The following is a 57,671-nucleotide window of genomic DNA, read 5'->3' as shown; positions in this document are numbered from 1 at the left end:
GCCGCCGGATCCGGCTTATCGGGGGCGATGCCATACAGCGCCATGGCGCGGTTGACCTCGCTGCGGGCGATACGGCCTTCGTCAGCCAGCAGTTTCAACGCGGCGAGCGCGATGAAATGGCGGTTGACCTCGAAGAACTCACGCAGCGCCTCGCGGGTGTCCGAGCGACCAAAGCCGTCGGTGCCCAAGGCGATAAAGGTGCGGTCGGGCAAGAACGGTTTGATCTGATCGCCGACGATCTTCATATAGTCCGTCACCACCACCACCGGGCCGGGATGCGCCGCCAGCAGGCTCTGAATATAAGGAACTTTCGGCGGTTCTTCCGGATGCAGCAGGTTCCAGCGTTCGGCCGCCATGCCGTTGCGGCGCAGCTCGCTCAGGCTGGTGGCGCTCCAGATATCGCTGGCGACGCCAAAGTCCGCCGCCAACAGCTCCGCCGCCGCCAGCGCCTCGCGCATGATGGCACCGCTGGCGACCAGCTGAGCGCGCGGGCTCTCTTGGTTTGTCGTTTCGCTCTGTTTGAGCAAATAGGCGCCCTGGATAATCCCGTCCTCCACGCCCGCCGGCATCGGCGGCTGCGGGTAGCCCTCGTTGAGCAAGGTGATGTAGTAGTAAATATCCTCTTGTTCAACGAACATCCTGCGCATGCCGCTCTGGACGATCACCGCGAGTTCATAGGCATAGGTCGGATCGTAGGAGACGCAGCTGGGGATCACCGAAGACAGCACGTGGCTGTGGCCGTCGTCATGCTGCAAGCCTTCGCCCATCAGGGTGGTTCTGCCGGAGGTGGCGCCGAGCAGGAAACCCTTGGTGCGTGCGTCGGCCGCCGCCCAGGCGAGATCGCCCACCCGTTGCAGCCCGAACATGGAGTAGAAGATATAGAACGGGATCGTCGCGACATCGTGGTTGCTGTAGGCGGTGCCGGCGGCGATCCAGGTCGATATCGCACCGGATTCGTTGATGCCTTCCTGCAAAATCTGGCCGTCTTTGGCCTCTTTATAGTAGCTGAGCTGCCCGGCGTCTTGCGGGGTATACAGCTGGCCGAGCCAGGAATGGATGCCAATCTGGCGGAACAGGCCTTCCATGCCGAACGTGCGCGACTCGTCCGGCACGATGGGCACGATCAGTTTGCCGATGTTGACGTCTTTGAGCAGCGTGCCGAGGATATTAACGAAAGCCATGGTGGTCGACATGTTGCGTTCGCCGCTGCCCTTCAGGAGGCCGTCGAAGCGCGATAGTTCCGGTATCGCCAGCGGAGCGGATTGGCCGAAGCGGGCAGGGATGTAGCCGCCCAGCGCGGTGCGCGTCGCGGTGATGTACTTCGCCGCCGCGCTGTCGGGTTCGGGCTTCAGGTAAGGGATCTCTGCCAGTTGGGCGTCGGAGATGGTCAGCCCTAAACGGTCGCGGAAGGCTTTCACCGCATCCTGGCTCATTTTTTTCAGCTGGTGGTTGATGTTCTGCCCTTCACCGGCTTCCCCCATGCCAAACCCTTTGACGGTTTTGGCCAGCACCACCGTCGGCCTGCCCGGGGTATGCACCGCCTGATGGTAGGCGGCGTACACCTTTTGCGGATCGTGGCCGCCGCGGTGCAGCGCCCAGATCTCATCGTCGCTCAGGTCGGCGACCAGCTCGAGCAATTCCGGATACTTGCCGAAGAAGTGCTCCCGCACATAGGCGCCGCTTTGCGACTTGAAGGTTTGGTAATCGCCGTCGACGCACTCCATCATGCGCTGCATCAGCAGCCCGGAGCGGTCTTTTTGCAGCAGTTTGTCCCAGCCGCTGCCCCAGATCACCTTGATCACCTGCCAGCCGGCGGCTTTGAAGGTGCCTTCCAGCTCCTGAATAATCTTGCCGTTGCCGCGCACGGGGCCATCCAGCCGTTGCAGGTTGCAGTTCACGACGAAGATCAGGTTATCGAGTTTTTCTCGCCCGCCCAGCGCAATCGCCGCCAGCGATTCCGGCTGATCCATCTCGCCGTCGCCGAGAAACGCCCACACCTTTCTCCCCTGGTGCGGTTTCAACTCGCGGTATTCCAGATAGCGCATGTAGCGCGCCTGGTAGGCGGCGGTCAGCGGCCCCAACCCCATCGAAACGGTGGGATATTGCCAGAAATCCGGCATCAGCCGCGGGTGCGGGTAGGAGGAGAGGCCGCGGCGCGCGGATTCGCGGCGAAAGTTGTCGAGCAGCTCCTCGTCGATGCGGCCTTCGAGATAGGCGCGGCCATAAATGCCGGGGGCGGAATGGCCCTGGATATACACCATGTCGCCGGCGAAATCATCGGTGCGCCCACGGAAGAAGTGCGTGAACCCCACATCGTAAAGCACCGCGGCCGATTGGTAGGTGGCGATATGCCCGCCGACGTTAGAATGTTTGCCGGCACGCAGCACCATCGCCATGGCGTTCCAGCGAATAAACGCATTGATGCGCGCTTCAGCGGCCAGATCGCCGGGATACGTCGGTTGCTTATAGGCCGGGATCGTATTCACGTAGGGCGTGGTGACCAGGCTGAAGAAATCACCGTGTTTTCGCTGATCGGCTTCGGCCATTCTTTCCAACAAAAAATGCGCGCGTTCACGGCCGTCGATGTCAGTGACACCTTCAAATGCCTCAAGCCATTCAGCCGTCTCTTGTGGGTCGAGATCTGCTTTTACCGCAGGTTGGTTCATAAAAGCTCCAAATGTACTTACCTGATAAGGCGCTGAGCGATACAGGGATTCAGTGAATTGCAAGTGCAAGAGTTGCAAATGCAACAATGGCGAAAGCCACTCTATCCCTTTACAATTGCAATTGCAACTCACCGGTTTTGACGAGAAAAATGACATGACAGATAAACAACCCGACCTGTGGTTCTCCTTTGTGCGCGCGCATCGGGCGATGATCAGAAAGATAGAGGCGAAGTTGTCGGAAGCGGGGCTGCCGGTTTACGCCTGGTATGACGTGTTATGGGGATTGGAAAGCGGGGAAAACGGCACACGCCGCATGCATGAGCTGGCGGACGTGTTGGTGATTGAGCGTTACAACCTGACCCGCCTGATGGATCGCCTGGAAAAAGAGCGGCTGGTCACGCGTTTTCGATCGGATGACGATCGCCGGGCCTCCTTCGCGACTATCACCGAGGAAGGCAAGGCCCTGCGGAAAAAGATGTGGGAGATCTACCGTTCGGTGGTCAACACCCACTTTCTCAACCAGTTCAGCGAAGAAGAGGTCGCACGCTTCTCCGACGCGTTGAACAATGCGATGCAGCTGGCCAGAGAGTGATCAGGCATCGGGCGTGATGTGCAGAACGCGCAGCGCATCGGCGATCAGCGCCGAAGGGATTTTCTGCTCGTCGGCCAGCAGTTTAAGGGCGCAGAGCGCAATCCATTCCGCCTGCGGGTAGTGGATTTCGCCGCGCACCCGTGAATCTGAGCCCACCGCGGCAAAGCGCGCGGGAATGAATCGCCTGAGCTGATTGGCAATCAGGTGCGAGTAGTCGGTAACGGCGACGACGGGGGCATTCCCGGTACCCAGGCACGTTTTCAGATGGCATTCGCCGCCGCTGTCCTGGCGCTGCATGTCGGCGAGTTCGGCGTCCTGCGCCAACCGCGTGTAGCTGGGGCAACTCCAGATTTCAGACGCAATCCCCCAGTTTTTCAAGACCTTGGCCGCCTGCTGAACGCGGGCGAGCGCTCGGCCAGCGCCGCACAGACGAACCTGCAACGGCGAGTCTGCCGCGGCGGCGACACGATACATTCCCTTGAACGCCTGTTCTGCGACAAACGGTTCCCCTGAAGAGAGGGGGCCATTGTCTGCGTTGGTCGCGAGATACACCATCTTCCTCGTTCCCTCCAGATAGAGCGCGTGGAGGGCGTGATGGAGTATCGCGCCGGTTTCTCGGGCATTGGCCGGATCGAAAGGCAACCAGCCCGGCATGGCCGTGAGCTGAAGCGGGAACCAGGCCTGAACGCCTTTGGGCAAATCGGCACTGCCAGTATCCGCATCGCTGATGAAAATCCCTTTACGATTGGTTTCCGGCTCAAGCCCGCGAAGCATGTCCACCGAGGGCGTGTTGACGAAGTAAAACAGCGGCTTCTCATAACGCTCTGATTGATGGTCAAACCAGAGCGGCCAGGCGGTGGCGTAGTGGGAACTCGGTGGCTCGGTGCGCCTTCTGCCGTCGATAAGCCAGATGTCGCCGCTGGCGTTAAGTTCGTCCAGCGTTTGCGCCGTCCAGGCGCTGGAAGAAGGGCGCGAGGCGCCGGCTTTTTGGCTGACGGAGGTCATCTTGCGGATACAGGCTTCGGCCAGGGTTTGGGTTCTGGCCGAGGCGGCGGGCAGTGTTATACGTTGAGGCGACATGCGGAGTACCCTTTTTTAGTTGCAAGTGCGATGATTGTAATTGCAATTCATGGCGTATGCCAATGACTTCTGAACAGGCCGCCGCCGTCCAGGCGTGACCTGCGGCGGTATATTCAGGTTCTGCGGAAGGGAGCCTATTTGTTTCACCGACCAGACAGCCGTCATCCGTTGTCCTTATTTCTGCGTTTTTTTATAAATGGCGGGCAGCTAAAAACGGTTTGCCAATATTACTCAGGCACGCGTTAGTGAACGCTAAACGAGGATATCGGCATCTTAAAAATAAAACGAAATAAGGATGAAAGCATATGCCTGGATTTAATTATGGTGGCAAAGGGGATGGGACTAATTGGAGTTCTGAACGCGGTACGGGCCCAGAGCCGGGGGGTGGCGATAAAGGCCATTCCGGCGATCGCGATCGCGGCGGCGCCGGCGTTGGCAACAGCCCGGAACAGCAACAGATAGCGGCGATCCAAAACGATCCGGCGCTGCGCATGAAGCTGGCGGCGGTGATTAAGGCGGCGCGCAGAATTAACCCGGATGCGAAATTGCATATTGAAAGCGTCAGCCCATCCGGCACGCTGAGCCTTTCCGCCACCGGTTTGACGGCCGATCAGGCGAAGCACATTGGCCTGGGGGGACTGGTGATGGGAGTCAACGCCAAGGGGGTGACAGTGGCGATCGGGGATATCGAAACCGGCCATGCGCGAAAGCCCTCAACCCCTGGCAAAGGCGACAACAATGGCCTGAATGCCGGGCAGATCGGCGCCTCTTCGTTAGGCAGTTTCGTGACAGACTCGCATCGCGATCGGCCTGTCAGCGGCTGGCATGGCAACGGCAAAACCGGCGAATTCTCGACGACCCGCACGACCGGGAGTTACTACGGTTTTCATCATTTGAAGGTGGAAAAGCAAGACGGAGTGGCGACCTACAGCCTCTACTATAAGGCCAATAAGAACCGGCCCGCGTTTATCGCCGTGGTGAGAGGGGATAACCTGAATGCCATGGAGGTGAAATATGCCAACGGCAAGCCGGTAAAATCGCCCGGCTCGGTAAAAACGATCGTTAAGGACTTCGTCGAATATCAAAATGCGGAATTAAAAGCCATCAAGGATGGCGTCAGCCTGGCCGCAGGTATCAATAAAGATATCGCGGAAAAGATCGGCGCGAAATACGCCAAACTCGCCAAGGATTTGGAGGCGGGAATTCAAGGAAAATATATCCGCAACGTGCAAGATGCGGAGAAAACCTACGAGCAATTGACGAAGGGCCTGAACAAAAAGCTCAAGGCGCAGGACAAAGCGGCGATTGTCGCCTGGCTGAAAATGATCGATGCGGAACAGTATGCCCGCAATGCGCGGGTATTGGGCAAGGTCTTCACCGGGGTGGACTGGGCGATCAAGGGCGCGGATCTGGTAAACGCCACGATTGAAGGTTTCTCTACCGGCAATTGGAAAGCGTTCCGCAACCAGCTCGAAGCGCTCGGGTTGTCGATCGGCGCAGGGTATACGCTCTCCGTTATCGCCGCGTTTTTCGCGCCGACGCTGGTGTCGTCGACGGTGGGCATTTTCGCCTTCGCTTACCTGTTTGGCTGGGCCACCAGCTATATCGATGCGGCCCTTGCAGGAGAACTGGAAAAATTCATCCTCGAGATGTAACAAGCTCATGATAGAAGAGGGGGCATGCCCCCTCTTTTATGGGGTATGAACGCGCCCTGAACAATGCATTAGCATGTCTCATGTAGTTCTTAAGTTGATGATTTTTATCTGTGTAGTTCGTCTTATGTAGCCATCTCCCCGTCATCGGATAATTTCATTATTTTTCTTCCTGTTATGTGATTTTCTTCACGTAAAACACTATTTATCATCCTTTATTCATTAGTGATATTTACATATAACAATTGTTCTCCTAGTTTGTTCATGGTTATTAACATTCGGATTAATGTTCTGTTGGAGTATGGATATGTTGACAGGAAAGTGGGTGCCTCTGCCCTTTATCCTTGTGGTTTCCTTATTGGCTGGGTGTATTGAAGTGGATATGTCCGTTCCCAGCTTTCCGGATATGGCTGCCAGTTTCGGTGTTTCTGAAGGGCATATTCAGCGTACGATCACCTATAACTTCTTGGGATTTGTGTTTGGCGCGTTGATTTATGGCCCACTGTCAGAGTCGATTGGTCGACGCAAAACCATGTTGATCGGTGGGGCTATCATGCTGTTAGGTGCTCTGGGATGTACCTACGCCACTTCAATCGATCTTTTGATGTTGTCCCGCTTTATTCAGGGGTTGGGGGCTTGCACGCCGGTGGTAGTGGCTTACGCGATCATCGCAGACCGTTATCAAGGGGCGGCCATGTACAGCATGATCGGTCTGGTTAATGCCTGTATCTCGATTTTCATGTCGCTAGCGCCGATCGCCGGTGGTTGGATTAATGAGCATTGGGGGTGGAGAGGAAACTATGCGGTTGTCGCGGTGATCACCGCAGCGGCGGTACTGCTGGAATTGTTGTTCCTGCCGGAGACGAAGAAAGAAAAAACGCCATTCGATCTCAAAGCCATTGTGGGAAGCTATGCCCGGCTGACGGCGAGTTTCCAATTCATGCGATTATCGTTGATTCCTTCACTTTTCTTTGCTGCTTATATGGTATTCATCGCCTCCAGCGCTTTTCTTTACCGTGAAACCTTTGCGTTCTCGCTGTCGGCATTTGTCGTTCACTTTTTTATTATCGTGGCGTCATTTTCAATCCCCAGTCTCTTTTCCGCCCGTATTATCGCCGCGTTTGGTGGCGATCGGCGCGCTGAGAAAATCGGTATGGCGTTAGCCATCGTCAGCATTCTCGCTCTACTGACGGCGACAACGCCTTGGGCTATTACCCTGCTGATGAGCCTGTTCTGCTTCGGTTTTTCTATCTGCTATCCGACGCTGTTCGCACGTTCCATGAGTGTCTACCCGGAAATTTATGGTGTGGCGGCCTCCTATATCATGAGCATGCGCTCGCTGCTGGTTGTGGCTATCACGGGGATGGCCAGCTACGTCTTTATCGGGCGGCCGGAGGAAATGAGCTATGTGATGGCGAGTGTGATAGGCGTTGTCGTGTTGTTGTCTATGTTGAGTATCGTGGCATCCCCAAGCAAAGCTGAAGAATAAATAATAGTTTTCGCGTGACCCCCGGCTAAATATTTATATTTGGCCGGGATCGGCATGACTTTTTTAAATACATGTATTCCTTCATCTGGAGAATATCTATGGAAAATGAAACCATGGTTTCGAAGGGCGGTTTGTCTGCCGCCTATACTGATAAATGGGAACAGCGCGCATCAATAAGAACTCGCCCCGGTAAATTTATCGACTTTACTATTCCTGGCGCATTTTTCCCCGAGGAGAATCAGCCGATATTTTTGGCTGACATGATGAGCGGCATGGACAATGAGAGGAAGTCAAAAATACTTACTCAGTCATTGTTTAAATACCTCAATGATATCGTTAATCTTGAGATCAAACTCATTAACTCAGCATGCAATAAAATTATCTACGGCGATCTCGCTGTCAAATTTGACGAACAGATTAAATTGAATGCCTATACCGTCATCATCGATGAGTATTACCATGTTTATATCGCCAGACATATGATCAATCAACTTAGAGAGCATGATGCCGATCTCGGTGCGCTGAGTTACCCGGATTCTGACGCCTATGTGGCCGTTACAGAGGTGATGAAACGGTTACCTGAGCGCTGCCATGACATTTTCGAGATCATTGCGGTGTGCATTTTCGAAACGACCCTGGTGAGAGAGCTGGTGGAGTTCTTTAATAGTGACGGCGTTCATCCATCGATTAAATACTATGTTAATGACCATATGAACGATGAGTCCAGACACTATATTTTCTTTCTCGAATTACTTGGCTATATCTGGACGAGGTTGGATGAAAACGATCAGGCGATGATCGGCGGGCAGATCGCTGATTTCGTAAAAATGTATTTGAATGTTGAATCAGAGAAACAGTTTAACATTGAGCTGTTATCGAAGATAACTCATGATTGCGAAGCCAGCCGGGAGTCAATCAATAAGGTTTATCGCGGTTTTGAAGTGACGCCTGATGTCCCCATTGTTAAAAACGTGCTAATGGCTTTGAAACGAACCGGCATTCTGAATTCGCCGATAGTGCGCCAGGGATTCGAAAATATTGGTTGGATAATTTAATCATGGAGATGGGTATGGATAGTTTCGCCTCGCATAAAACACATTCTAAACTGGCCTATTTGACTGAAACAAAGATGTTGGCCGATGAAATAAAAGCGCGTTTACGGAATAGCAATTCGCTTATTCTTCCATTAGAGAGAAATCTTGAACTGGTCGATCAATTGACGGAGTTTGAGCTTGGTCGTTTCCTCCTGCATAACCGCGGCCTCAATGGCTACTGGACGTCTTACATTTTCCAGCATCCCGCCGGAAAACCCGCCGAACATGTTTTGGAAGACTGGCTTCTGAATCGCTCGTTGCTGTGCCGGGCGCGCGAGCGTTACTACCGTTATCAGACCTTGCTGGCTGAGTTGATTACGCAGGCGGAGACGCTGGCTTCAATCCCGTGCGGGGTGATGGATGATTTATTGGATTTGGATTACAGCGGCCATGGCGCGGTGCAATTGACCGGCATTGATCTTGACCCGGAGTCACTTTATCACGCCAACGAAAAGGCCAAGCGCGTTGGCATGGCGAACCGTTGCCGATTCTCGCAGCAGAATGCCTGGGAGTTAAAAGAAAAAAACGCTTTCGATGTGATTACCAGTAACGGCCTGAATATGTATGAGTCTGACCCGGACAGGCTGGTGGCTTTGTATCGTCGGTTCTTCGAGGCATTAAAACCAGGGGGAACCTTGTTGCTCAGTTTCCTCACGCCACCGCCGGAAAAGAACGCGCCCACCGGGGAGTGGGATAAATATGAAACGCCAATGGCGGACCTTTTGCAGGAGTTCGCGATCTTTGGCGACATTATTCAGGCTACCTACCTTAATTTCACTTCAGAAGCAGAGATCAGGCAACAGATAACCCAGGCAGGGTTCACGGTTAAAGATATCAACTACAGCTCACGCGGCGTGTTGCCGATCCTCGTGGCGGTAAAACCCTGATAACCCAAAAGAGTAATATCCATGAAGATTCTGAACATTCTTGTCAACCACACCGTAGAACCGTTGCGCAGCCATATTGTCCGTTACTTGCTGGATGCCGGCCACTTTGTCTACTTAATCGGTCTGAGCGACGCTGAGCGAACGCGCTGGACAGGTTCGCAGCACAACCTCTTTTGCTATTCCGACGTTGGCGATCAGCGTATCGACTATGAGCTCTGTCTCGAAGAAAGCGCCTCGGTGAGAGGCCCCATCGTCCGGTTAGCCGTTTTCGCCGATCGACAAAATGTGTTGTTCCAGATTCATGCTGAAGAAGACGGGAATATCAGGGCGTTAGCTGAGCGTGAGCTGCCGTGGCGGGAAGCCCGCCGAGCGTTGTCGCAGACGGTGGTGGGCGAGTTGTTCATCGATGGCGTGGTCATGCTCAGCCGTGAGGCGAAAGATCTGGATATTGCTCTGCCCGAAGGGCCAAACCGAGTTACGGATTGGCTGGTTGCCCAGCAGAGGGTACAGCAAGAGCAGCGAGCGCTGGAAAACGATGAACCGCGTTATGGCTGCTTCAACCTGAGGGATGAAGTGTCTGCCGTTAACGATGCTGCAGTGGTTCAACGGACCATCGATGGCGTTGCGCAGCCGCAACAGGCTTTGCTGTTGGCTTTCCAGTTGCAGTTTCTGCTCAACGCACGGCGGCCTGGGCTTTATGCTCTGCAATTGCAAGATAGGCAACGCAGCAGCAAAGTATTACGGTTACTCAACGGAACGGAAACATACGCCGAGCTCTCTCCTTGGTTAGTGCGGGTACTGCAGGGGGACCCGGCGAACCCATTCTACGAATCCCATCATGACGGCCGTTTTTTATCTGTGGTTGGTGTAGATGTCATCATGGATGAGGGGGAGGTCGACGCGGCAGCGGCCCCGATCAGGATCGTATGGAACAGCACGCGCTGTACGCTCAGTTTGCAATTTTACGGCGAAAACCCATTTTTCGACGTTGTAGCCGCAAATATCGATGAGTTTATGGCGGCGCTCGCCACATTCATGCGTAATGAAGGGGATATAGATGCGTTGACCGGCGTGTCTGAAAATAGCTACCAACGTTATTATGCGAAAATTAATGCCACGCAATGTGAATATCCGAGACAGACTATCGTCGGGATGTTTGAACAACAGGCACGGGCGCTTAACGATCACCCTGCAGTGATAACGAAAAATGAAACGCTCAGTTATCGAATGCTGCAGCAACAGGCCAGTCGCCTGGCCGACTATCTGCAACGGCAATATGGGGTAGCGGCAGGCGACAAAATTGCCTTGATGATGCCGCGTGAGGCGGAGTTGGCAGTATGCCTGATGGCCGTGCTTAAGCTGGGATGCGCCTATATTCCGATCGACAAAAATGCGCCCGTAGTGAGGACCTATTCTATTTTGGCCGATGCCCAGCCGGCGTTAATCATCGGTGCGCATGCTCAGTCAGCTGGCAGCCTGCCGCAAGGGCTGAGTTATTTGGATTGGCGTGAATATGCCGCTTCTCCTTTCGCTGGGGCCGACGGTTGCAACGAATTCCCCTCCCAGGCTGAGGCTTCAGCATTGGCCTATATTATTTACACCTCGGGAACGACAGGTAAGCCTAAAGGGGTTGCCGTAGAACATCGCAGCTTTGTGAATATCGCCAGCGATATTTCTCGACGCATGTCTGTGACGCATCAGGATCGTTTTCTGGCGATCACGACGTTGGCATTTGATATTTCAACTCTGGAAATATTTATGCCGCTCATGTTTGGCGCCACGGTGGTATTAACCGACCAGAAGACGTTGTTGGCGAATAATGACTTGCCGCACTTTATCGCGAGTCATTCCGTGAGCCTGATGCAGGGGACGCCTTCTTTTTGGCATCAGGTCGCGCAGCAATATGCCGAGACAACGCTACCCGTTCGGGCATTGTGCGGTGGGGAAGCGGTGCCGCATGCGGTGGCGCGTTGGTTGTCAGAAAACACCGAGCGTGCGTGGAATGTGTATGGGCCAACCGAAACGACGGTTTGGTCTACCGCGGATGAACTGTTGCCTGGGGTTGATAGCGTCACCATTGGGCGCCCGCTGGCGAATACCCAGTGCTTTATCTTGGACGAACGGCGGCGTTTACTTCCTCCCGGCGTGATCGGGGAAATGTATATTTCGGGGTTGGGCGTTGCGCGCGGTTACTACGGCAATGCGCGTCAGACGCAAGCAAGCTTTTTGCCGAACATATGTTCCAGCACGCCGTCAGCCTGGTTCGGTCGCATCATGTACAAGACGGGCGATCGCGTGCGTTGTTTGCCCGACGGCAGATTTGAATACCTCAGCCGATGGGATAACCAGATAAAATTGCGGGGACATCGGATCGAACTGGGTGAAATAGAGTCGGTTTTGCGAACCTACCCCGGGATGCAGCAGGTTGTTGTAAATTTACAGCCGGCCAAGGAAGAACAACAGGCGTTCCTGGTTGCCTATTATCAGGCCAAATCGCCGGTGGCACGCCAGCAACTGCAGGATTATCTGGTGACGCTGCTTCCGGACTACATGCTCCCCAGCGCTTATATGTACCTGCCTGAGATCCCCTTGAATATGAATGGCAAAGTGGATCGTAAAGCCTTGCCGCAGGTACAAGCGCAAGATAAAGCGCATTACGTAGCGCCGGGAAACGAGTTCCAGCGATGCCTGTGCCAGCTATTCCAGGATGTATTGGGGAGCGAAAGCGGACGAATCGGCATTACCGACGACTTTTTTGCTTTGGGAGGCAACAGCCTGTCGGCCATTCGCTTGGTAAATCGCATAAACGGTACGCTTCAGTGCGATCTGAAAGTTAAAGATATTTTCGAAAGAAAAAATGTGGCCAGGTTAACGCCATTGGTGGCCGCCGGGCGCGGCAGTTTTCTTTACCAAGACTACCAGATTGCACAATGTGATGAGACCCATCTGTACCATCCTTTCCCGCTGAATAATGTTCAGCAATCTTATTATCTGGGACGAATGAAAAGTTTCGATCTCAGCGAGGTCTCTACCCATATTTATAATGAATTTGTTTTCGACCATATTGATCACGAAAAATTGGAGCGTGCCTATAATCAACTTATTGCACGCCATCCTGCGTTGCGCACCGTATTTGAAGAGGGAGAACAGCGATTTTTAAGTGCGGCAGCGCATTACAAAATAGGCTACCACCCCCTGAGAAATGAAGACGAGCTATTGGCTTTGCGCGCCGAGTACTCGCACAAGGTTTACAAACCGGATTGTTATCCGCTGTTCGATATTTTCCTGAGCGAGTATCAAGGGAAATACCTTCTGCATGTCAGCTTTGATGCCATTATCATTGACATGACCAGTTTTGAAATATTATTCGGCGAGTGGATTGCGTTATATCACGACGAAAATCTGGCGCTGCCGCCGCTGGATATCAGCTACCGCGATTATCAGCTGCAGTACGAGCGCCTGCGCGGCAGCGCATTATTTGAGCGGGCGCAGCAATATTGGCTGCAGAAAATCGATGATTATACGCTGGAGGTCGGATTGCCGCTGGCCGCGCATCCCGCCAGGATCGATAAGCCGAGCTTCCGGCGTTTGTCTGCGACGATACCCATGTCGAGTTGGCAAAAGATCGTCGACAAGTGCCAGCGCTTCAATATTAGTCCGACCGCTCTGATCCTTGAGCTCTACAGCAGAACGTTATGTTATTGGTCTGGTCAAGAGAGCCTTTGCCTTAATTTAACGCTGTTCAACCGTTTGCCGTTACATTCTCAGGTCGAGCAAATTATTGGCGATTTTACCGTTTTAAGCCTGTTCAATTACCAACGTCAAAATGGCGTTGCGATGAGCGAACAGCTATCGGCTATCCACCGCACCTTGCTTAATGACGTCGATAATAATTTATTTGACGGCATTGACGTACAGCGTTTGTTGAAACAGCGGCGGAATCTGCCCGCCAATACGGTTATCGCGCCGGTGGTGCTGACCAGCGTGCTTGGCATGAACAATAAAGCGAGCATGTTTGAATTGCCGCTTAATGAAGGATATCGCGGCGTTCAATACGCAATCTCCCAAACGTCTCAGGTGTGGCTCGACCATAAAGCCTACGAAAACGATGAAGGGTTCGTTGCCGAGTGGGATTATGTCGAACAATTGTTTGATGAGAAAACCATCAAGGCCATGCACGAAGGCTATTGTTCTCTGATTCGATGGGTGGCAGAACACGATTGGGAAACCATGTCATTCCCGCAGCCTGAACTGCCGGCGGAACATGCGGAAGCGGTCATGCGCTGGAATGCCACGCAAAGTACGGTGTCGGAGCAAACGCTGCACGGGTTGTTCCTTTCCAGTCTGGAAACGCCGCAAACGGCCGAGCGCATTGCGGTGATCGAAACCGAAGGCGAACGCCACTTTACCTACGCCAGGCTGGAACAGGACAGCAACACGCTGGGGCGTGCGCTATTGCGGCATACCAAGGGCGAAAAGGGACATATTACCGCTATTCTGCTGGAGAAAGGGTATGCGCAGGCCGTCTCAACCCTTGGGATCATGAGAAGCGGCGGCGCTTATCTGCCGTTGCACATCGAATGGCCATGGGAGCGCATACGCGACATTCTGCAGCAAGCCCGGTGCGATATCTTGCTGCTCTCTGCTCAGCAGCGTCATGACCTGGCACATGAGCTGTCGGCGTTGCCTTCGGATATCACGATTTTGGTGTTCGACGAGATAGTGGCGCCGGCGCAGGAACGTGCGTCGACGGAGGTTGCCTGGCCGATCGTCAGGGCTGACGATCTGGCCTACATTATTTTTACCTCTGGCTCTACCGGTAAACCGAAAGGGGTAGCGATCGATCACCAGGGGGCGGTCAATACCATCCTGGCTGTTAACCAACGTTGGTCGGTCGGCCGGGAAGACCGGATACTGGCGCTGTCCGAGCTGAGCTTTGATCTGTCCGTTTACGATCTGTTTGGCTTGTTGGCCGTGGGGGGCGGTGTGGTGATCCCTTCCCAGCGAGAGACCAAAGCGCCGCAAGCTTGGGTGGCCGCGCTGCGCCGACATAACGTGACCCTCTGGAACTCGGTGCCGCAATTAGCGGGCCTGCTGGTTGACGAAGTCGAACCTGCGACGCAGGCGCTAACCCGGTTACGGCTGTTCCTGTTGAGCGGCGATTGGTTGCCGCTCAATTTGCCTCATCGCCTGAAAACCCAATCGCCAGACAGCAAGATGGTGAGCCTGGGGGGCGCGACGGAGGGCAGCATCTGGTCCATTTGGCATGAAATCGATCGGGTAGACGCGAGGTGGAAAAGCATTCCTTATGGCGTCGCCATGCCGAATCAACAGATGTGGGTGTTGGATGAGTGGGGGAGTGCTTGTCCTTTCGGCGTAACCGGAGAAATACATATCGGTGGGCTCGGCGTTGCTCAGGGATATTGGCAGGCTGAAACGCTGACTCGAGAACGCTTCATTTATCATCCAACCTATGGACGCCTGTACAAAACCGGCGATCTGGGCCGCTGGTCGGCGGAAGGCTATATCGAGTTCCTCGGCCGAAGAGATGCCCAGGTCAAGCTTAACGGTTATCGCGTGGAGCTGGAGGATATCGAGAATAACTTGAGCCAATTACCTGGGGTCCGGCAGACGATCGTGCGGCTCAGCGAGGGTGACCTCATGGCTTACGTTGTTCCCGAGGCGCAACAGCCGGTGCCGCTCTATTTTGCTAACCGCGACGCATTCGTGCTTTCGCTGCCGGCGTTACGTCAAGATCTGCAACCTTCGCGAGCGATACCCTATCCGTTGGATGAAGCGGTTTACCGTGCCCGCAAGAGCACTCGCCAGTTTACCGCGGAGGCGTTATCCGCCGAAACCATCAGCAGTCTGTACGAAGCGCTGCCGGGGTGGTTGACGCAACAGATGGCGCAAGAGGGAAGCGCGCTGCCGCCTGCGTCTTTGGCCGGGCTGTTGGCCGTATGCGCCGCTTTCCGTTCGCCGCAGCGCGCGTTGCCAAAATATCGCTATCCTTCGGCCAGCAGCCTCTATGCGGTGCAAGTGTATCTCGGGCTCCCGGCGGCGATGGGAGAATATGCCGCGGGTTATTACTACTACCATCCGCTGGAACAGCATTTGTACCAGGCAGAAGCGTCGGGAGAACACACCGGGCCTTATCTGGACCTGGTGGTTCGGTGGGAAACCATCACCGCGTTATATGCCGAGCGCGCATTCGCTTTGGCGCAGATAGAAGTCGGCCACATGTTGGCCTTGCTGACTGAGCATCTCCAGTCTTTGGGCGTCGCTTATTACGTCAAGCCCGCTGACGCCGTTTCACCTGACGAGGGGGCATTAGCGTGTCGGATCCACCTCGGCGTTTGCGCCGTCACTTCACCACCGCAAGTCAGCGTCGATTTCAGCGTGATGGAAAACGAGGGGGGAACCTATGTCGCTCGCGCGTCAGGGCGACACTATTGCCTCGGTGAGACCTCCGTGCTGGCCGAATCATCAGACGTGTACGGGGTGTTGCAGTCGTCTCAGGTGTTGTTGCAGGCCCATGGCGCTAAGAACGCGTGCCATTATCAGGCCAGTGGCTGGATGATGCAGCGATTTGGCGCGCTCGCCGCCCAGCGGCGAATTGGCGGCTGCATTCTTGGCGTCACGCCGGCCGAGGACACGTTGTGCAGCATGGCGATAGGGTATGCGCGGGCCGAGGATGAACCGGCCTTTGACGTTCCTGCGCTCACTGTCTCGATGACCCAGGCGATCAGACGGCATTTGGCGCGTCGTTTGCCGGACTATATGTTGCCGCAGCACGTTACTTTGATCCCGGAAATCCCCTTGTCTAACAACGGTAAGGTCGATACATCACGCTTGCCGAAAGTCGTCAAGCACAGCGAATGTCTGGCTCCGCGCAGCGATGATGAGATACGGATGCGCCGACTTTGGGCGGAGCTTCTGGACAAGCGTGAAGAGCGAATCGGTTGTGACCAAAGCTTCTTCACTCAAGGGGGGAATTCGCTTCTGGCTATGCGACTGGTACGCAAGATCAACCTCGCGACGGGAACCGAGATGCGTCTGGAAGACCTCTACAACAACAATACGATTCAGGAAATGGCGGCGTGGGTCGCCGGGCAACCTTGTGGCAACGGCAGAGAAGAAGGGGCGCTGTAATGATGTTGACGGATTTATTGAACAACCTGAAAAAAAATAACATTTTATTGTGGGCTAAAGCGGACGATCGGTTGGGTTTTTCTGTCGACAAGGATATCGGCTTTGATGCCGATCTGAAGGCTGAAGTGGCGGCACGCAAAGACGAATTGTTGACGCTGTTACAGGACAATGGCGTGACCAGCGAACAACTCGCGAAGGAAACGTCTTTTCTGAGGCTACCGCCAAGTAGCTGGCCACTTGCGCTGGACTCAATTCAGCAAGGCATGTATCTGCAAAGCGACATCGACGGCTTGCCGTATACCTATACGGTACCGTTGTTCATTGGATTGCCGCAGGTGGATATCGCGCGGTTGCGAAACGCGCTGCAAACCTTTTTACGGCATCAGCCCCTGTTGCGTCAGTCGATTGATAGCGATATGAAGCGCGTTTTTCTGGCGCCTGAGCAGTTTGCACTGGAAGTAGAAAGGATTTCCTGGTCCGAGCTGGAAAGTAAGAAACGGGCGTTGGCACAACAAACCTTCCCTATGCCGGAAGGGCAGTTTGCGCGCTTTGTGCTGCTGGTGCGGGCTGAGACGCAAGAGGCCGTTTTGGCGTGCGTTCACCATCATATGCTGTCTGATGCCCCTTCCGTCCAGCATTTTGCTCATCAACTGTTGAGTGCGTACGCCACACCGTCTGTATCGGCGCAGCCTGAAGCGGGGTACCTGGATTACTCCGCATATCAACAGTGGCGGGTGCGGCAAGATGATGTTCAGGCGTTCAGAACATCGTTGGCCGCCCGTTTGAATCAGGCGGAACCGCCGGCATTGCGACAGCGCCATCTCTCTGGCGTGGAGAATCGTGCCTTTGCCGTGCAGGCAGGATTGACGTCGGAGGTTGTCGAGCGTTTGACGCAGGCATGCGGCGAACGGGGACTGACGCTCTATTCTCTGTTGTTTACGACGTTCGCCCATGTATTACGGACCTTTAGCGGCCAGGACAGCGATTTCCCTATTGGACTGACAGTGATGAATCGCCCCGAGGCGTTCAGCCGCGCCATTGGGCCGTTTATCAGCACCCTGCCGGTCATCGCCGCATTGCGCGCAGACCAAAGCGTGTTGAGCAATGTCAAAAGCATTCAGCACGATATTTTGCAGTTGCAGGAACATCCGTGGGTGAACATTGGGCACTTGGCGCCGGAGATCGACGGTGGCGCGGTGCGCATCAATGAACTGGTTCAGCTGCTATTTACCTTCCATAACTTTGAAAACGGCGATATCGCCGTCCCCGGCGTGGAATATCGTCTGGAGTCTTATCCCGATCTGGCGGAAAAGTTTGGCATGTCCTTATTTGCCGCTCAACGAGACGGTCAAATCGATTTCACGTTAACCGCGGCGGAGAATCGTTACGAAGAGGACTACGTTCGCAATATTCTCGAGGCGTTAGTTTATGCGCTGGGCCAGTTTGATCGGCAATCCTGGGAGACGCCGCTTGAACAAATCGATTTAATCACGCCAGCCCAGCGTCGGCAGGTGCTGTCTGAATGGAATGACACGCGCTGCGATTATTCAGAAGATGAGCATATCGCGTCTTTATTGGAAGCGCAGGTAGCGCTGACGCCGGACAATATCGCCTGTGCGGATCGGCATCGGCAATTGACGTATCGCCAGTTGAATCTACAAGCCAATCAGTTGGCGGCCGCCTTATCGTCACGTGGGGTGGGGCATGGCGCCTGCGTTGCGCTGTGTCTGGATCGCAGCGTCGAGCTGTTGGTCGGTATTTGGGCGATCCTGAAATTGGGGGCCGCCTATTTGCCTGTCGACCCGGCATTCCCCGACGATCGTCTCGATTACATTCTACAGGATAGCCGGGCCGACGTAATTATCTGCCATCAGGCCTACCGACACCGGGTGGCGGCGCCAGGGCGGCGGCTGGTGGTGTTGGATGATGAATCGCTGCGCCACGAGCTTGAGTTGTTGAGCGATGAAAACATGGCGCGTCAGATATCACCGAACGATCTGGCCTATGTCATCTATACCTCCGGGACCACAGGGCAGCCCAAGGGCGTGATGTGCACGCACCGCGGTTTGATCAACCGTATCCAATGGATGAATAAATCCTATCCGCTGACGGCAGCCGATCGGGTGTTACAAAAAACGCCGTACATTTTTGACGTCTCCGTATGGGAACTGATTTGGGCCTCTCTTTACGGCGCCAACATCGTTTTTGCCGATCCGGATGGCCACAAGGACGCGGATTATCTGATTGAGCTGATCGAGCGCGAAACCATCACCGTACTGCATTTTGTGCCATCCATGCTGGCGGCTTTTACCGAGACATTACAGGGCATTCAACGCGATCGAAACGTCAGCTTGCCGAGCTTGCGCTACGTGTTCTGCAGCGGTGAAGAGCTCAAACTGACTCAGGTCAAAGGGATTAAGCAGTGTTTGCCTCATATCGCCCTGCACAATCTTTATGGGCCAACCGAAGCCTCCATCGATGTGCTGTATTTCGACTGTAACGATCCGGATATAGATAACGTCCTGATCGGGCGGCCGATTGATAACATGAAAGTGTTGGTCCTGGACAAAGGGCAGCGGCTTTTGCCGCCCGGTGCGGTGGGTGAACTCTACCTTTCCGGCGTCGGACTGGCGCGCGGCTATCTGAATAAAGCGGCGCTGACGGCGGAGAAATTCATCGTCAATCCGTATTGCACCGAATGGGATGAGCGGGCGGATGACTATGCCTGTTTGTATAAAACCGGTGATTTGGTGTATCAGCGGAATGATGGGCAAATCGTTTATGTTGGCCGCAATGATTTTCAGGTGAAAATACGCGGATATCGCATTGAGTTGGGTGAAATCGCCCAGCGTCTCGAAGCGTTTGACTTGGTGCGCCAGGCGGTGGCGCTGGTTTATCAACAGCCCCATCCCCGCCTCGTGGCCTATTACACGGCGCAGGCACCGTTGCCGGAGGCGACGCTACAACACTTTCTTGCCGCCGCCTTGCCCGAGTACATGGTGCCGGAGACCTTTATCTGGTTGAAAGAATGGCCCGTCACGGTGAATGGCAAACTGGATCGGCGTGCGCTTCCTGAACCGTCTCTGCCGGTCGTACAGGAACGTGTCGCACCGCAGTCGGAGAGGGAAGCGCAGATCGCCGCCATTGTTGCGGAAATGATGGGGATCGATGAAGCGCATTTCAGCTGTGAGGCTAACCTGTATCAGTTGGGGCTGGACAGCATCATGGCGATCAAGCTGGTGAGCAAATTGCGCCAGGCGATGGGCGTATCGATCCGGGTGAAAGACGTGTTCGCCAGCAAAACCGTGCATGCACTCCATTTACGTCTCGCTCAGCATCAGCAGCAGGTGATGATTGAAGGCAAACGGGAGCAGGGCGTATTGGTTGGCGAGTTGCCGCTGCTGCCTGTCCAACGCTGGTTCTTTGACTGCGCATTCCCTTATCCGAATTATTGGAACCAGGCGTTTCTGCTGGATGTGCCGGCGCTGGACGTCGAACGCCTGCGCGAAGCGCTGCACGCATTGATTCAACATCACGATGCGCTACGCCTGACGTTTACGTCTGAGGATTCGTCGCATTGGCGCCAAGGCTATCAACCGATGCCGGACGCCATCGAACTGCGGTGTCATCATGTCGAACGCTCGGCACCGCAATGGCAAGAGGCCCTGTCCGCCGTGCTGACCGAATGGCAAAGCGATATCGATCTGGCCGACGGGCCGCTTTATCGTTTTGGTTATGTCACGGGGTTCGACGAGGGGCGAGCCCGTATTTTCTGCGCTTGCCACCATTTGGTGCTCGATAGCGTCAGCTGGGGCATTCTGGCCCGCGATCTGGCGAACGCCTACCACGGTGAAAGCCTTGGAGATAAGGGAACGAGTTATCGTCAGTGGACTGAGCACTTCGAGCAATATTGTGCCAATCACGCGGAAGAGGCGTCTTACTGGCGGGCCAGGATGGCGGACTACCGCCCCGTTGCGTTGCCGGCTGCGCGCGGCGCTACGATGGTATGCAGCCGCCTCGCGTTATCAATAAAAGTGACGCAGGCGCTGCAAACCGAGGGTTTACGTGCCTTCAATGCGAAAGTCGACGAATGTTTGCTGGCGTGTGCAGACGGCATGCTCGCTCACTGGTTTAACGGAGAGCTGACCCATGTCACCGTTGAAGGGCACGGACGCGAAGAGATTGATGCCACTCTGGACGTTCATCGTTGCGTCGGGTGGTTCACGTCACTTTATCCCTGTGCGCTCTCATCCTCTCCCGATCCGGCAATGCGTTTGCAGGCGGCCAAAGCGCAACTGCGCGGCGTGCCTCATCAAGGCGTAGGATTTGGCGCGTTTGCCCGTGAGCTAGGGTTGCCGCTGCCCAATGTTTGTTTCAACTACCTGGGACAGCTGACTTCGCCGGATGAAAAGGATTGGGCGCTGGTCATGTCGCCGGTCGGTGAGACGCGCCATCCTGACAACGGCTTGCCTTTCGGTATTACGCTCTTTAGCTACATAGAGCAAGGTCGGTTGCAGCTCGAAGTCGTCAGCGGTCTGTCCGGTGAGCAAAATCAACAGTTGCTGGAGGCCTGGGAGGCGGCTATAGACACGCTGATAGCGTGCTGTGAACGGCAGGGAAGAACCCAATACGGCCTTGGCGATTTCATCAATGTTGCGGATGAACGCGACTTACAGCATTTACCTCTGCAGGGCGGTGCCGAAAACGGCGACTGCTTTGCCATGACCGAGATTCAGAAAGCCTATCTGGTTGGGCGCTTTGAAAACTATGAGATCGGCAACGTCGCCAACCACATCTACAATGAGTTCGTGTATCCGCGCCTTGATGACGAACGTCTGGAGCTGGCGATTAACCGATTGATCGCCCTCTGTCCGGTGCTGCGCACCGTGTATGACGCGGAAAGCATGACTCAGCGCTTCATTTCGGTGTCGCAGGCCGGCCATTATGCCTTGGCGGTGAATGACCTGCGCCTCGACGATGAGGCTACCGCGCTGGCGCGCGTGCGCAAGCGTCTGTCCCATCAGGTCTATCAGGTCGACCGTTTCCCGTTGTTCACTTTTGAAATCAGCCGGCTGCGCGAGCGCGACGTGCTGCATATCAGTCTCGATCTGATTTTGCTGGATGTGCAAAGCCGTCTGGCGCTGTATCAACTGCTTAATGCGCTGTATCGGGGAAATGTCTTGCCGCCGCTGGCAACCGTGAACTTCAAAGACTACCAGGAGCATCTGGCCCATCTGAAGGCCTCCCGTTGGTATCAACGAGATTGCGCTTATTGGCAGGACAAGCTGGTCGATATGCCGCTGCGGCCAAACTTACCGCTCAAGGTACCGTCGGCCACGGTTGAACACCCGCGCTTTGCAGAGCATACGCTATATATAGACAAACAAATTTGGCAGGATTTCAAACGGCAAGCGCAGCATTATCAGGTCTCATACTCGTCGGTATTGCTGAGCCTCTATGGCTACCTCATCGCGCGATATTCCGGCAACAGCGAGTTTCTCATTACCATGACGCTGTTCAACCGCTACGCGGTTTGCGAGGACGTAAACGACATTTTAGGTGATTTTACCTCGACCAACCTGTTCCACTTTCGCGATGCCGGCGAGGATCTGTTCACCACCATCGAGACGACGCATAAGCGCATGTGGGACGACATTCAGCATGCGTTGTACAGTGGGTTGGATGTGCAGCGCGATCTGGTGAAACTGCACGGCCTGGATCGCCATTCGGCGGTGTCGCCGTTGGTCTTCACTGGCGTCGTAGGGCAACAAACCGGCGATTGGGATAAACAGGCGTATCTGGAAGACAGCGAGGTGCGCGAGCAGCGATATTGGTGTGCGCAAACCTCTCAGGCTTGGATCGACCTGCAGGCTATTGAAGTCGATGGCCGCTTTATGAGCAAGTGGCTTTATGTCGAACAGCTGTTTGATGAAGAAACCATTGCGCATCTGAATCGCGCCTATTGCCGTCTGATCTCGCTATTAGCGCAGCAGCCTTGGGAAACGCCGGTGGGATGCGAAAACTATTTGCCTGAAGCGCAAAGAGAAATGATGCAGCGGGCAAATGCCGTCACTCAGCCTCTCAGTGAAGAAACCCTGTTCAGCGCGTTCGATCTGTTGGCGACGCAAGCACGGCATCGAGAAACGATCGCGGTGTATGACGGGGAAGCGGCGATCGGCATGACCTATGGCCAATTGAAACAAGACAGCGATGCGTTGGCGCAGCAGGGGATGGGCTCATCTGCGCCGCTGATTGCCGTATTGGCGGAAAAAAGCTACGCCCAGGTCTGTGCCTGTCTGGCGATCATGAAGGCCGGCAAGGGCTATCTACCGTTGCATGTGGAGTGGCCGGCGGGGCGCATCGCCGATATTTTACAACAGGCCGGTGTAGAACAGCTCTGGCTGACCCGGGCACAGTCGGCGCGTGTGGATATCCGGACACTGAGCGAAGCGGGTTATCAACTGCTGGTCATCGAGGATATGCTGGATGAGGCGACCGCTTTGCCACCGTGTTTCAGCTTGCCGCACGTCAGCGCCGCCGATGTGGCCTATGTCATTTTCACTTCCGGTTCCACCGGGCGGCCAAAAGGGGTCACCATCGATCACCGTGGCGCAGTGAATACGCTGCAAGCGGTAAATCGACGCCTCTCGCTGACCGCTGAAGATGCCCTGTTCGCGCTGTCTGAATTGAGCTTCGATCTCTCCGTCTATGACATCTTCGGCGCGCTTAGCGTCGGTGCGGAGATCGTCTTACCGGCTCAAGAGAGCGTAAAAGATCCGGAGCGGTGGTTGCCGCTGCTTGCTGAGCGTGAAGTCACCGTCTGGAACAGCGTTCCACAGCTTGCCGGGCTGCTGGCCGATACCGTGGCACGGCAGGGATGCTCACTGCCAAGGCTGCGCGCATTTTTAATGAGCGGTGATTGGATCCCGCTGAATCTGCCGGAGACGTTGCGCACACTTTGGCCGCACGCTGACTGCATCAGTCTGGGCGGGGCGACTGAGGGCAGCATTTGGTCCGTTTGGTACCCGATAGAGGCGATCGATCCGGCCTGGCGCTCCATCCCTTATGGCACCGCGATGCCTCATCAGGCGCTTTATGTTTTGGATCCGCAGGGACAGATGTGTCCGGTTGGCGTGACCGGTGAGCTCTATCTTGGCGGGATGGGGGTGGCATTAAATTATTGGCGAAATCCACAGCTCACGGCGGAGCGTTTCATTTCGCACCCTCGTCACGGACGTCTCTACAAGACGGGCGATTTAGGGCGCTGGCATGCGGCAGGTTATGTCGAATTCCTGGGGCGCAACGACTTCCAGGTCAAGCTGCGCGGGCATCGCATTGAGCTCGGGGAGATTGAAAGCCGGCTTCTGCAATGCGGCGGGATCCACCAGGCCGTGGCACTGGTGATGGCGCAGCCGGCACCGATGCTGGTGGCTTATTACGTCGGCGAAGCGAACGCTGACGAGAAAATGCTCCGTTCGCGACTGGCTGAACAATTGCCGGAGTATATGGTACCGGCGCATCTTATCGCTTTGGATGCCTTGCCGCTGACGGCGAATGGTAAACTGGATCGCAACGCCTTGCCGCTACCCGCAGCCGAAGAGCAGGCGACTTATTGCCCGCCGCGTGACGACCGTGAACATCAACTGTGTCGGCTGTGGGGCGAGATCCTGCACGTGCCGGCGGATGAACTCAGTACCCAGGCGGATTTGTTCCAGTTGGGCATCGACAGTATCGCCAGTATCCAAATGGCGGGGCGGTTAAGGCGCGAATTGCAGCTGGATGTCACGCTGAAAGAGTTGCTGACGTATCGCACCATCGCATCGTTCTACGACACTCTGCTCGGCCGTCAAACCGTTGGCGGCATCCAGACCGTGCAGCGCGAAACAGGGGCCTTGAGCGGCGCAGTTCCGCTGCTGCCCATCCAGCAATGGTTCCTGGCACATGATCTGCCGCATCCGCAGCAGTGGAACCAGTACGGGCTGTTGGTGGCGCCTGGCATGACAATGGCCCGTCTGCAATGCCTGTTGCCGCGCCTCGTGGCGCAGCACGACGCGTTCAATCTGCGCTTCGAAAAAGATACCCAGGGAGAATGGCGTCAATGCTACCAGCCGCAGGCTGCGCTGCCGCCATGCCACGCTTTGGACATTCGCGCATTGTCGCTGCCGGAAGACCACCCGGATTTTGACGCCGCGCTGTTGCAGCGTTTTGCCGACTGGCAGCAGGCGTTCGATCTGCAGAGCGGGCCTTTGGCCGCGTTCGCCGTTCTTGAAGGGTACGCGGACGGCAAGGCCAGGGTGTTCGTCGCTTGCCATCACCTGATTGTCGATGCGGTCAGTCTGCAGGTGATCGTCGACGATTTACGACGCCTGAGCCAAGAGGAAACGCTGCCGGAGAAGGCCAGCAGCTATCGCCAATGGGTGAACCATCTGCGGCAACGTGCGCAAATTACCTCTCATGAACGTGAAGAGTGGCTGGGGCAATTGCCGGGCAGCGAAGTTCATGCGTTGCAAGCGCTGGGCGGAACCGCGACGACGCGTCATGCCCTTGCGTGGGGAGAAGGGCCATCCTGTCGCTTGATGCAGCACCTCGCCATGTTCGGCATGCAGCCGCAGGACATGGTGGCCTGGGCGGTTGGCCGCGTTTTGCATGATTTGACCGGACAAACCGCCTTTAGCCTATGGTTTGAGGGGCACGGTCGGCAAGCGGATGAGCGAACGCTGGATATCTCCAGGACGATGGGCTGGTTCACCAGTCGTTATCCCGTGCGTTTTAGCTATCAACGCGATGCCAGGGAGCATTTGCTCGCGGTGAAAAATAATCTGAGACGTTGGTCGCAGCGGGCGGAAAACTTCGGTGTCCTGTGTGGTTTGCCCGTGGTGAGAGAGGACGGCATCAGCATCAACTACCTGGGCAAGATGGAGGCGGCGGGAGACTGGGCGCTGGATCACCACTTTGTGGGGCTGCATCGCCATGCCTCCCAGGAAGGGACGCATCTGATCGATATCGTCGTGTTGAACGTTGGCGATCGTCTTGAATTGCGGGTCGAAAGCCGGCTGCGGGAGCATGACGCGGCCTGGTTGACGCAGCGGCTTATTCGAGAGTTGGAAGATGGCCTGGTATCAATGAATTGGCCATCCTGGCGTTGGTTAACCGAATCGGATGTCGATTTCGCCCTCCCGCAACCCCATCTGGATCGGCTGCAACATGCGCAGGCGGTTGATGCGGTCTTCATGGCCAATAGTCTGCAGCAAGGGATGTTGCACCATTCGCTGGCCTTTGGCGACGCCGATCGGGTGTATCGCGTGGCTACGCGCTGGGATTATCACTGTGCGATCGAGCCCGAGACGTTCAAGCGGGCGTGGCAATGGGTGCAACAGCAGTTCTCCTGCCTGCGGTTGCGGTTCGATTGGCGCGGTGAAATCGTGCAGGTCGTGGATCATGAAGGGCGCTTCCCTTGGCACGTCCATGACATCAGCCATCTGTCGCCTGAAGAGCGGGAACACGCCTTGCACAGGCTGCAGGAAAGTGAGCAGCAGGCCAGCTTCGATCTCCAACAAAGCGGACTGTACCGTGTCTGCCTGGTCAAACTGGCGGATGATCACTTCGCTTGCCTGTTCTGTGTACATCACGCCATCCTCGATGGTTGGAGCAGTCCGCTGCTGGTGGGGGCGCTGCATGACGCTTACCTGGCGTTTTCTCACGGACGTGAGCCGGCGGACAGACCGGATCTCTTTGCTTCAGTGCAGCGCTACATTCAACGGCATCGCGATAGGGACACGGATTTCTGGCGCGACTACCTGAGCTCGGTCGACACCTCGCCGGATCTGAGCGGATGGCGCCGTCCGGATGCGGAGTCATCGGCGTTAGCAGCCATTAAGAGCGTCTCTGCTGCAGGGATTTGCCGCTGTGAACTGAGCGCCGAAGAGCGCCGGTGCGCGCTCGAAGCTGCCCAGCGCCAAGGCATGACCCTGAACGCCTTGCTGCAATACGCCTGGCACAAGGTGCTCGCACTCTACTCCGGTGCTGCCGTGACCGTGGTGGGCACCGTGGTGGCGGGAAGGATGCTGCCGTTGAATGGTATCGAAAACACGCTGGGCATGTTCCTCAATACGCTACCGTTGAAGGTGGAGCATCAAAGCGATGTGCCTCTGATTCAGCAGGCACATCGGTTGCAGCAAGATATTAATGAAGCCAATACCCGATGCCTGGTCGATCTGGCTCATCTGCAGCCTGCGGGCCAGCGCCTGTTTGACTCGTTGTTCATTTATGAAAATTACCCGCAGCCTGATGAAGACCGCCACCGCGAACTGCGTCATCAATTCGTCGGTCGCAATGAGCAGAGGGATTATCCATTGGTCGTCAGCGTGGAGGAGGAGCCGGACGTTCTGCTGATTAAGCTGGAATATGCGGCAGAGTACTTTGATGCGGCGATGATGCGGCAAGCGATGGCACTGTTAAAGGACATCGTCGGCCACATGGCGAAAGACGCGAGTACGGAGACGGTGGCGATAGCTCCGGTTTATTGTGAGCCGGAGCAACCCTTGTTGCTTCCTGCGCCGGGGAATGCCGCCACCTTATCGCAAGTGTTGGCGCACTACGCATGCAGCCGGTCAGACGCTCCGGCGCTGAGTGACGGCGAGCGCAGCTGGAGCTACGCCCAGCTTGACGCAGAAGTGACGCAACTCGCCAATCTCATCGCCGGCCGCCTTGAGAAGACGCCGCACGCGCCTATTGCCTTGCGACTGCACAGCAAAGTCTTGACGGTCATGGCCTTGTTGGCGATAGGACGACTGGGCGCAGCTTATGTGCCGCTGGACAAAGACTATCCGCAGGAGCGTATCGATTTCATTCTGCGTGACAGCCAGGCTATCGCCGTATTGACGATGTCTGGGGATGAAGGGGCCGAGTACGGTATTCCGTCTATTCCCTTGTTCGGCACCGCGGGAGAAGCGCTGTGGCGCAAACAGGCCACGATGCCGACGTTCACACCTGCGGCGGAGAAGACCGCCTACATACTTTACACGTCCGGCACGACGGGTAAACCCAAAGGGGTTAGCGTGGGGCATGGGGCGCTGCTCGCCACATTGCGAGGTTTCTGGCAGCAGTACTTCCAGGGCAGGGAAGCGCTGAAAACGTACAGCATGACCAACCCCGTTTTCGACATTTTCGGTCTTGAATACGGTTTGCCGTTATTGAGCGGCGGCTGCGTTACCTTGGGAACTCACCATGTCACTGGGCTGGATTGCCGTAAGTTCGATTTCATCCAGTCAACGCCCAGCATGCTGGAAATTGTCCTACCGGTATTGCAGGGGGACGAGGATTGTTTACTTCTGGTCGGCGGTGAAAAGCTTGAGCCGCATTTGGCGCAGAAGGCCCTGGCTGTTTTCACGGCGCTCGTCAATGTCTACGGTCCGACGGAAACCTGCATTTGGTCAACCGGTAAACATTATCGGCGTGCCGCGACGGATCGCGTTTTAACGATAGGCCGCCCTTTGCCGGGAGAACGTTGTCTGGTGTTGGACCCGGCCGGCAGACCTTTGCCTGTCGGGGCCATCGGCGAGCTCTATATCGGGGGCAGCGGCGTGGCCGAGGGTTATCACAACCAGCCTGAGCTGACCGCCTCACGCTTTGTCTCACTGTCGTTTGCTGAGGGGATATGGTATCGCAGCGGCGATCGCGCGCGCATTTTGCCAAATCGTGAAATAGCATTCCTTGGGCGGCAGGATCAGCAAGTCAAGTTGCACGGCCATCGTATTGAGAAGGGCGAGATTGAGCAGGTTATATTGCAGCACGAGTCGATCTTGCAGGTTACCGTGCAAATATGCCAAGTGGCGGGGGATGGGAACGTCGGTCAGGCGTTGGTTGCCTATTATGTGGCGCAGGGCGAAATTAACGCCGGGCAGTTGAATGAACACGTCGGTCGACAACTGCCGGATTATATGGTGCCTGCCTATTGGATTGCGTTGTCTGCCTTGCCGCTGAACGCTAACGGCAAACTGGATGTGCGTGCGTTGCCGTCGGTTGACGCCGGTGAGGCATCTCCAGCGGCGCAGAGCGAAATCGCTACGCCGCTGGTGAAGCAGTTGCAGGTTATCTGGCAAGAATTGCTCGGTTGCGAGGCGGTGGGCGTCAATACCTCGTTCTTTGAACTGGGTGGGAACTCCATCATGTTGACCCGGCTCTATGGCATGTTACCCGACCAGGTTCAGCAAAAAATCGGTCTGATAGATCTCTTCCGTCTGCCGACCATTGCCCGCATTGCCGCGCATATCGAAGGTCGCCAACATGAAGCGGCGCCGGCACCGACGACTGGACCGATCAATGCCCGGGACGATATCGCCATTGTGGGGATGGCGGGCCGTTTCCCAGGCGCGCAAACGCTGGCGGCATTCTGGCAACGGTTATGCGATGGCGAGGCGTTTATTACGCATTACTCGCGCGAGGCGCTGGCGGCATCGGTTGACTCCGCACTGCTGGATCATCCGCATTATGTTCGCGCCCAGGGGATGCTCGACGATATCGATCGCTTTGACGCCGATTTCTTCGGCTGTACGGCTCAGGAAGCGCGTCTGATGGATCCGCAGCAGCGAATTTTCCTGGAATGCGCCTGGCATGCTTTGGAAGATGCGAACTGCGATCCGCAGCGCTTTGCCGGTGATATCGGCGTCTATGCGGCCATCGGCAACAGCAACTACGAAAGAGACGTTGTTCTACCGAACATGCCTCAGGCTGATTTGATCGATCATTACCAGTTGATGATTCATAACCAATCCCACTTCCTGGCGACAAAAACGGCGTACAAGTTGAATTTGACCGGGCCGGCGATGACGATCCAAACGGCTTGTTCATCCTCGCTGGTCGCTGTTCATCAGGCTTGTCGCGCCTTGCAGGCGGGCGACTGTCAGGTCGCATTGGCAGGCGGCATCTCCATTGGTCAATTAGCGCGCGGTGGTTACCTGTACCAGCCAGGGATGATCTTCTCACCTGATGGTCACTGCCGTCCGTTTGATGCGCAAGCGGCGGGAACCATTGAAGGACAAGGGGTAGGTGTTGTCGTGCTGAAACCTTTGGCGCAAGCGCTGGCGGACGGTGATGCTGTGTATGCCGTTGTGAAAGGGTCGGCCGTAAATAATGACGGGCGGGATAAAATGGGATTCACTGCGCCAAGCGAGAGCCGTCAACAGGCGGTGATTGCCAAGGCATTGGCCGATGCCGATGTCACGCCGGCGGACATTTCCTATGTCGAAGCGCACGGCACCGGCACGCCATTGGGCGACCCTATTGAAATTGCCGGGTTGAAAGCGGCCTTCGCCGGACAACAGGCGGAACACGCCTGCGCAATCGGCTCGGTGAAAAGTAATCTGGGGCATTTGGATGTCGCGGCAGGCATCGCCGGCTTGATTAAAACGGCGTTGTGCCTGCAGCATCGCACGTTGGTTCCCACGCTACATATGCAGCGTGAGAATCCGGCATTAAAACTGGCTGAAGGGCCGTTTTATGTGAATGTTGAAACCCGCAACTGGGAAAGCGCCACAGGGCTCCGCACCGCCGGCGTCAGCGCTTTCGGCATTGGCGGCACCAACGCGCACGTTATCCTTCAGCAGGCGCCGAACACGCCGACAACCGCACCTCAGTCCGCTCAGCGCAATATGCTTTGCGTTTCTGCGGCGGATGACGCAGCTCTCGAACGGATGAGTGAGGCTTTGGCCGATCATTTGGCAACGCATCCTGAGCATTCGATGGAGGCGGTTGGCTATGCCCTGATGGCGCAGCGACACCGCTATGCATGCCAACGGTGGGTATCCGGAGATTCACGGGAAGCGGTCGTCGCGCGGTTGCGCGAGAAGGGCGAAACGATGGCCCGACCTGCGTTCGAGGCGCAGGTGGCCTTTATGTTCCCGGGCCAGGGCGCACAATTCGTCGGCATGACACAGGCGTTATATGACGCCGAACCGCAATTCCGAGTGGAGGTCGATCGTTGCCTCGCATTGCTCGAGCCGATGATGGGCGGTGAAATAACGCGGGAAGACGTATTGGCGAACGGGGAGAGCGTACACCACACCGCAATCACTCAAGTGGCGCTGTTTGTGTATGAATATGCGTTGGCGCAGTGGTATCGCTTCCTCGGTGTTGAGCCGACGGTGATGATTGGTCATAGCCTGGGCGAATATGTTGCCGCATGTATCGCCGGCGTATTTTCACTGGAGGATGCGCTCAAGTTGATGCTCAAACGCGGTGCGCTATTGGCGCACACCGCACCGGGGGCGATGCTGGCTATCAAACAGTCGGCGGAGGGCGTAAGCGAACAGGCTGCCGCGTTGGGCGTCGATATCGCCGTCGTTAATGATTCGGGAAGCTGTGTCATTTCCGGCGCGGCGTCGGCAATCGCCTCTTTGCAGGCGAGCTTGATCGCCCAAGGGGTATCTTGCCATCCGGTTAAGGTTTCGCACGCGTTCCATTCGCGTTTATTGGAGCCTGTGTTGGCAGAGTTTAAGGCCGCGCTGCAAGAAATTGCCTTCAACGAGCCGCAGTTACCGTTTATCTCCAATTTGACCGGCCAGTGGGCAACGGCGGAACAGGTTTGTCAGCCCGAATATTGGGTGCAGCACCTGCGGCATACGGTGCAATATGACGCCGGCCTGCGTACCTTGCTTGAACGCCGTGCCGATGACAACTGGGTATTGCTGGAAGTAGGGCCGCGTCAAATTCTGAGTACGCTGGCGTCGCGCCATCCGGCATTGGGGAATGCGGCCGTTGTCGTTTCTTCACCGCGCAACGCTACGGATGAGCGGCAGGCTGCGCAGATGCTGTGGCGTTCCGTTGGCGTGCTGCATATGTCAGGTGTGGAAATCAACCAGGAGCGTTTCTGGCGGTGTACGGGGCAAGCGTCTTTGCGTCTACCGGCATATCCTTTCGCGCCTCAGCGGCATTGGTTCGGTGTGATGAATGCACCCGCTCATTCGCGGCCGGCCCCGGTTCCGGCGGAGGCAGCCGTGCACCAAGGAGATATGCAACAACGGGTGGCAATGTTGTTCAACGAGGTTCTGGGGTGTGAGTCGGTCGATCCACAGCGCGGGTTCTTCGAACTGGGCGGCGACTCGCTGAGCGCATTGCAACTGATTGGCCGCCTGCAAAAAATGACCGGTATACGTCTTGAGCTTATGGCCATGGAACAGCCGAGCGTCGTGCAAATAGCGCAATCGCTGGAGGCTCATGCGACAGCGAAGCCTCAGGGCGAAAGCGGTTTGGTGAAGCTGCGCGACGGTGAGGATGAGGGGATGATGCCACTTGTGTTGATCCACCCCATCGGCGGCGACATCTATTTCTACCGGGAGTTGGCTCAATGCTTGGGAAGCAGCAGAACGATTTATGCCATACGTTCACCTCTGCTCAATGGCTCGGGCGCCTTCGAGAGCATCGAACAATTGGCGGGAGAGTATCTGGCTTTGCTGAAGCCGCATCTTGAGCGAGGCGAATGTTGCCTGGCCGGTTCTTCGTTCGGCGGTATTATCGCGTTTGAAATGGCGCGGCAGTACCAAGAGGGAAAACATGTGTCTCTGCCGGTAGTGATGATTGATTCCCCAGGACAGGGAAATCTGCCTGCGGCCATGACGGATGAACAGATTTTGGACTACCTGCTTTCATTTGGCCTGGTGTCACTGGACATTGATTGGGATGCCTGGAAGGCGATGACCCAAATGGCGGATAAAATCCATTATTTATCTGAGATCACCAAAGGAACTGCGGCCGAAACGCTCTTTTCCTCGGCGTTCTTACCTCGTTACTTGAGCACCTGGCAACGGCATAACGTGATGATGCAGCGTTACCACCCGCATGCGTTGATGAGTGATGTGCTGTTTTTCTCTCACCGTGAGGTGATTGCAGATTTTCCTGAAAATCAAAGCAAGTTCTGGCATCCCTGGGTGTTGGGCCGCTTCGAGGTGCAGGTAATTCCGGGGAACCACCTGACGATGAACGCGGGAGAAGGCGCGGCAATGATGGCGGAAAAAATGACTTCGTGGTTAGGGCATTGGACGCTGGCTTGATGGCGCAGCGTGTTCGCTATACCTGAGGGGAAATCAGCGGGATAAACTATCCCGCTGATCCCGCTACGGTATTGATTTTGATTACGCCGCTCCCGTTCTCCGCGGTGGCGGATAGCGTCATATTCTTGCAAAGCAGAGGAAGCCGTATGTGGTTTGAGCAAATAAAAAGGGGTACCGGTGGGGATGATGAGCATATTTTATTTTGTTTCCCTTATGCCGCCGGAAATGCCGAGGTATTCGTGCCATTCTCTCACTACGTCAATAGCAATACGTCCGTGTACGCCATGCAACTGCCCGGCAATGGGCGCCGCTTTTCAGAGGCGTTGTGCAATGATGTCTACAAAATTTTGGATGAGGTTGAACGAGAAGCCACGAGCCTGATGTCGGGAAAACCGTACTCATTTCTTGGTCACAGCAATGGCGGATTATTCGCCTTTGAATTGGCGAGTCGTTTTATCGCTAAGGATAAACCGCCGGCGCGAATTTTTATCGCCGCAGAAGCACCGCCGCACATTACGGATTTTAAGCATGATCCGATGCATTCAGATGATGATGAAATGGCCGAAGTATTGCGTCGTTATGGCGGAACTCAACCTGATATTTTGGATGACGTTGATTTCAGAAGCTTATTTTTTCCTATTATACGCAACGAGCTGTCGATTAATTTTCATATGAAACGGGCGTTGAAGGAGAAGACAATCAATTATCCTTTGGTGTTGATTCACGGCAGCCGCGACAGCACTGTTTCCAAGACGGACATGGCGGCTTGGGCGCGCTATACAAGCGCGCATATCGGTCTGCACACCGTTTCGTCGGATCATTTCTTCATCAATCATCAGCCGAAAGAAGTGGCGGATATCGTGAATCAGCAGCTGGCGTAAAGCGCAGGTATGGCGGTTGGGGCACAACCGCCATTAACGCAATGGCGTCATCACACCACCGGCGCCACCGTCAGCAGCAGGTTGGCGAAGCGGCGCTGTTCGCCGGAGGCGATCACCAGCAACGTCCGATCCGATTTGACCGCGGCGTAAAACGCCTCGCGCGGCAGGTATTCGATCGGACAATGTTCTGGCAGCAGCTGCCGGTATTCGGCTTCGATAGTGTTGGTGAAGTCCGGCGGGCAGGCCATCAGCGCCGCGCTTTCCACGTTGATGCAGGCCAGCAGTTTTTCCAGGATCGGCGGAGCGGCGAGCGTGCCGGGCGCCAGGTTCAGATAGACCACGGTGGCGTCTTTCGGCGCGTGGGTCATGCAGGCGTAGTTGCCGTCGGCGATCAGCACCTGGGTTTTATGCCCGCATTGCGCCAGCGCGGCGAGCAGCGGCGGGTGGGTGATGGCGGATTTAATCATAAGGCGATACCTGAATAGGGGGCGGCAGCCGTGCCGCCCGCAGCTGAATTACATGCGGTAGATGCCGCCGTTGATATCAAGAGTGGCGCCGGAGATGAAGCCGTCGTATTCCGCTGCCAGAAAGGCGATGGCGCGCGCCACGTCGTCCGGCGTGCCTGCGCGGCCCAGCGGGATGGCGCGAACGGTTTCCTCCGCCGATTCTTGGGTGGTGTGGCGATTATGGAAGCGGGTGCCGAGGATCAGGCCGGGCGCCACCGCGTTTACCCGGATGCCGTGCTCGCCCAGCTCCGCCGCCAGCGAGCGCGTCCAGGTGAGCACCGCGCCCTTGGTGGCGGAATAGACCAGCGAGCCGGAGTGGCCGCCGGCGCGGCCGGCCTGCGAGGCCAGGTTGACGATGCTGGCGCCGTTTGCCGCCGCCTTCAGGAACGGTAGCGCGCTCTGCGTCACGTTCAGCATGGTGGTCATGTTCACGTCGATCACGGTTTGCCAGAAGGCGCGGTCGATCTCGCCCAGCCATTTGCGCCCGACGATGCCGCCGACGTTATTGACCAGAATATCGATGCCGCCGAGAAACTCGGCGCCGGCCGCGACGCAGCGCAGCGTTTCGTCGGTATCGATGAGATCGGCGTAGCCGTAAGCGGCTTTTTGCCCCAGAGAATGGGCCAGCGCCACCAGCGCCTTGGGGCCGCTTTCGTCGCTGTGATAGTGAAAATAGATGTCGCAACCGGCCTTGATCAGCCGCTCCGCAGTGGCGCGGCCAATGCCCTGTTCCGCTCCGGTGATAAAGACCTTTTTGCCCGCAAGATCGCCCATGATTGACTCCTTATTGGTTCGTTAAGAATTGATGACGCCTTCACGCTGTTTGGCGCAGTAGAAAATGCAGATCAGCCCGGTGGCCAGCAGGCACGAGGCCAGGAAAAACAGCCCCGGCGCGCTGCTGCCGGTCAGATCGTTCAGCACGCCCACCGCATAGGGGGCGACAAAACCGCCGATATTGCCGATGCAGCTGACCACCGCCAGCCCGGCGGCCGCAGCCGCGCCGGTGGAGATATTGGCGGGCATGGATAAAAACGGCGGCACGGCGGTGTAGATACCGATGGCGGCGATGCACAGGAACGACAGCGCGACGAGCGGGTCGTATTTAAAAAACGTCACCGCCCCCATCAGGCCGATGGCGGCAACCACCATGCTGAGGCCGGCAAATACGCCGAGCTTTTTGGTTTTGCTGGCCCACAGGCTCCACGGATAGACCAGCAGCGCGGCCAGGCCGTAGGGAATGAGCGCCAGTAGGCTGACGCGGAAGATATCGCCGCCGGAGAGGGCGCTGATGATCGACGGCAGCCAGGTGCCGAAGCCATAAATGCCGCACACCATGCCGAAGTTGAGCAGCGCGTAGAGCAGGTATTTCTTGTTTTTAATCCCCTTCAGGAAGTCAGCCAGCGTGATTTTAGAGCCGGATTTGGAGCGGCCGGCGTTGCTCATCAGCCAGGCTTTTTCCTCCACGTTCAGATAGCCGACGTCTTTGGGGGAGTTCTTGATCAGGAACGGGATCAGCAGGCCGATGACGATCGGCGGCAGCCCTTCGAGGATAAACAGCAGCTGCCAGGGGGCGAACCCGAACCAGTCATGCTGAATATTGAGAATAAAGCCGGAAATCGGCGAGCCGACCGCGTTGGACAGCGGCTGGACGATGATAAACATGCCGAGAATTTTGGTGCGGTATTTCTCCGGAAAGAAAACCGTGAAGTAATACACCACCGAGGGAAAGAAACCGGCTTCGCACACGCCCAGCATAAAACGGCAAATATACAGCTCCAGCGGCGTGCGCACAAAACCGAGCAGGGTCGCGAAGATGCCCCAGGAAATTAATATTCTGGCGAACCAGATGCGCGGGCCAAATTTAATGGTGCCGGCGTTGCTGGGTATTTCAAACAAGAAATAGCCGATAAAGAAAATCCCGGAGGCGAAGCCGAAAGCCGAGGCGGTCAATCCCAGATTATCTTCCAACGCTTTAGCGGCGTAGGCCATATTGTTGCGGTCGAGAAAGGCCAGGAAATACAATAAGATCATGAGGGGGACAATATGCAGCGTCAATTTCCTGATGGCGCTGCGTTCAATATCCGTTGGCATTGTTTTTTTCATCATGGTTTTTCCCATGTGGTTAATCGGAATAATAGCGGCCCAGCCCAAAGTCATGAGCGGCGTGCTGAATAACGACGTTGCGTGCATAAAAGCGTCGCGCCGTTTATTTATTGCGACGATTCTATTTTTTCTGCTTTTAGCTGCGACGATCCGGACGATGCCGGCTGCGCATCGTCTGGGAAAGTCGTTTTTACCGTATTAACCGGCGGTTTTGACCGAGCGCCGGCTGATGACCGACGGCGGGAAGAGAAACTCGCCGGGCGGTTGCAAATCATTGTTGATACGGCCGATCAGGCGTTCGACCATCAGCTGCGCCATCTCCGCCAGCGGTGGGCCAATCGACGTCAACCCCGGTTCGGCCAGGCCGGCCAGCGCGATATTATCGATGCCGATCACCGAGATGTCTGCGGGCACCTGGATGCCGGCGGCGCGCAGGCCCACCATCAGCCCGATGCCCAGCGCATCGTTAATCGCCACGATGCCGTCCGGGCGCGGTGCCAACGCGAGAACGCGCGGCGCCAGCGTCAGCCCCAATTCGAACATTTCCGTGTCGCCGTAGGCGCTGTTGGCTTTGCCTTCGATCACCCGTTGGCGTTCGCTCAGGCTGTGCCCCAGCGCGCTCAGAAAACCGTCGATCTTGTGGCTGCGCCCGACGGTTAGCGTCGCTTCGGTGGCGAACACGATGTGTCGGCAGCCGCGCTCGAGCAGGTGCTGCGCGGCCAGGCGCCCGGCGGCGATATTGTCCATCGACACGCTGTCGAACAGTCGGGTATCGGTGGCCATCGGCTCGGCGAACGGGCTGTCGTAGCTGACAATCTTCATGCCTCGCTCGGCGGCCCGAACAAAATGAGTCTGGCGAATGTCGCTCGCCGCTACGATGATGCCGCGCACGCCGTGCAGGAACATATCGTCGATAAACGCGGCTTCTTCCTGTTCCTGGCGGTAGGCGTTGCCGAGCAAAACGCGGTAACGGTGAACCCGCGCCGCGCCGTCGACCGCATGCGCCAGCGCCGAAAAGCTCGGGTTGACGATCGACGGCAGCAGCAGGCCGATGATCTTCGCCTGCGGCGCGGGCACCGCCGCTCGGGCCGGCCGGTATCCCAGGGTTTCCATCGCCCGTTCGATGCGCTCACGGGTCTGCGCGCTCATCTGGTGGCTGCGATTGTTCAGCAGGTTCGACACGCTGCTGATGGACACGCCGGCCAACCGCGCCACATCACGAATATTTGCCATTTGCCGATACCTTGCTGCCTGCCGTTAGCCTGCAATCTATAAGGGAAGCCGGCCGCAGGCAAGCTGGAACCGGGGCGCTGCGCACATGGGATTGCGCATTTGTGAGAATCGTCAGGCGGCAGCCGTGTTGTTTACTAAACAACACAGGGGGAGAGGGGCAATGTGTTAACGCAGATGAGTGAGATCTGCGAAGCACCTCTCGTTTATCGCCCTTCGGGGCGGCGGGTTCTGTACTATTGTTTTCTCTTTGCGGCACGTTCCAGGCCGATGGGGCGCTGGGCGCAACGGAGAGAACAGATGAACAAACGGGAATTAGAAAGCGCGATTGTCACCGATTTTTCCAAACGCATGAGCTATGGCGACTACCTGTGCCTGGACTCGCTGCTGGACTGCCAGCACCCACTCTCCAACCCGCCGCATCATGACGAAATGCTGTTCGTGATACAGCACCAAACCTCCGAGCTGTGGATGAAGCTGATGCTGCACGAGCTGCAGGCGGCGGTGCGGCTGGTGCAGCAGGACAAACTCAGCCACTGTTTCAAAATCCTCGCGCGCGTCAAACAGATCCAGCGGCTGCTGTTCGAACAGTGGGCGGTGCTGGAAACGCTGACGCCGTCGGAGTACGTCGAGTTTCGCGACGTGCTGGGCAGCTCATCGGGCTTCCAGTCGCACCAATACCGATCGATCGAGTTCCTGCTCGGCAACAAGAACGCCGCCATGCTGGCGGTGTTTAGCAGCGATGCGGAAAAGCACGCCGCGCTGAAGGCGATCCTCGAAGCGCCGAGCCTGTACGACGAATACTTGCTGTACCTGGCACGCCACGGCCTGCCGATCCCGCAGGAGTGCCTCGAGCGTGACTGGACGCAGCCCTACCAGCGCAACCCGGATCTGCTGCCGGCGTTCAAAGTGATCTACGACAACCCGCAGACCTACTGGGAAGCCTATGAAATGGCGGAGAAGCTGGTGGATATCGAGGAGAGTTTCCATCTGTGGCGTTTCCGCCATATGAAAACGGTGGAGCGGATCATTGGCTTTAAGTCAGGTACCGGCGGTTCCAGCGGCGTCAGCTTCCTGAAAAAGGCGTTGGATCTGACCTTTTTCCCCGAGCTGCTGGACGTGCGCACCGAAATCGGTGCCTGAAATAACGTGGGAGGATAAGGGCGATGAGCGTGAGGATTATCGATAAAGCGGCGGAGAAGGTGGTGGGAGTGAGAGTCGTGGGGCCGTATCCGCAGACCATCCCGCAGGGCTCGCAGCAACTGCTGGCATGGCGGAAACGCCAAGGCGTGCCGTTTGGCAAATGGCTGGTGCTGTATTGGGACGATCCGGCGGAAGTGGCGCCGGAAAAGCTGCGTGCCGACGTAGTGATAAGCGTGGCGGACGATTTCGCGCTGCCGGCGGGCAGCGAGGGCGTGACCGTGCAGACGCTGCCCGCCGGGCAGTATGCGGTCTACCACGTGCGCATCAGCGATGGCGATTTCGAGCGGGTGTGGGGCGAGTTCTATCAGAAGCTGCTACCGGCCAGCGGCTACCAGCCGGTTGAGGGGGTGAGCTATGAGCACTATCTCAACGACTGCGAGGCCGACGGCTATTTCGACCTCGAGATTTACCAGACGGTGAAGAAGTGGTGAGGGGGCTAACGGCGCGGTAGCATATCAAAAGGCTCTTTGGGAGCCTTTTGATGGGATATTTAAAGATTCATTTAAAAGAGGAACAGTCATAAGATAATTATTCCATGTCTATATCATAGAATGTATATTTAAGGTTTTTTATAAAATCTATTGTTTGCAGTAAGCGAACGTCTATCTTTTGATATGCCAAACAATCCTTCTCTAACTGGTTTATTATGGATAAACATCTTTCATCTTGCTCGTCCATGGCATCATAAAAATCTTGGTTGCACAAATCTAGCATTCTTAAGAATAACGAATCGGAAATTGTCTCATCTGATGGTGGTGTTTCCCCTGGGATATGATGGGTCGCACTGAGCAATAAAAACCCATGATACGAAAAATCACAGCCCAACAAGAAATAAAGACCCTCTTTGATTGGTGTCTTATAAACGATGACCGATGTATCCGATGCGACAATTAAAATGTTCTCTTTGGATTGGAAAACTGCTTCGTCTTGAATAGTGACGTGAGATACGAAGCTACCGATACATTCTGATAATTTTATTTCTCGTAATGAGTCAACATCAAGGGCATGACGCTCGCTTGATGCTTTAAAAAAAGAAGGAACGCTCAACAACAAAAAAGAAAGCTCGTTTGTTTTCTTGTTGATTAAAAACCAGTCAAGGGAGTCCATTTCACTAAAATTACTGCTTCCAAAGAAATTACTGATATCATTTTCTAACTCATAGATATCACTGTACTGGCTTTTCATTGATATATTAAAGTTGGCGATATCCCAGGAAATATTCATCATCTGTTACCTCAGAGTGTTATAAAGATTTCAGTGGGGTCGCCTCTAAGAGAGCGCTAGTGAAAAATGAAACCCAGCAACTTTATCTTATATCTTGCTGGTTGTGATTCACCCGTCGCCGTGATTATTGTTATTCTGTTTTTGTGCATTTCCGACTCTACATTCTGAATGTAGATATCCAGATTTTCATTTTTATATGAAGGTATTGGGTCATATGGGTACTCTATGACTTTTATCCCGCTTATTTTTTCTGCGATCGCCTTCCTGATGTTTTCATCTATATCCCATATGGGTATCGCAGAGCTGTTATCATAAAGTACTTTTTCGTTAGAGTTAGGGATGGATACTTCTTTTTTAAATAAACGAAACTGCTCTTCGTTACCATCAAATAGTTGCCTGTTTGATGGGGTAATGACAATTTTCTCTTTGTTCATAATATTTAAATAGATCTAGTGAATAAATGATTCATGCCTTTATTGATTGTTAGTGTGCGAAGTGAAGATGTAGTTATTTGCGATATTCGAGGGGGGGGGTGAAAAATCACACACACTCTGCATTATGGAGTGAGTGTGTGAATTTTTATATAATAATGTGGATGAGTTTCCTCTTTTTTAATAAATTATGTTATTCCTTTTGCAATATTTTCGCCATTCATCCTCAGTATGAAATGCACTGCGATAGTTGCACACTATTGTTCCCGTTAAATTATGTGGGTCATAAGCAGCGTCAATATGCCCCCATGAACCACTAACTGGAAGTTGTATATGAGTTTTTTCATAAAACCATGTTCGAAGATTTTTGGTAATAGCACCTTCTACTTTTTTTTGTATTCCCATCATGAGTTTTTCAGGCGCAAAACGCCAACTGCAAAGCACTGCATCTGTAATGAAGGCCCCGGAGAAGTCGGCAATTATATATATATCGCCGGCTTTTTCTTTTTTTGTACTGATTATTGTTCTGTATGATGTAGTCCTACCATCTGACTTTTCTGGCCAACCCTCCCACAATCTGGAGCCTTTTATTAGCATTTCTCGGGTTGTCGCTGTACCTAGCGTTATTCCCGCGAGTTCTAGTGTTCCGTCATAAGTATCTAGTTGCATTTTACAATCCAATTTCAAAAGGCTTATCAATTGGCTCAAGAACAGTTTTATAGTTAGAAAGGAAAAATTGAGTTCCTCCGCCTTCGCCGAATCTCGTTGGGTCTTGAGATATCGCTTTACCTGTTCCTGCAATCGTTTCTCTTTTTACTCTATATGCTTGTATTTTAGATCTATAACCAAATTTTTCATGTGGAAGCACCTGCAAACTTTCCCATAGCTTGGCTCTACTGCCACCTGCAGCATCTAGCGTCGCCTTGTTGAAGTAAAAACCAGATTGCCCTGGAGCGCCGCCATAAACAATGTCACCTTCTTTCAACATGATATTTGACCAAGAGTCTCGTCCTTTGTAGATACCTCGACCTTGCCATTGTCGACCAAAAGCTGCCTGATTATGATCGTTGGCTTTGGTTGCTGCGCATCGTGGCTTCCATCCCCAAGGATCCACCCAACCCAGCGGATTCGGCGCGTATTGGTACAGGTTGATCCCGCCGGCCAAACCTATCGGATCGTGCTGGGTAAATCTGCCGATATCCGGATCGTAATAGCGGAACAAATTGTAGTGCAATCCCGTTTCCCGATCCAGGTATTGCCCCTGCAGGCGCAGGTTTTGGGAATAATCCAGATCTTGCTGATTTTCCTCATACTTTATGCGGCCCCAGGCGCTGCTGTGACTCTGCCAGCGCAGCGTTCCGTCGCTGTCGGTCAGGCTTTCCGGTTCGCCGTTCGGCGCCGTGTGGAAGTAAAATACTTGGGCCGGCGTGTGGCCGTCGATGCGCGCCAAAGGTTCATAGCTGCCCTGATCGGCATAGACATAGGTGAGGGGCATGCCGTCGCGAGTTTCCTGCAGCAGCCGGAAACCTTCCCACAAAAACGTGGTGGTTTGGCATTTGCCGGCCGGTTGGCGCAGATCCTGACTTTGCTGCCACACCCGCTTTTGCGTGCGCCGCCCGAGCGGATCATAGTGGAACTGCACATGCTGCTGGGCTTCGCTGCGATGTTGGCTGTAGCGCACCACCTCGCAGAGGCGATGATCGGCGTCGTAGAGATATTGCCAACGGTAGTGGCCTTTGCGTTTTTCCACCGTGCGGCCAAAGACATCGTATCGGTAATCAATTCCCTGATAATGCAGTACGCGGTTGTGCCGCTGGCGGAATTGCCCCTCATCCAGCAGGTTGGATGCCGGATCGTACCGGTAGCGCTCGGTATCCGGCAGCGTGCCGTCCCGGCTCAGCAATCGACCGGTGGCATCGTACTGATAACGCTGGTAGGAGAACGGGTTGGCGTTGTGTTCTTCGCGCGTCAGGTTGTTTTGATAGTCGTAGGACCACTGGCGCGAGCTGCTGGCCGGCGCCGGGCGCTGGCGGTTGTCATTGAAGATCTCCCGCCGGTCTTTGCGCCCCAGCCGATCATAATGCACTCGGCTGGTCAGGCGACCCTGCGTACGGCTCAGCTCGCGGTGCAGATTGTCACGCTCGAACTCGCTGAGGGTGATATCGTCCAGCGCCAGCTGCAGCAGGTGGCCGCTGCCGTAGTACAGCGCGCGCAGCGCGCGTCCGTCGGGCAAGGTGGTTTGCGTGCGGTTACCCATCGGATCGTAATCATAGCGCAGCGTACCGTTGGCACCTTGTTCACGGGTTACCCGCCCCAGCAAGTCATAGTCAAAACTGACCTCGCTCTGAGCCGTTGTCGGCTCGTCATGCCATGCGTTGCCGCGGTCACTGGCGGCATGCAGCAGTTGGCCGAGCGGACTGTAGCGGTAGCGGGTTTCTCCATCGGGCGTCTGTTTGCTCACCAGTTGGCCGGCGCCGTCATGGTTGAAATAGTGCGAGAAGGCGGCGGAGGTATTGGCGGCGAAGCGGCGCTCGACGACCCGGCGGCATTCGTCGTAACGATAGCGGGTGCTGACGCCGTCCAACCCGATTTCTTCCTGCAACAGATTGCAGGCCGTCCAATGGAACAGGTAACTTTCGGCATTCTCGTTGCGCAGCGCCGTTAATCTGCCGCGGGCGTCGTAGTGGCGCACCACCTCGCCATCGAGCGGATTGCGCGTGGCCAGCAGGCGGCCGGCTGCGTCATAGCGATAATCCGTCAGGCGCCCATCGGCCCCCTGATAGCGATCCAGCTGGCCCTGCGCGTTCCAGCTCAGCGTCTCTTGCCAGCCCTCGGCGCGCTGCAGCTGTGTCAGGCGGCCGGCGGCATCGTAGCGGTAATGGACGCGTTCGCCGGCGGCGTCGGTCACCTCGCTGAGCCAGCCTTGAGCCGTATATTTGTAGAGGGTTTGTTTGCCGGAGCAATCGCGGGCGCGCAATAATTGCCCGTGCTCATCATAAGCGAAATGGCTGATGCCGCCGTTGGCGTCGACGGCTTGCACCACCTGGCCATAGCCATCGCGCAGGTAGCGCTGGGTATGGCCGAGCGCATCGATCTCGGCAATCAAGGCATGGCGCTCGTCGTAGTAGAAATGCTGTGTGGCGCCGTTGGGCTCCTTGACGCTGATCGGCAGTGCGCGCTGCGGTAGCCAACCGGTGAGGCGGATATGGCCGAGCGGATCCTCTTCCTCGACCAGATTACCGGCTTCATCGTAGCGGAAATGCCAGCCGTGGCCGAGCGGATCGCGTGTGGCGATCAGCATGTCTTCGTCATTCCATTGGTAATGCCAGACCTCACCACGCTCGTCGGTATATTCGACGATCAGCCGTTGGGCGTTCCAGCGGTGCTGGTGCCGCAAGCCGTCATTCTCGGTGACCGTCGTTAACCCGGCGGCCAAATCGTAGTCGATTGTACAGCCGCCGCCGGCGCTGTCGCGGTGTTCCACCACGCGCCAGTCGTCGAACATCGCCCAGTGATACTCGAAGCTGGGCCCACCGGCCTGTTGGTGGCGGGTCAGCAGGTGTTGGGCGTTATAGTGAAATTCGCGTGTGACCAGGCCGCCGGCGTCGATCACCTGATGCAGATCGCCGCCGTCGTCATAACGGTAGCGCACGCGTGGTTCGTCGTTATGCCGCAAGGCGGTGACGCGATCGTCGAAGCGCGGATCGCCGTATTCCAGCCGCAATGTCATGGTGCCGGCGCTGTCGACGATGTGGCTCAGGCGCTGTCGTTCGTCGTAGTTCAGCAGCAGCGCATTATCGTACTCATCGCTCAACGACACCAGCCTCAGGCGGGAAGGGGTCTGCGGCAGCGGCACGAACAGCCGCCAGACGCTGCCGTCGGTGTCGGCGATCAGCAGCTGTCCCTCTTCACCGCGGCGGAACATCAGCCCTTCACCGGCGCTGAAGCTCGGCTGGTTCACCTCAGGCAGCGGGAAGCGTAGCTCACGACCGGTTTCATCATGCAGGCAACACTCAATGACGCCGTCCCGGTCGTTAAGATCGACCCAAATTTCAAAAGGCGTGCGCCAGCCGTGGCCAAACAGTCCCTGATAGCCATTGCGGCTGTTGTAATTGCGCTGCCAGATCAGCGGAAAGCGCGCCGGCAGCAACAGGTCCAGATCTTCTTCGTCGTTCAATACCTTGGCGCCGGTGGCGGCATGCACCGGGTTAAAGGCGGCGTGGATCGCTTCGCCGAGGGCGTTAACGCCCGCCGCCGCCAGACCGCCGCCGATCATGCAAGGCAGGTTCTTAACCAGCTTGGCCGGATTACCGAGCAGCAGCGGCAGCACGGTCAGCGCCAAACCGATACCCGGCAGCTTGCCGCTCTTGATGTCGCGTACCACCACCGTGCCGCCGCCGATCTGCACATTTTTGGAGACGTCGGTCGAGACTTTCGCCTCGCAGGTTGAACGGTCATTGCTGCGTACGGCCGGTTGGCCGTTGATAAATACTTTACTGGAGCCTTCCGCCAGGTATTGCGGAAGCGGGTGTTTGTCGCAGCTGATTTTATCTTCTTCCAGCGGTTGGCTGGGCTGGCTGGGGCCGGCGACGCCGGGCTGCCATAGCTGCGAGAGGATATTACCGCCGGCGGCCAGCAGCTCGGCGCCATAATCCCAGAAGCTTTGCGGCGGCTGTGGCGCCGGTAACGCTTTGATCTCTGCGGGCGTGAGTAAACGACCTGCGGCGCGTGCCGCCGGTTTGGCGTTGGTGAAGACGTTGGGGGAGCCCGTGAGAATGACGCCGGAGACGGAAGGCGGGAAGAGCCAGTTGGCCACGGCGTCGCAGCCGTTGCTGATATGTTCTCCGACGCCGGTCAGGCTGGTGGCAAAACCGACGATCAGCCCGGCGCCGACGCAGCCGGAGGCCGCCGTCGCCGCTGCGCCGAGCACCGCCACCCCTGCCAATGCCGGCGCTGCGGCGGCGGCGGCTGCGGACACGGCGGCGGTCGCCACCGCATACACCGCGACTTCGGCGACGGCGCTGGCGATGTCCGCCAACGCGCTGGTGTGGATCAGTTCATCATCCTTTCTTGCTGCCCAGATCTCAGCCATGGCTATTGTTCACTGTGTTCGGTCAAGACCAGCGACGCTTTCACCTGCTGCCAGTGAGCGTCATCCTCGGGGGTGAAGGGGCGCATGGCGGCATAGGTGACGATCAGTAACGTCTGGCTCTCGTCCGGCTGCACCGCCAACTGATGCTGATGATGGTGGTGTCCGGCGCGGATAAAGCGACTGGAGACTTCAATCGCCTTGAGATGGCCCTGCGGCCCGGCGCTGATGCGCCGGCGCGGCGACTGTTGCAAATCGCTGATCTGTGGCAGCAGTGCTTGCCACTGCTTCTCGAATTCGTCCTCCAGCGTGGCACCTTGCGGAATGATGCCGCGGGTGATGACCAGCGAGGCGCCGGTTTGCGGGTTTTTGAGAATATTGACCGTGCAGTCCTGCCAGGCGATGGCGGGGAGGGTGAAATGGCCTTCCTGGAAAAGGTAATCCATGGATGTCCTTGCAAGTAATCAGGGGAAAGGACGCGGCGCAGGGCCGCGTCGGCATCAGGATTTCGGGAACAGCTGATCGACGGCGCTCTGGATCGCCGCCTGATGGCCGCCGCCCGGTGCCGCGGTGCGTGCGGCGCCGCCAGGCTGGTTGAGATCCAACTGGCCGCCGGTATTGATCTCTCCGTCCTCTTTCACCGTGATATTGAAGCTGGTGCCGGTGATGTTGATTTGGCCGTTCGCCAGCAGCTCGATCACGCTTTCGCCGCACTCCAGCCGCAGCGATTCGCCGGAGCCGAGGGTAAAGGCGTTAACCACGGCGTCGCTGCGCGTTTTGCCGGTCAGCGCGGAGGCGTCGCCTTTGACGCCGGTGGCCTGATTGAGCACCACCCGTTTGATCTGGTTGCCGCCCACCAGGTGGGTGTGGTCGTTATCGATGGTGTGGCTCTCATCGTTTTTGACCTGGGTGTCCATGTTGCGCTCCGCCTGGATCCACACCTGTTCGGCGCCGGCCTTGTCTTCGAAGCGCAGGGCGTTGGCGTTGTCGGCGGTGCCGTCCTTGGTGCGGCTCATAAAGCCCATCTGGGTGGCGGCGGCCGGCAGCGCCCACGGCGGCATGCTGGCTTCGTTATAAACGCGCCCGGTGACGATCGGCCGATCCGGATCGCCGTTGATAAAGTCCACCACCACTTCGTCGTTGACGCGCGGGATCTGCACGCCGCCGTAGCCCTGACCGGCCCAGGCGCTGGAGACGCGCACCCAGCAGGAGCTGCCGTCGTCCTTCGGCCCGAAGCGGTCCCAGTGGAACTTCACCTTGATGCGGCCGTATTTGTCGGTCCAAATCGATTCGCCGGCCGGGCCGACCACCCGGGCGGTCTGCGGCCCGTGGGTTTTCGGCCAGGTGGCCTGCTGCGGCGGGTGCCAGGGCACGTCCGCCGGCAGCACGATGAAGTCGATACGGTGTTCGCTGCTCTGATCGTCGCCGCTGGCATAGCGGTTCTCTTTCAGATGGTAGTTGGCCTGCAGCGTCAGGTACTCGCGGTTGTCGTCGGCGTGCGGGGCGTTATACAGCGCAAAGGTGCTGCCGGGAGCGATGCCCAGCGCGGTGGCGGTACCGCGGATCTGCTGATGCTCGGCCTGCCAGGCCTCCTGGCGCACGCGGGCGTAGAACTCCCCCTGCTGATGCTCGGTGTAGCGGCCCGGCCAGTCGTAGACGTCGATCTGCCCCGGCGTCGGCGAGACCGGGTTTTGCCGCGCCTGGAACAGCCAGGCGTTCGGCTTGCGGAAATCGTAGTCGTCCAGGCTGTAGATGCCCGGCGTGACGCGATCGGACAACGTCCACTGGCTGATGCCTTCCTCGCTGGTGCTGCCGCCGGACGGCGTCAGGTGGTAGGGGATCATCTCGTAGCCGGGATAGGGCTGGTGATGGTGGGGGGCGTCCCCGAGCACCAGCGTGTGTTTGCCCATCTCGTGTTTGAAATAGTAATAGATGCCTTCCAGCTCCATCAGGCGGCTGATGAAGTTGAAGCTGCTTTCGTTGTACTGCACGCAGTAGCCCCACAGGCGATAGTCGCCGGTCAGCTGATCTTCCAGCTGCACGTTGTGCTCCGCCAGCAGGGTCTTGACGATCTGCGGCACCGTCTGTTCCTGAAAGATGCGGAAATTGCGGTCTTTGATCATCGGCCACAGATCCGGCTGCACGTGCAGGTTATACACCGCGTAACGGGTGCCGCCGATTTCTTCGCTGCTGACGGCGATGGCGGTGATCTTGCCGTTCAGGTAGCGCGGGGCGCTGAGGAAGCCCTGGGTTGGGATCTCCAGCGTCAGCGGTTGACCGAGCAGCGCTTTGCGATCGAGCCGCGCGTCGGTGCTCAGCAATTCAATAGAGAAGTCAAAAGGGGTGGAAAGCGCTTCGATGCCGTCCAGTGAGCGGAACAGCAGCTGCTCCTGGCCCAGCGGCGTGTGCGCAATAATGCGGTCCAACATGAGAACGTCCTCTGTGATTGACGTCATGCCCTGCATACTCCGGCGTTGCAGCGGCCTTGCCGCGCGGCCAATGAGGATGGGCAGCGGTGCGTCAGTCTCATGAAATAGGGAAACCCCGCCGAGGCGGAGTTTCAGAACGGGATTAACCGGCGGTGGCCGGATTGACCAGCCAGGTGCCGACGGTGTCGATGCTGAGTTGCTGCCGGCGGAGCCGATCGTTGTGGCGGATCTCCAGCTGATAACGGCCTGGCGCCAGATTCAGGCTGGCGAAGCCATTTTCGCCCGGCGTTACCTGCTGCGGCTTGCCGTCGAGGCTGACCTGCTCGCCCGGCTGCAGTTTGAAGTACACCAACGCCACTGGCTGCGCGGCCGGCGGCGCTTTTTCTGGTTCCGCCGGCACAGGTTGTGCGGTTTGCGGCGCGCTCGGCTGTTCCGTCAGGGTTTTCTGCGCCGGTGACGCCTCGGTATTTTGGGCCACGGCCTGGGTATCGTCCTTGCCGCCGCTCAGCCAGGCGACGGCGCCGATCACCAGCAGCGCCGCGACGCTGGCGCCGGCCATCATCGGCCGCGAGAATTGGGTGCTGCGCGCGGTAACGGCACCGGCGGCCGCGGCAGCAGCAGCCGGGTTGGCGGCCACCAGCAGGCTCTCCGGCGCGGCGGCCGGGGTGCTGATGATTTCGTTTTCATCGGCGATCGGCAGATGCAATAGCTCGGCCATTTCATCGATAGTCTGCGGGCGGTCTTCCGGCTTCAGCGCCAGCGCGCGGTCGACGGTGCGCAGCAGCTCCGGCGAGTAACCGGCGGGGCGGCGCTCGGCCAGCGGCTGATAGCTGTCTTCGATGCTGCGCACCACGCTGACCGGCGGCGGCGAACCGACGATCAACGTGTGCAGCACGGCGCCCAGCGCGTAGATATCGGTCCACGGCCCCTGTTCGCCGTCGCTGTTTTCGGTGTACTGCTCGATCGGCGCGAAGCCCGGTTTGAGCATGATCTCCGTTTCGTCCGACAGGTTGCCGATCTCTTTACGCGCCGACCCGAAGTCCAGCAGCACCGGCAGCTGGCTCTCCTGGATTTGGATGTTATCCAGCGAAATGTCGCGGTGCAGATAGCCTTCCTGGTGGATGGTGTTGATGGCGCTGAACAGCGGCGGCAGCAGCCGGCGGATCCACGCCTCGTCGATCTTCTCCGGCTGCTGCGCCTGCAGGTTCTTCAGCGTGGTGCCGCTGTAAAACTGGGTGCCCATGTAGGCGGTGCCGTTCTCTTCCCAGAAGCGCAGTACGTGCAACAGGCCGGGGTGTGAGAAACGCGCCAGCAGGCGCGCCTCCTGAATAAAGCTGTTCAGCCCGGCCTGGAAGGTTTTGCCGAAGCGCTCGCCGCGCAGCCCGATGCTGAGATCGTCGTTGCGTTTCGCCAGCGAGGTTGGCATGTACTCCTTGATGGCGATGGTGCGTTCCAGTTGGTGATCGTAGGCGCGGTAGACGATGCCGAAGCCGCCTTCGCCGATCGCTTCCTGGATCTCGAATTCATTGAATCGATAGCCGCTCGGCAGGCTGTTCGAATTCGGTTTGGTTATCCCGGTTCCCGACATAGTGATGACTCTCTGTGTTCAAAGGGCCGCCGTCTCGGCGGCCGCGGCGTTATGCCTGAAATTGACAAATGAATTCGTGGTTCTGCAGCGCGATATGCAGCTGGCGATAGCGCTGGTCGTTGGCGCTGCCGGTCAGCAGGGTGTGGCTGATCTGCGGCAGCAGGGTGTTGGTCAGGATGGCGTCGACCATGCGGCCGCCGGACTCCACCTCGGTGCAGCGGCTGACGATCTGCTCGATGACCGCGTCGTCGAAGGTGCAGACGATATCGTGATTCTCCGCCAGGCGACGTTGGATGCGCCCCAGCTGCAGGCGCACGATGTTGCCCAGCGTGGCGTCGGTCAGCGGGTAATACGGCACCACCAGCAGGCGGCCGAGCAAGGCGGCCGGGAACACCGACAGCAGCGGCTGGCGCAGCGCGCCGCTCAGTGCCTCCGGTTCCGGCAGCAGCTCCGGATCGCTGCACAGCCCGGCGATCAGATCGGTGCCGACGTTGGAGGTCAGGATGATGATGGTGTTGCGGAAATCGATATGGCGGCCTTCGCCGTCCTCCATCCAGCCCTTGTCGAACACCTGGAAGAAGATTTCATGCACGTCCGGGTGCGCCTTCTCGATTTCGTCCAGCAGCACCACGCTGTATGGGCGGCGGCGCACAGCCTCGGTCAGCACGCCGCCTTCGCCGTAGCCGACATAGCCGGGGGGCGCGCCTTTGAGCGTCGAAACGGTGTGCGACTCCTGGAACTCGCTCATGTTGATGGTGATGACGTTCTGCTCGCCGCCGTACAGGGTTTCCGCCAGCGCCAGCGCGGTTTCGGTCTTGCCGACGCCGGACGGCCCGGCCAGCAGGAACACCCCGACCGGCTTGTTCGGATCGTCCAGCCGCGCCCGCGAAGTGCGCACCCGGCGGGCGATCAGATCCAGCGCATGGCGTTGGCCGATCACGCGCTGGTTCAGGGTGTCGGAGAGTTGCAGCACCGCCTCAATCTCGTTTTTCACCATGCGGCCCAGCGGGATGCCGGTCCAGTCGGCCACTACCGCCGCCACGATGTTGGCGTCGACGGCGGCGAAGATCAGCGGCGCTTCGCCCTGCAGCGCGCCCAGCTGCTGCTGCAGTTCGCTCAGCTGGGCGCGCAGCGCGTCGGCGTCAGGGGTCGCCTGCGTTTCTTCGCCGGTAGGCTCCACCGCTTCCTGCTGGTGCAACTGGGCGCGCAGTGTGATGATCTCTTGGATCAGTGCCAGCTCCCGCTGCCAGCGGTCGGTCAGCTGTTCCAGCTCCTGGCGCAGCGTGGTCAGCTGGTTTTCAATCTCCTGCGGGCGCAGAGGATCGCCGATGCCGACCTTGGTCTCGCGGCGGGCGATATCCAACTCTATCTGCAGCGCATCGATGCGGTGGCGGCAGTCTTCGACCTGGGCAGGCTCGGCATGTTGGCTGACCGCCACGCGCGCGCAGGCGGTATCCAACAGCGCCACCGCTTTGTCCGGCAGCTGGCGTGCAGGAATATAGCGATGCGACAGCCGCACTGCAGCGTCCACCGCTTCATCCAGCAGCAGCACGCGGTGGTGTTGTTCCAGCGGGCTGACGGTGCTGCGCAGCATCAGCAGCGCTTTGTCTTCGCTCGGCTCCTGTACCTGGACCACCTGGAAACGTCGGGTGAGCGCCGGGTCTTTCTCGATGTATTTCTTGTATTCCGACCAGGTGGTGGCGCCGATAGTGCGCAGCTGGCCGCGTGCCAGCGCCGGTTTCAGCAGGTTGGCGGCGTCGCCGGTGCCCTGGGCGCCGCCGGCGCCGATCAGGGTGTGAATTTCGTCGATAAACAGAATGATCGGCGTCGGGCTGGACTGCACTTCGTCGATCACCGCCTGCAGCCGTTTTTCAAACTCACCTTTGACGCCGGCGCCGGCCTGCAGCATGCCGATGTCCAGCAGGCACAGTTTCACGTCGCGCAGCTGCGGCGGCACGTCACCGGCCACGATGCGCAATGCCAGGCCTTCCACCACCGCGGTTTTCCCGACGCCGGCCTCGCCGGTCAGCAGCGGGTTGTTCTGGCGGCGGCGCATCAGGATATCGATGATTTGCCGGATTTCCTCATCGCGGCCGGCCACCGGGTCTATCTCGCCGTTGCGCGCTCTGGCGGTCAGATCCTGGGCATACTGCGCCAGCACGCTTTCACCGTTGCGCGGCGCGCCGGATACGTTCTCGGCGCCGCTTTCCGCCGGCGCATCCTGGGCGTTTTCCGCCGAGTGAGCGGTGATGGCGGCGAACTGATCCATCAACAGATCGGCGTTGATGCGCTCGAACTGCGGGGAAATGGCCTTCAGCAGATGGCGCAGGCTGTAGGTTTTCAGGATACCGAGCAGCAGGTGGCCGCCGCGGATGCGCGCCGCGCCGAATTTCAATGAGCCATAGACCCAGGCGCGTTCTACTGCGCTGTCGATGTGCTCGGACAGATCGGAAATGGCGCTGGCGCCGCGCGGCAGGCGATCGAGCGCCTCGACGATGTCGCGCGCCAATTGCGCCTCGTCCAGCGCGAAGTGGCGAACGATTTGCTGCAGATCGCCGTCCGGCGATTGCATCAGCTGATGCAGCCAGTGCGCCAGTTCGACGTAGGGGTTACCGCGCAGCTTGCAAAACGCCGTCGCACTTTCCAGAGAGGTGAATAACAGGCTATCCAGTTTGCCAAATAATACCGAGCGGCTGATTTCAGACATGGTTTTCCTCAGGTCTCAGAGTGGCCTGGCGCCGCAGGGCGTCGGCCGAAATAGGGTCAGAACGGGTTTTCCAGCGGTTCAGGGCTGAAGATCAGATCGTCGAGATCGCGCTGTCGCCGATGGTCGGCCAGCCAACTGCTCAGGCCCAATCGCTGCGCGCCGCCGAGCTGGATGCCGTGCGCCTGTTCCTTCGCCAGGATCAGGCGCACTTCCCAGACGAACTCGATGCCCAGGTATTGGCGCACCCAGTCGCGCAGTTGCCGGCACAGATCGGCGCCGGGCAGGAAGCGGTCATAGTCCCGCTGCGGCATCGGCCCCAGCTCGATGCGGAACTTGTGCTGGATATCCCGCACCGCGATGCCGAGAAAAGCCGACTCGCCTAGCCGTGGCGCGCCGCGTCCGGCCTTGAGCCGCGCCTGCTCGCGCGGCTCCACCCGCAGCCAGTGCGGCACGTTCTCGACGATGCGCACCGGCACCTTGAAATACTGCTGCAAAATCTTGCTCAGGCCTTCCGGATCGCGGCTGTGGCGAATCAGATGACCGGCCATAAAATGTTTGGCGTGGGCGTTGATGCTGTCGCGTTCCTGCTGCGCCGGCTGGCCGAGGCCGATCAGGCTCGACAGGTACTCGTCGAAGCGCCGGTTGTCCGGGCGATCCAGCGATACCGTCGGTTGCGCGTCGGCCCAGGCGCGGTAAAACAGCAGCGTCAGCCGGTGATGGAACAGATTGGTGAACGCCAGCAGGGTGGTGTCCTGATGGTGATACACCCGTTCGCGCACGTATTCGGTCAGGTGCAGCGGCAGCGGCCCGTTGGGGCCGAACAGACCGAAACTGAAGATCGAAACGTCGTGCAGCGGGCTGTTGGCGCGCGGCGTCACCTGCGCCAGCGTGGAGGGTGCGAACGACAGCGAAGGTTCCTGCCCCAGGCGCAGCATCTCGTGACGCGGCAGCGGTGCGCGTCCCAGCAGGTAGGGCTGGCCGCCCTGGGCGTCGATGCGGCGCAGCAGCTGAAACAGATCGTGCTTGTAAGGCGCGCTGCGCAGCCGCGGCCAAAAGTCGTCCGGCAGGCGATACAGCGCGTTGATCTGCGGCGGCGCCAGTTCGGTGGCGATCATCTCCGCGTTCATATCAGCGTCCTTTTGCCCATGCGCGCCTGCCAGTAGGCGATTTCGCCGCGTTGCTGGCTGGAGAGCGTCATCTCGGTGAAGGTGTTCATCGCCACCAGGCGCGAGAACAGGCGCTCCAGCACGCTGCCGAGCAGGTAAGGGCTGTTGCCCGAGAACGCCTGCTCATCGACCGTCAGATCGATGGCGATGCCGCGCGCGAACACGATGGGGCCGGGTTCAGGCACTCGCCGATAGACCGGCCGCAGGTTGCAGTGGCGCACGCCCTGGATCTGTTTGGCGATCGCCGGCTCGCTCAGGTTGCCATACAGCCCCAGCAACTGGCGCAGGCTGGCGGCGCCCTGTTCCGGATCGCCGTCCATCATGCTGAGGTAATTCAGCTGCAGCTGACTGATCAACCGCCAGGTGATCATCCCTTCGGCCAGCGCCGGGCGTGGCGGGGTGGGGCCTTTGCGCAGCGAGACCTGCTTGATCGGGATTGAATCGGGCATCACGAAGTTGCCCTGATCCTGCTGCAGCAACATCAACGGCAGGTCGCGGCTGGTGCACAACACGTCGGCGGTGAGGTATTTCAGATCGCTGTGCCACGGCGATTGCCGTTCGTCCACCAGCGATACGAACACTTCCGAACCGGCATAGCCGGTGCGGGTGCCATAGCGGCGGGCGTGTTCCGACAGGGTGCGCTGTTCGCGCCGCAGCGAGAAGTAGGCGCCATAGTTGCCGTCGTCCGCGCTCAGGGTGCTGTAAAACGGCCGAAACTCTTGCTCGTAGCGTTTTTCGCTGGCGCTGCCGCCGAGCCGCTGCACCGAGAACACTTCGTAATCCAGCGGCCGGATATTGTCGACCACCAGATGGTATTCGTGGTTTTTTTCGTTGATCGCGATGCGTTCGGCGATCTTCGGAAACAGGTTGATCACCGGCGTGCAGTGCAGCGCCAAATGGGCAACGTCGACCACCCGTTCCAGCGCGGCGTCGTGCCGATCCAGCAGCACCACGATCTCGAACTGGCGCAGCGCCTTTTTCCCTTCGCGCACGCTCTGCAGCAGCGGACGCAGGCCGTTGACGCTGAAAAACTGGAAGCGCGCCGGGAAGGCGAAATACTCCTGCAGCAGCCGGTAGCCTTCAAAGTTGCGCAGGTCGTTGGGCAGCAGCGCCTGCTCGGCGGCGAAGCCCTCCTGCCGCAGCCCGTCCAGCGCCAGCGCCCGCCGCTGCGGTTGCGCCTCCACCGTTTGGCAGACAAGCCCGACGCTGTGCTGCATCAGCAACTCCAGCAGCTGCTGCGCCTGCATGTCCGGCCCGGCCAGGTAAAACATCAATTGGTCCAACTGCAGGTTGTTGAGCGTTACGCTTTCGTAGCACTCGAGCCGAATGCGCAGCGCGCTGACGCAGCCGCTGTGCTGCAGCCCCAGCGAGGCCAGCGGGATATCGGCCGGAATGCCACCCAGCTCGACGCCGGCGATGCGCACCGGCTGCAGCGTGACGTCATGGGCGGTGGTGTAGCTGCAGGTGATGCCGCTTTTCTTCAGCGTCTGGCTGTCCATCATGGTGCCGCGCGGCACCACGAAACCGTTGCTGATGTCGCCTTTGCTGCTGTCCGGCTGCAGCTCGGCGATCGCCATCGACGGCGTCGGCGACAGGTAATTGGGGTAGATGATCTCCAGCAAGCGCTGAGAAAAGCGCGGGAACTCGGCGTCCATTTTCAGCTGCACGCGCGAGGTGAGGAAGGCGAAGCCTTCCATCAGGCGCTCGATATAAGGGTCCGCCACGTCGATGCCGCGCATGCCGAGACGGCCCGCGACCTTCGGGTACTGTTCGGCGAACTCGGCGCCCATCTCACGCAGATAGGCCAGCTCGCGGTTGTAATAGTCTAACAGTTTACTGTCCATCGCCTTACCCTATGTCTTTCAGATCGAAGTGGCCGTTTTCCAGATCCACGTCGGTACGGAACAGAAACTCCAGCGGATAGGGCACGCACCACAGGCGGCCCTTGATTTCGATCGACAGCACGTTGTGCAGTTCCAGCGAACCGGTGTCCGAGATGCAGCGCACCTGCAGCCCTTCGGGCAGAATGCGCGGTTCGAAATGGAGGATGGAATCGGTCAGCGCGCGCTGAATGTCGAGCCATTCGATGTCCGACATGCGCTTGCCCGCCAGCGAGGCGATGCCGTAATTCAGCGTGGAGCGCCGCACCTGCGGAAAATCGCCGAGATCCAGATTGGATTCGCTGTTGACGCAGTTGAACAGCCACTGCAAATCGCGCAGCACCCGACGGCGCAACTCGCTGTGCGACACCAGGTTGCGCACCTGCGCCTCCTGTTTTTTCTGCGGTTCGTCGTCGGTCAGCATGTCGAGCAGCACCGGCTGCATTTTGTCGCGTGAAGTCAGGCGCTCGCTGTCCTGACGATTGCGATAGCCCTGGCGGCGCAGATCGCCGCCGTCGTAGTGGGGTGGGCGTTTATCGTTCATGTTCAGGCGCTCGCGTCGAAGCTCAGCTGCCGCAGGCTGTGCAGCGGGAATTCGTCGCTTTCGCTGAGCCAGGTCTTCAGGCCTAGCCCCGCATAGTGGGTGCCGTCGCCCAGCGGTTGCCATTCGGTGCGTTTGCCCAGCAGCAGCGCGTCGTCGCTGCCTTCGGCCAGCGGGTAACGGGCGGGCAGTTGGCATACCTGTTCGCGGCCGTCGGTCAGACGCACCAGTGCATGGCTCCACACCAGATCGATGGCGCTCTGCGGCGCCTGGAACTGGATCGCGGCGATATCGGCGAACGGCAGCCAGTAGTAAACGCCGTTCAGCGCCAGCTCGCATACCGGCCCGAGGCGGCCGTCACCGTCGGTCAGCCAGTCGAAACTCAGCTGCCGCTCTTGGTCCCCTTCGGCCAGCGTTAACTGCCCGGCGCCGGCCGGTGCGGCCTCCAGCGCTTCGTCACGCAGCGCCTGGGCCTGTTCGGCCGCCCCTTGCGCATCCTGATGCAGCGCCTGCACCAGCAGTTGCAGCCAGGGCTGATCCTGCCGCAGCAGAGCCGGCGCGGCCGCGCCGGCAAACACCGCCTGGCGTTGCAGCTCGGCGTTGACCGACTGCATCAGCAGCAGCGTGGTCGGTTGAGCGATCGGTTTCAGCGCCTGCCAGGATTTCAGCTGCGCGTTGGCGCGCGTCCAGTTGCCGCTCAGGCACAGCAGTTGCACCAGCGCAGCGCGCAGGTCGGCATCCGCCGGTTTCGCCTTGATATCGTTTTCGACGGCGGTGATGGCCGCGGCGATCGACTGGCCTTGCAGCATGCTTGCTAATGATTTCACAGGCTTTCCTTATAATCAGTGAGTGGCGCCGTTAACCGACAGGTAGCTGCCGCTGGCGGGATCGACGCGGTCTGCGGCCAGCTTTTCCACCAGCTTGAAGGTCAGCGGGGCGGGGGCGCTTAGCAGCGGCTGCCAGGCGGTTTGCGCCTGCTGTACGCGCTGTTTGACCTTGTTCTCGTCGGCGGCATCGACGCGCGGCATTTCAACGATCGCTTCACCGTTGAACGCCCAGGCGTGCAGCTTCGGTTCGAAGCTCAGCAGCAGGAAGCTGCCCGGCGCCTGCGGGTTGCCGCCCAAAACCAGCCGTTGGGCGTTGGCGCTGACGACGGTCAGCGCGCGATCGCCGCCGTTCACCTTCGCCAGCGGGTAACCTTGCAGGAACCACAGCGTCGGCGAGAGGGTTTGGCCGCCCTGTTGCAGCGTGACCGCGCCGCTGCCCTGCAGCCAGCCGTCCTCGCCGCAGCGCAGCGCCTCACCAGCGGGAATGAATAGCGCGCCGCCGTTGGCTTCGTCACCCCAGAAGGTGCGGAAGTGGCAGCCCTGCGGCAGGCTGAAACGCTGAGGCGGCGCGGTGTCCGCCTGCGGAGAAGTCACGGCCACTGCAGCAGGGATAGCCGGCTGCGGCGGGGTTTCCGGCTGCTCGACGGCTTCCTGTTTGACCACCGGTTTCCAGCCGCGCGCTTTGGCGGCTTCGCCGCTGGCCAGCTTCTCACCGCGCTTGTCGGTCAGCGTCCAGGGCAGGTGGCCGGCTTTCGGGCACTGCTTTTCCAACAGATTGCCGACGCGCGGCAGGAAGTCGTTCAGCACCGCCGGATCCTGGCTTTGCGCCGAGACGATGCGCAGCGGGATGCTCTTGCCGCACCAGCTTGCCGGATTGCTGTTTTTGACGTCATCGATAAACACTTCCAGCTTCTGGCTGGGGGAGTAAACCAGGCGATAGTTCATCGCCTGCGCGGTCGGCACCGCCATCAGGGCGACGAGCCCCGGCATCCAATATTTCATAGTGAACCTTGCTGTGAATGTGCGCTGCTCAGTCGCGGCTCAGAAACCGCTCCGCATCCGCCAGCGAATGCAGCAGGGTGGTTTCCTGCGGTGAGCCAATCCAGACGGCGATAGCGCTGTAGTTATCGCTGTTATTGTTTTTCTTCCATGCCTGCTGCATCAGGGCGATCCACTCGCTGGGGGAGTTGACCATATGCAGCGACTGT

At 57.7% G+C, this 57,671-nt stretch carries 30 protein-coding genes (2 of these 30 running past the window's edge); 10 read left to right on the top strand and 20 right to left on the bottom strand.

What is annotated here, in order from left to right:
* Positions 1–2,666, bottom strand: partial view of a pyruvate dehydrogenase (acetyl-transferring), homodimeric type gene (aceE, locus tag ACMGGW_RS13835; RefSeq protein WP_197765263.1) — the 5' portion only. It extends 10 nt beyond the left edge of the window; only the first 2,666 of its 2,676 coding nucleotides appear in the window; the start codon lies at positions 2,664–2,666; its stop codon lies off the left edge, out of view.
* A gap of 154 nt (positions 2,667–2,820) precedes the next feature.
* On the opposite strand from aceE, the gene ACMGGW_RS13830 reads away from it, so the two are divergent.
* On the top strand, positions 2,821–3,258 hold the full coding sequence (locus tag ACMGGW_RS13830; RefSeq protein WP_025303324.1) for a MarR family winged helix-turn-helix transcriptional regulator: 438 nt from the start codon (positions 2,821–2,823) through the stop codon (positions 3,256–3,258).
* Here the strand turns inward: ACMGGW_RS13830 and ACMGGW_RS13825 are convergent, their stop codons facing one another.
* Complete coding sequence (locus tag ACMGGW_RS13825; protein ID WP_197832295.1) at positions 3,259–4,338, bottom strand: transketolase-like TK C-terminal-containing protein; 1,080 nt, start codon at positions 4,336–4,338, stop codon at positions 3,259–3,261.
* A 491-nt stretch (positions 4,339–4,829) separates the two neighbouring features.
* Between ACMGGW_RS13825 and ACMGGW_RS13820 the strand changes: the two genes are divergently transcribed.
* The 7 genes from ACMGGW_RS13820 (at position 4,830) to ACMGGW_RS13790 (ending at position 33,539) form a co-directional block, all read left to right on the top strand.
* The gene (locus ACMGGW_RS13820; RefSeq protein WP_342102036.1) at positions 4,830–5,993 is read left to right on the top strand and encodes a colicin-like pore-forming protein; all 1,164 of its coding nucleotides are present in this window, start codon (positions 4,830–4,832) and stop codon (positions 5,991–5,993) included.
* A gap of 304 nt (positions 5,994–6,297) precedes the next feature.
* Complete coding sequence (locus tag ACMGGW_RS13815) at positions 6,298–7,479, top strand: MFS transporter (RefSeq protein WP_049209473.1); 1,182 nt, start codon at positions 6,298–6,300, stop codon at positions 7,477–7,479.
* A gap of 98 nt (positions 7,480–7,577) precedes the next feature.
* Positions 7,578–8,534, top strand: a complete 957-nt coding sequence (locus ACMGGW_RS13810) for a diiron oxygenase (RefSeq protein WP_025303320.1) — start codon at positions 7,578–7,580, stop codon at positions 8,532–8,534.
* A gap of 14 nt (positions 8,535–8,548) precedes the next feature.
* Entirely contained in the window at positions 8,549–9,460 is a 912-nt protein-coding gene (locus ACMGGW_RS13805; RefSeq protein WP_025303319.1) for a class I SAM-dependent methyltransferase, read from the top strand.
* A gap of 21 nt (positions 9,461–9,481) precedes the next feature.
* Positions 9,482–16,612 (top strand): non-ribosomal peptide synthetase, encoded by a 7,131-nt coding sequence (locus ACMGGW_RS13800; RefSeq protein WP_197832293.1) that lies wholly within the window; start codon positions 9,482–9,484, stop codon positions 16,610–16,612.
* On the top strand, positions 16,612–32,658 hold the full coding sequence (locus ACMGGW_RS13795; RefSeq protein WP_197832292.1) for a non-ribosomal peptide synthetase/type I polyketide synthase: 16,047 nt from the start codon (positions 16,612–16,614) through the stop codon (positions 32,656–32,658). The genes ACMGGW_RS13800 and ACMGGW_RS13795 overlap by 1 nt, the downstream gene beginning before the upstream one ends.
* A 146-nt stretch (positions 32,659–32,804) precedes the next feature.
* The gene (locus ACMGGW_RS13790) at positions 32,805–33,539 is read left to right on the top strand and encodes a thioesterase II family protein (protein ID WP_164067359.1); all 735 of its coding nucleotides are present in this window, start codon (positions 32,805–32,807) and stop codon (positions 33,537–33,539) included.
* 50 nt (positions 33,540–33,589) lie between these two features.
* On the opposite strand, the gene ACMGGW_RS13785 is transcribed toward ACMGGW_RS13790, so the two are convergent.
* From ACMGGW_RS13785 to ACMGGW_RS13770, 4 genes are all read right to left on the bottom strand, one after another.
* Positions 33,590–34,006 carry an RbsD/FucU domain-containing protein gene (locus ACMGGW_RS13785; RefSeq protein WP_043138738.1) on the bottom strand — a complete coding sequence of 139 codons (417 nt, stop codon included), beginning with the start codon at positions 34,004–34,006 and terminating at the stop codon, positions 33,590–33,592.
* A gap of 48 nt (positions 34,007–34,054) precedes the next feature.
* The gene (locus ACMGGW_RS13780; protein ID WP_043138736.1) at positions 34,055–34,819 is read right to left on the bottom strand and encodes an SDR family NAD(P)-dependent oxidoreductase; all 765 of its coding nucleotides are present in this window, start codon (positions 34,817–34,819) and stop codon (positions 34,055–34,057) included.
* Positions 34,820–34,840: 21 nt separating this feature from the next.
* Positions 34,841–36,076: an MFS transporter gene (locus ACMGGW_RS13775; RefSeq protein ID WP_016927236.1), complete on the bottom strand. Its 1,236-nt coding sequence runs from the start codon at positions 36,074–36,076 to the stop codon at positions 34,841–34,843.
* 270 nt (positions 36,077–36,346) lie between these two features.
* The gene (locus ACMGGW_RS13770; protein ID WP_025303312.1) at positions 36,347–37,381 is read right to left on the bottom strand and encodes a LacI family DNA-binding transcriptional regulator; all 1,035 of its coding nucleotides are present in this window, start codon (positions 37,379–37,381) and stop codon (positions 36,347–36,349) included.
* A 297-nt stretch (positions 37,382–37,678) separates the two neighbouring features.
* Here ACMGGW_RS13770 and kynA point away from each other — a divergent pair, with 297 nt between their 5' ends.
* Together kynA and sbmC are read left to right on the top strand one after the other, a co-directional pair.
* Positions 37,679–38,521, top strand: a complete 843-nt coding sequence (gene kynA / locus ACMGGW_RS13765) for a tryptophan 2,3-dioxygenase (RefSeq protein ID WP_025303311.1) — start codon at positions 37,679–37,681, stop codon at positions 38,519–38,521.
* Positions 38,522–38,544: 23 nt separating this feature from the next.
* Entirely contained in the window at positions 38,545–39,012 is a 468-nt protein-coding gene (gene sbmC, locus ACMGGW_RS13760) for a DNA gyrase inhibitor SbmC (RefSeq protein ID WP_043138732.1), read from the top strand.
* A gap of 97 nt (positions 39,013–39,109) precedes the next feature.
* Here the strand turns inward: sbmC and ACMGGW_RS13755 are convergent, their stop codons facing one another.
* The 14 genes from ACMGGW_RS13755 to ACMGGW_RS13690 form a co-directional block, all read right to left on the bottom strand.
* Positions 39,110–39,808, bottom strand: a complete 699-nt coding sequence (locus ACMGGW_RS13755) for a hypothetical protein (protein WP_043138728.1) — start codon at positions 39,806–39,808, stop codon at positions 39,110–39,112.
* A 53-nt stretch (positions 39,809–39,861) separates the two neighbouring features.
* Positions 39,862–40,239, bottom strand: a complete 378-nt coding sequence (locus tag ACMGGW_RS13750) for a hypothetical protein (protein WP_025303308.1) — start codon at positions 40,237–40,239, stop codon at positions 39,862–39,864.
* Positions 40,240–40,416: 177 nt separating this feature from the next.
* Positions 40,417–40,905: a hypothetical protein gene (locus ACMGGW_RS13745; RefSeq protein WP_071826121.1), complete on the bottom strand. Its 489-nt coding sequence runs from the start codon at positions 40,903–40,905 to the stop codon at positions 40,417–40,419.
* Between the two features lies 1 nt (position 40,906).
* Positions 40,907–45,328, bottom strand: coding sequence for an RHS repeat-associated core domain-containing protein (locus ACMGGW_RS13740; protein WP_127146024.1), 4,422 nt, complete (start codon positions 45,326–45,328; stop codon positions 40,907–40,909).
* A 2-nt stretch (positions 45,329–45,330) separates the two neighbouring features.
* Entirely contained in the window at positions 45,331–45,771 is a 441-nt protein-coding gene (locus tag ACMGGW_RS13735; protein ID WP_043138725.1) for a DcrB-related protein, read from the bottom strand.
* Between the two features lie 54 nt (positions 45,772–45,825).
* Entirely contained in the window at positions 45,826–47,754 is a 1,929-nt protein-coding gene (locus ACMGGW_RS13730) for a type VI secretion system Vgr family protein (RefSeq protein ID WP_043138722.1), read from the bottom strand.
* 142 nt (positions 47,755–47,896) lie between these two features.
* Positions 47,897–49,342 (bottom strand): protein kinase domain-containing protein, encoded by a 1,446-nt coding sequence (locus ACMGGW_RS13725; RefSeq protein ID WP_197832290.1) that lies wholly within the window; start codon positions 49,340–49,342, stop codon positions 47,897–47,899.
* Between the two features lie 49 nt (positions 49,343–49,391).
* Positions 49,392–52,049, bottom strand: coding sequence for a type VI secretion system ATPase TssH (gene tssH / locus ACMGGW_RS13720; protein ID WP_197832289.1), 2,658 nt, complete (start codon positions 52,047–52,049; stop codon positions 49,392–49,394).
* Positions 52,050–52,105: 56 nt separating this feature from the next.
* Positions 52,106–53,176 carry a type VI secretion system baseplate subunit TssG gene (gene tssG, locus ACMGGW_RS13715; protein WP_049206010.1) on the bottom strand — a complete coding sequence of 357 codons (1,071 nt, stop codon included), beginning with the start codon at positions 53,174–53,176 and terminating at the stop codon, positions 52,106–52,108.
* Complete coding sequence (gene tssF, locus ACMGGW_RS13710; RefSeq protein WP_025303301.1) at positions 53,173–55,059, bottom strand: type VI secretion system baseplate subunit TssF; 1,887 nt, start codon at positions 55,057–55,059, stop codon at positions 53,173–53,175. Before tssF ends, tssG begins: the two co-directional genes overlap by 4 nt.
* A 4-nt stretch (positions 55,060–55,063) precedes the next feature.
* The gene (locus ACMGGW_RS13705; RefSeq protein WP_043138711.1) at positions 55,064–55,639 is read right to left on the bottom strand and encodes a type VI secretion system baseplate subunit TssE; all 576 of its coding nucleotides are present in this window, start codon (positions 55,637–55,639) and stop codon (positions 55,064–55,066) included.
* A gap of 2 nt (positions 55,640–55,641) precedes the next feature.
* Positions 55,642–56,463 (bottom strand): type VI secretion system accessory protein TagJ, encoded by an 822-nt coding sequence (locus ACMGGW_RS13700; RefSeq protein ID WP_025303299.1) that lies wholly within the window; start codon positions 56,461–56,463, stop codon positions 55,642–55,644.
* Between the two features lie 15 nt (positions 56,464–56,478).
* Positions 56,479–57,465, bottom strand: coding sequence for a hypothetical protein (locus tag ACMGGW_RS13695; RefSeq protein WP_043138706.1), 987 nt, complete (start codon positions 57,463–57,465; stop codon positions 56,479–56,481).
* Positions 57,466–57,493: 28 nt separating this feature from the next.
* Positions 57,494–57,671, bottom strand: the 3' portion of a protein-coding gene (locus tag ACMGGW_RS13690; protein WP_025303297.1) for a PP2C family protein-serine/threonine phosphatase. It continues 596 nt past the right edge of the window; 178 of the gene's 774 nt are visible here — the last part of the coding sequence; the start codon falls outside the window, past its right edge; its stop codon occupies positions 57,494–57,496.

The sequence above is a fragment of the Serratia sp. BNK-4 genome (genome assembly GCF_048685115.1).
In the GTDB taxonomy this organism is placed as follows: Bacteria; Pseudomonadota; Gammaproteobacteria; order Enterobacterales; family Enterobacteriaceae; genus Serratia; species Serratia bockelmannii.
This window is presented reverse-complemented; position numbering and strand designations above follow the sequence as displayed.

What these genes read in the sequence shown, in the direction of transcription:
- ACMGGW_RS13770 (WP_025303312.1), bottom strand. Translation starts at nt 37,381, where the DNA reads ATGGCAAATATTCGTGATGTGGCGCGGTTGGCCGGCGTGTCCATCAGC.
- ACMGGW_RS13745 (WP_071826121.1), bottom strand. Translation starts at nt 40,905, where the DNA reads ATGCAACTAGATACTTATGACGGAACACTAGAACTCGCGGGAATAACG.
- ACMGGW_RS13755 (WP_043138728.1), bottom strand. Translation starts at nt 39,808, where the DNA reads ATGATGAATATTTCCTGGGATATCGCCAACTTTAATATATCAATGAAA.
- ACMGGW_RS13725 (WP_197832290.1), bottom strand. Translation starts at nt 49,342, where the DNA reads ATGTCGGGAACCGGGATAACCAAACCGAATTCGAACAGCCTGCCGAGC.
- ACMGGW_RS13740 (WP_127146024.1), bottom strand. Translation starts at nt 45,328, where the DNA reads ATGGCTGAGATCTGGGCAGCAAGAAAGGATGATGAACTGATCCACACC.
- ACMGGW_RS13780 (WP_043138736.1), bottom strand. Translation starts at nt 34,819, where the DNA reads ATGGGCGATCTTGCGGGCAAAAAGGTCTTTATCACCGGAGCGGAACAG.
- ACMGGW_RS13695 (WP_043138706.1), bottom strand. Translation starts at nt 57,465, where the DNA reads ATGAAATATTGGATGCCGGGGCTCGTCGCCCTGATGGCGGTGCCGACC.
- ACMGGW_RS13750 (WP_025303308.1), bottom strand. Translation starts at nt 40,239, where the DNA reads ATGAACAAAGAGAAAATTGTCATTACCCCATCAAACAGGCAACTATTT.
- ACMGGW_RS13730 (WP_043138722.1), bottom strand. Translation starts at nt 47,754, where the DNA reads ATGTTGGACCGCATTATTGCGCACACGCCGCTGGGCCAGGAGCAGCTG.
- tssF (WP_025303301.1), bottom strand. Translation starts at nt 55,059, where the DNA reads ATGGACAGTAAACTGTTAGACTATTACAACCGCGAGCTGGCCTATCTG.
- ACMGGW_RS13775 (WP_016927236.1), bottom strand. Translation starts at nt 36,076, where the DNA reads ATGATCTTATTGTATTTCCTGGCCTTTCTCGACCGCAACAATATGGCC.
- kynA (WP_025303311.1), top strand. Translation starts at nt 37,679, where the DNA reads ATGAACAAACGGGAATTAGAAAGCGCGATTGTCACCGATTTTTCCAAA.
- ACMGGW_RS13825 (WP_197832295.1), bottom strand. Translation starts at nt 4,338, where the DNA reads ATGTCGCCTCAACGTATAACACTGCCCGCCGCCTCGGCCAGAACCCAA.
- tssG (WP_049206010.1), bottom strand. Translation starts at nt 53,176, where the DNA reads ATGAACGCGGAGATGATCGCCACCGAACTGGCGCCGCCGCAGATCAAC.
- ACMGGW_RS13830 (WP_025303324.1), top strand. Translation starts at nt 2,821, where the DNA reads ATGACAGATAAACAACCCGACCTGTGGTTCTCCTTTGTGCGCGCGCAT.
- ACMGGW_RS13795 (WP_197832292.1), top strand. Translation starts at nt 16,612, where the DNA reads ATGATGTTGACGGATTTATTGAACAACCTGAAAAAAAATAACATTTTA.
- tssH (WP_197832289.1), bottom strand. Translation starts at nt 52,049, where the DNA reads ATGTCTGAAATCAGCCGCTCGGTATTATTTGGCAAACTGGATAGCCTG.
- ACMGGW_RS13790 (WP_164067359.1), top strand. Translation starts at nt 32,805, where the DNA reads ATGTGGTTTGAGCAAATAAAAAGGGGTACCGGTGGGGATGATGAGCAT.
- ACMGGW_RS13820 (WP_342102036.1), top strand. Translation starts at nt 4,830, where the DNA reads ATGAAGCTGGCGGCGGTGATTAAGGCGGCGCGCAGAATTAACCCGGAT.
- ACMGGW_RS13810 (WP_025303320.1), top strand. Translation starts at nt 7,578, where the DNA reads ATGGAAAATGAAACCATGGTTTCGAAGGGCGGTTTGTCTGCCGCCTAT.
- ACMGGW_RS13735 (WP_043138725.1), bottom strand. Translation starts at nt 45,771, where the DNA reads ATGGATTACCTTTTCCAGGAAGGCCATTTCACCCTCCCCGCCATCGCC.
- ACMGGW_RS13800 (WP_197832293.1), top strand. Translation starts at nt 9,482, where the DNA reads ATGAAGATTCTGAACATTCTTGTCAACCACACCGTAGAACCGTTGCGC.
- ACMGGW_RS13705 (WP_043138711.1), bottom strand. Translation starts at nt 55,639, where the DNA reads ATGAACGATAAACGCCCACCCCACTACGACGGCGGCGATCTGCGCCGC.
- ACMGGW_RS13785 (WP_043138738.1), bottom strand. Translation starts at nt 34,006, where the DNA reads ATGATTAAATCCGCCATCACCCACCCGCCGCTGCTCGCCGCGCTGGCG.
- sbmC (WP_043138732.1), top strand. Translation starts at nt 38,545, where the DNA reads ATGAGCGTGAGGATTATCGATAAAGCGGCGGAGAAGGTGGTGGGAGTG.
- ACMGGW_RS13805 (WP_025303319.1), top strand. Translation starts at nt 8,549, where the DNA reads ATGGATAGTTTCGCCTCGCATAAAACACATTCTAAACTGGCCTATTTG.
- ACMGGW_RS13815 (WP_049209473.1), top strand. Translation starts at nt 6,298, where the DNA reads ATGTTGACAGGAAAGTGGGTGCCTCTGCCCTTTATCCTTGTGGTTTCC.